Source organism: Mesorhizobium sp. M0140 (assembly GCF_040322475.1).
GTDB lineage: Bacteria > Pseudomonadota > Alphaproteobacteria > Rhizobiales > Rhizobiaceae > Mesorhizobium.
This window is the reverse complement of sequence record NZ_JAMYTM010000026.1, coordinates 1-55,997: the sequence shown is the minus strand read 5'-3', so window position 1 is coordinate 55,997 and position 55,997 is coordinate 1. Positions and strand designations below refer to the sequence as shown.

Here is a 55,997-nt window from a genome sequence, read left to right as displayed (position 1 = left end):
CCGGTCGTTGAAAGGCTGCGCCGCGTTGCTGGCGATCGAGCCGGTCAGGCAGGGATGGCCGGAAAACATTTTTTCGCTGTCCTTGGGCAGCAGGCATTGCGCCAGTTTCGTGTGCACGCCCGAAGCGGTGGCCAGCGGCGTGCAGATGGTACCACTGCTGCACTGCCAGGTCGCGCCGAAGCGGGCCGCATCTTCCTGCATCAGGCACGGCATGGCCATCTCCGCCGGCGCGTAATCGACCGCGCCGGCGTTCGTCCAGACCGCCGGCGGCGCAAAGGAGAGCGGACGGAAGCGGTTCGGCTGCTTGCCTTCGGCCGTGGCGGCGAGCCACGCCTGGCGCCGCGGGATCTCGGCATGAAGATGCGGCGAAACCCCGACCTCGATGCGGTTCAACGGCGATGTCGTCTTGTCGTCTAGCCCGATGAAATGGAAACCGGCGGTCGAACCGGCCTGATGGCAACCCTGGCAGGCGCCATTGTCCAGCCGCTCGACCAGCGCTTCCGGCGTGCGCACCAGTTTCAGCGCGGAATAATCGAGCGGTGCGAATTCCTTGGGCTGGAATAATTGCGTAAACGGGTGATTGGCCTGCCGCGCACTGCCGAAGGTCGACCATGAAATGATCTTTCTGGCCAGGAACTCGTCGGGAATTTCATAAACGCCTTCATCGACCGCCGGCAGATTGGCGCCGACATAGGCGGCAAGCCGTGCTTTCAGCGCCGCGTCCTGCAAGAGCCGTGCGGTGTCGGGCGTGTTCTCCAGCGGCTTCTCGCTGATAGCAGCGCCATCGATGCCGAATACCCGCATGAGATAGGCCGCCTGCCCGCCGAACTCGGTTTCCTGTCCGGAGGGAAAGCGCACCACCTGCGCGTTGAGCTCCAGCTGCTTGAAGGTCAGCCCGGCCTTCTCCAGCGGCCCGCCGGTCAGCCAACCGGCATCGACGCTCTCGTCAAGCTGTGGCGTCCAGCGTCCGGCAGTGCCGACGCAGCCGCCGTCGGCATCGGGCACCGCGCTGTAGACGGCATTGAAATTGAACGGCAGGCGCGATGCCAGCAGCTTGCCGTTCTTGCGAAAACTGTAGGCCAGGCGGTAGATGAAGCGCACCTCGCCGCAGTTCCTGTCGCCTTGCAGCAGCGTGAAATCGCGACGGTCGAGCCGGTTGACGACGCCGACCAGCCGGAAGCGCGCGGCATCGGTCTTCAGCCAGCGCATGTCCATGATGCGGCCGACATTGCCGTCTGTCACCTCGTAGAGCGGCCGCCCGCCGGCCTTTATCTCGGCCCGCAGCGCCGCAACATCGGAGGCAACGATGTCGACGATGGCGTGATAGGCGGGTGCCTCGTCGTAAAGCGTCTTTAGACCGTCCTCGCCGTCGACCCCCAAAACATCGGCGAAACCGAAACCCTTGGCATCGAGTGCGGCGAGCACCGCCGGATCGTCGACGATGATCACAGGGCCCTCGGCGCGCGCCGTCGACGCCACGAAGACGGCAAAGACTGTGGCAAGCAGCAGAGCCAGGGCGCGGTTCATGGAACGGCCATGCGCGCGTCGAAGAGTTCACGCAACACCGGCAGCAGCGCCAGCGGCAGATCCTCGGCGATCAAGCCGGGTCCGAACCGGCTGCCGGCTTCGGCATGCAGCCACACCGCCGCGCAGGTGCCCTCGAAGGGCGGCATGCCTTGTGCGAGCAAACCGGCAATGATGCCCGACAGCACGTCGCCTGACCCGGCTGTGGCCAGCCACGGTGCACCGTTGGAGTTGATCGCCGCTTTGCCATCGGGCGCTGCTATGACCGTGTCGGCGCCCTTGTAGACGATGACGGCATTGGCCCGCGCTGCGGCCGCCCGCGCCTTGTCCAATTTCGACATGGTTTTGTCCCCGGCGATATCTGGGAACAAGCGGCCGAATTCACCCTCATGCGGCGTGATCACCAACGCTGGCGCGTTCAGGTGACGGGCGGCTTCGAACAGCGACTGCGGCTGATGGGCCATAGATGTAATGGCGTCAGCATCAAGCACGATCGCTCCTCCGTGGTTTGCGGTTTGCGATGCGCGTGCACCCTCCGCCAAGGTCTTGATCAGTTGCAGGGCGAAATCGCCGACCTTGGGCTTTGGCCCGAGCCCCGGTCCAAACACCAGCGCCTCGGGATGGCGCGCCGTCAGAAATTCCTGCACCTCCTCAAGTGACCCCGCCTCTCGCAGCATGATCGAGGTCAGGTGTGTCGCGTTCACCTGCATGGCATTGCCAGGCGACAGCACGGTGACCGCCCCTGCCCCGCATCTAGCGGCGGCCATCGCCGACAGCCGCGCCGCGCCGGTAGCACTGGGACCGCCGGAAAAGACGCCGACATGGCCGCGCTTGTATTTGTGCGCATCGACCGCCGGCAGGGGAAATTCCCGCAACCACAGGTCCGGCACATTCTCGAAGGTCGAGACAGCGAGCTGGGCGATGATGCCGTCATCGATGCCGATATCGGCGAGCACGATTTCACCGCATTGCCCGCGCCCCGGCAGCAGCAAGTGGCCGGGCTTTTTCCGCGCGAAGGTGACGGTGACCTCGGCACGAAACGCCCTGCCCAATATTTCGCCGCTGGCACCTGAGACGCCCGACGGCAGGTCGATCGCGACCACAGGCAGGCGCAGGGCTGTCACGGTATCGACGGCCTTCGCGGCATCGCCGGAAAGCGGCTTGGACAGCCCTGCCCCATAGAGCGCGTCGATCACGATCGAGCCGAACTCGGCGTCGAAATCAGACAGCGGCCGGGACTTGATCAGTGATTCCGCGGCGGCGAGCGCCGCATCGCTTTCCGGCCTCGGCGCTCCGGATGACCAGATCGTTGTGCCGACGCCGCTGCCGGCCAGGAGGCGTGCGACGACATAGCCATCGCCGCCATTGTTGCCGGGCCCGCACAGCACATGGATGTGCTTTGCCGAGGGATAGCGCTTGAGAACCTCGGCCGCGACCGCTGCGCCCGCGCGCCGCATCAGGCTGATTCCATCGGCCGGACCGGCCGCGATCGTCAGCCGATCGGCCGCGGTCATTTCGGCGGGGACAAGAAGTTCGTTGCTCATGGATTGCCGATCCGCATGCTATCAAGCATTGTCCAATTTCGATCCTAAGCAAACAAGGGGGAGTTGCCGAGATCTGCGGCCATAACGTCGGCACGAAGGCATCGCGGGCAGAAAATTGCCTGCGGGATAGGCGATGTGCCTGATTTTTGTGCGGACGCGGGTGTTGGCGCTGTGTAGGCTCTGGCAGCCCATGCCGCTTCCGGTGCAGTGAATGACGCGAATTTGCATCCCGGTGCGGCGCGGCTTTGAAATCTTATGAGACCGCTTAGAATCCGCTGAATTGGCACAGTTCGTGCTTGATGGAGGCGCAAGCGGGGGGTCACAACCCGTTTTTTTGGCAGTGGAGGCCACTTTTTACATGAAAAAGATCGAAGCGATCATCAAGCCATTCAAGCTGGACGAAGTGAAGGAAGCGCTTCAGGAAGCCGGACTGCAAGGCATCACTGTCACCGAGGCAAAAGGCTTCGGTCGTCAGAAGGGCCACACCGAACTCTATCGCGGCGCCGAATATGTCGTCGATTTCCTGCCCAAGGTGAAGATCGAGGTCGTGCTTGGCGACGACGCGGTCGAAGGCGCCATTGAGGCCATCCGCAAGGCGGCCCAGACGGGCCGCATCGGTGACGGCAAGATCTTCGTTTCCAATATCGAGGAAGTTGTGCGAATCCGCACCGGCGAAACGGGCATGGACGCGGTCTGACCTGACCCGGCCATCCTCCTGAAAACGTCATCAACAAAAAACGTCATCAAACAGGGATACATGACATGACGACAGCCAAAGACATCATGAAGCAGATCAAGGACAACGACGTGAAATTCGTCGACCTGCGCTTCACAGACCCGAAGGGCAAGCTGCAACACGTGACGATGGATGTCATCGAGGTCGAGGAAGACATGTTCGCCGATGGCGTGATGTTCGACGGCTCGTCGATTGCCGGCTGGAAGGCCATCAACGAGTCCGACATGGTGCTGATGCCCGATCCGGACACTGTCCACATGGACCCGTTCTTCGCGCAGTCGACCATGGTCATCCTGTGCGACATCCTCGATCCGGTTTCGGGTGAATCCTACAACCGCGATCCGCGCGGTACGGCCAAGAAGGCCGAGGCCTACATGAAGGCCGAAGGCATCGGCGACACCATCTATGTCGGCCCGGAAGCCGAGTTCTTCGTGTTCGACGACGTGAAGTACAAGGCCGATCCCTACAACACCGGATTCAAGCTCGACTCCACGGAACTGCCGTCGAACGACGACACCGACTACGAGACCGGCAATCTCGGCCACCGTCCGCGCGTCAAGGGCGGCTACTTCCCGGTGCCGCCGATCGACAGCGCGCAGGACATGCGCTCGGAAATGCTGACCGTGCTCGCCGAGATGGGCGTGCGCGTCGAAAAGCATCACCATGAGGTGGCGGCGGCCCAGCACGAACTCGGCATCAAGTTCGACGCACTGGTGCGCAACGCCGACAAGATGCTGATCTACAAATATGTCGTCCACCAGGTCGCCAACGCCTATGGCAAGACGGCCACCTTCATGCCGAAGCCGATCTTCGGCGACAACGGCTCGGGCATGCACGTCCACATGTCGATCTGGAAGAACGGCAAGCCGACCTTCGCCGGCAATGAATATGCAGGTCTGTCGGAAAACTGCCTCTTCTTCATTGGCGGCGTCATCAAGCATGCCAAGGCGATCAACGCCTTTACCAACCCGCTGACCAATTCCTACAAGCGCCTGGTGCCGGGTTACGAAGCGCCGGTTCTGCTCGCCTATTCGGCGCGCAACCGCTCGGCGTCCTGCCGCATCCCGTTCGGCTCGTCGCCGAAGGCCAAGCGCGTCGAGGTCCGCTTTCCCGATCCGGGCGCGAATCCCTACCTCGCCTTCTCCGCCCTGCTGATGGCCGGCCTCGACGGCATCAAGAACAAGATCCATCCCGGCCAGCCGATGGACAAGGATCTCTACGACCTGCCGCCGAAGGAGTTGAAAAAGATCCCGACCGTCTGCGGTTCGCTGCGAGAAGCCCTGCAGAGCCTCGACAAGGACCGTGGCTTCCTGAAGGCTGGCGGCGTCTTCGACGACGACCAGATCGACAGCTACATCGAGCTGAAGATGGCCGAAGTGATGCGCTTCGAAATGACCCCGCATCCGGTCGAATACGACATGTACTACTCCGTCTGAGGCTTCAATCTCAGCCTAAGATTCGCCATAACCAAGCCCTTGAAAGACTTCCCTCTTTCAAGGGCTTTTTGCTGCGCTCCAATAGGAATTGCCAGCCGACCGGCATGTCTCGCCTGCGCGGCAGCCGCATGCGCGCCCGTATCCGCCTTTCGTCTTCGGCGATCGCACGATGCCCGGATTCTTGGACCTACGGTCCATCGGAGCGGCCGGCTTGAGCGTCGGTCCGGTGACTTCAATCACTACTCGGCGATGTCCAGTGAAGATCAAGGCGGCCGCTCGGTCGCCAACGTTGGAGCCAGGAGCGAGCGGAGCACTGTCTCAGGCTACAGTGACCGCTCGTCCGGCGCCCACGCCAATGCCGCCGTTCAGAAAACCCCGCCCGTCCGAACAGCATTGCGTGACGTAACCCCAAGGCCTGCGAATACGCATGCCGTAGCGTGATCTGTCAACGTCGCAAGCCGGGCCGCGAATGGCCGATTCTGCTGTATGAACAGATGCTTATGGAAGGCCCTTTGCCCCGGATAAGGGCTGGAAAAGGCGCTTTTCCGGGCTTTATAGCGAGTGATCGCCGGAGGCTCACATGGCTGCGGCAAGAACTCCCGGGCGATTTGCGGCCGCGTGAATTTCCTGACTTTTTCTGGGTATGTTTTCCCAGGAATGCCGTCAGCCGGGTAACGGCCAAAAAAGAACCCCGGCGCGAAACGCCGGGGGTCTTCTTGTCATGCAGTCCGAAACGCTTACGCGGCGGCCGAAACCTGGGCGCTTGCCGGAACCGAGGCGATCGTCTTCAGGATCTGCGAGGCGATCTGGTAGGGGTCGCCCTGCGAGTTCGGACGGCGGTCTTCCAGATAACCCTTGTAGTCGCTTTTGATGAAGGAATGCGGCACGCGGATCGAGGCGCCACGGTCGGCAATGCCATAGCTGAACCGGTTCCACGGCGCGGTCTCGTGCTTGCCGGTCAAACGCTTGTCGTTGTCCGGGCCGTAGACGGCGATGTGATCCATCAGGTTCTTGTCGAAGGCCGCCATCAGCGCTTCGAAATAGGCCTTGCCGCCGACTTCGCGCATATAGGCGGTCGAGAAGTTGGCGTGCATGCCAGAGCCGTTCCAGTCGGTGTCGCCAAGCGGCTTGCAGTGGTATTCGATGTCGATGCCGTACTTCTCGGTCAGGCGCTGCATGAGGTAGCGGGCCATCCACATCTGGTCGGCGGCTTTCTTGGAGCCCTTGCCGAAAATCTGGAATTCCCACTGGCCCTTGGCAACTTCGGCGTTGATGCCTTCGTGGTTGATGCCGGCGGCGAGGCAGAGGTCGAGATGCTCCTCGACGATCTGGCGCGCAATGGAGCCGACATTGGAATAGCCGACGCCGGTGTAGTACGGGCCCTGGGGTGCGGGATAGCCGCTCTCGGGGAAGCCGAGCGGCCGGCCGTCCTTGTAGAAGAAATATTCCTGCTCGAAGCCGAACCAGGCGCCCTCGTCATCGAGGATGGTGGCGCGCTTGTTGGATGCGTGCGGCGTCACGCCATCGGGCATCATGACTTCGCACATGACCAGCACGCCGTTGGTGCGGGCGGGATCCGGATAGACCGCAACCGGCTTCAGCACGCAATCGGAGCTGTGCCCTTCGGCCTGCTGGGTCGAGGAACCATCGAAGCCCCATAGCGGCAGCTGCTCGAGATCAGGGAATTCGGCGAATTCCTTGATCTGCGTCTTGCCGCGAAGGTTGGGGACCGGGGTATATCCATCGAGCCAGATATACTCGAGCTTGTATTTCGTCATTCTAGCCTCTCGTTGCTTGATCACCGAACACTGAACGGCGTCGACATGCGTCTGCCGTCAGCAGCCGGCCTGCCGCACACCTAAAATGCAATTCGTGTGCCATTCTTGGTCCGGAGGGTGCGGCAAAATTGACCCGGTATCACTCGAAGTCGGTGAGCCGCCTAAGCGATGCGCTCGGATCCATCACAATCGTTCTTTGCACAAATAGTGTGCAAATACTGATCTTTTCATAGGCATATTGCCTAACTTGATTGCAGACCTTATCTTCGGACCAAGTTGAATCGAAAAGGTTCGGCGGAAGAAAGGAACCCGGCAATGGAAATCATTTCCACACGACCGTCGGCCAAAATTCTGATGTTCCCGGCGGCAGCGCGTCTCTCTGCCTCAAATTTGAGCGGAAGGGCTAAGTTTGCGGCAGAGCTTGCCTCGCTGCGTGGTGCCCGCGCAGACTTCGGCGACGGCTGGTACCATGAGGCAGCCATCGAGGATGAGGCCCGGGGCCGCAAGATCTGACACAGAGGGGCAGCAGCCCTCGTCAACGGATAGCATGAAAGCAAAAGCCCGGCGCGATCGCTCGCGCCGGGCTTTATCTTTGTATGCTGGAGCTGTCAGCTACTGCTTGTCGTGCAGGTTGGTTCCCAGCGTATCCCTGACGAAGATCATGCCGATGATCAGCGACATCGCCGCGATCACCACCGGATACCAGAGGCCGTAGTAGATATCGCCCTTGGAGGCGCTGAGCGCGAACACGATCGCCGGCAGCAGGCCGCCGAACCAGCCATTGCCGATGTGATAGGGCAGCGACATGCCGGTATAGCGGATGCGGGTCGGGAACATCTCGACCAGGATCGCCGCGATCGGCCCGTAGACCATGGTCACGTAGAGGACCAGGATGAACAGGATGCCGATGACCTTTGCCCAGTTGACCGCCGCCGGGTCGGCAAACATCGCGAACGCACCGGCCGCCGGAACACTGTAGACGGTCACGTCCGTGGCGCCGGCAGCCTCATCGGCCGTCAGCAGCTTGTCCTTGACCGCCTGGGCGAGCGGGACAGTGGCCTTTTCACCGGCGCGAATGGCTGCCGCGTCGAGCTTCAGTTCGGGATTGGCCGCGACAAAGGCGTCGAGCTTTTGGTCAGCAACCTTGGCGGCAGCACGCTTCAGTGGGTAACCGCCGTCCTGAAGCGCCAGGTTGATCGCCTTCTTGAAAGCCGCATCGCTTGGAGCAGCCTTATCAGCGGCCGCCACGGCGTCGTAAGACGTCACGGTCTCGGCGCCGATCTTGACGCTGGCCGCTGTTCCCGCTGCCGCTGTCGTGACGATATCATAGGGCACCGAGCTTTTGGCCAGGAAGTCCGTCGCAATATCGCACGAGGTGAGAGGCTTGCGTGTTCCGGTTGGATTGAACTGGAACTTGCAGTCCCCCGGAGCAGCGGTCACCGTCGCACGCGTGTTCTGCTGGGCGGTGGCGAGCGCCGGGTTGGCGGCCCATGTCAGCGCCTTGAACAGCGGGAAAGTGGTGACGATCGCCAGCGCGAGACCGGCCATGATGATCGGCTTGCGGCCGATCTTGTCGGATAGCCAGCCGAACACGACGAAGAAGACCGCGCCGAGCGCCAGCGCAATCGCGATCATGATGTTGACCGACTGTGGGTCGACCTTGAGCACATTCGCCAGGAAGAACAGCGCGTAGAACTGGCCGTTGTACCAGACCACAGCCTGGCCGGCGGTGAGGCCGAACAACGCGAGCAACGCGATCTTGGCATTCTTCCACTGGCCGAAGGCTTCCGTCAGCGGCGCCTTGGAGCCCTTGCCCTCGTCCTTCATGCGCTGGAAAGTCGGCGATTCGGCAAGCGACAGGCGGATCCAGACCGATATGCCGAGCAGTATGGCCGAGAGCAGGAACGGAATACGCCAGCCCCAAGCCGCGAAATCCTCCTTGCTCAGCGAATTCTGCACGACCAGGATGACGATCAGCGACAGGAACAGGCCGAGCGTCGCCGTCGTCTGAATCCACGACGTATAGAAGCCGCGGCGATCGTCGGGAGCATGCTCGGCGACATAGGTCGCCGCACCACCATACTCACCGCCGAGCGCCAGGCCCTGCAGCATGCGCAGCCCGACCAGGATGATGGGCGCCGCAATGCCCCAGTTCGCCGAGCCGGGAAGCAGGCCGACCAGGAAGGTCGACAGGCCCATGATCAGGATGGTGACAAGAAATGTGTATTTGCGGCCGACGAGATCGCCAATGCGACCGAACACCAGCGCGCCGAACGGGCGCACCAGGAAGCCGGCGGCGAAAACCAGCAGCGTGAAGATGTTGCGAGTCGCCTCTGGATAGGAGGCGAAGAATGCCGCGCCGATCGCTCCGGCCAATGCGCCGTAGAGATAGAAATCATACCATTCGAAAACGGTGCCGAGCGAGGAAGCGAAGATGACTTTCTTCTCCTCCCGCGTCATGCCGCGGCTTGCTCCGCCGGCGGTCGATGCGATTGCCATTGCGTTATCCTCCCGTGAGACCCGTTCTCGATGCTGCGCGACACCGTCCGCGTTCTCCTCCGAGCACGGACTCAACGACAGCCATTCGGAAAAATGACAGAAAGCGCCTGCCAAAGGCAGCGCGTCTTTGGGATTATGACTTTGGTATTAGGTGCACTGCGGGATGAATCCGGGCGAGCTGGGAAAACTCCTTAGCGCTTGAGCGCTTCCAGCAGGCCGACAGCAGCCATCATGTCGCGCTTGCGAGCCGCGCGGCGGGCAACGGCCTCCGCGTCCTGCCCCCAATGCTCGATCTGCCAGTCCTCGTCGACATGGGCAGCGGCCCAGGCAGAATCGGCATCGAGTTCGCCGAAATCGACAGCCAGCGCCAGCAGAGCCGAACCGGTCAGCGAGGTCATCACATGGATGGCGGCGAGCCGCAGCGGCTCTGTTCGCTGAGCAAGATGGCTGCCCAGCACGGCGATGGTCTCGCGCGGCTGCTCGACATGAATGATGCCCTCGGCGAGATTGAAGCGGACCCCGAGTGTTCCCCTCGCCCAGTCGATCACCGGATCCCAATGCTGGTTCTGCCGCTCCACCAGCCCCTGCGGTACGTCGGCGCGGTAGCAGAGCAGATCGGATGAGGCGAAGCGCAGGATATCCTCCAGCACCGCCTGCGGGTCGCTGGCAACACCGTCGATGGCGGTGTTGACGAGACGCATCACCGGCATGGTCACCGGATTGATGGTCTCGCTTTGGGCGGCGAATTCGTCGGCGGCAAGCACTGCTGCTGCCTCGGTAGGCAGCGCCAGCAGCGCCTTGCCCGGGGTGCGCACCGGCTTGCCGTCGAGATGCACGGCAAAGCCATTGTCGACAGGTGCGACAGAGGCGGCCTTGTAGAAGCGCTTCGGCAGATGCGTCTTCATCTGGATCTGGGCGCGACGCACCGGATCGGGATGGGAAAGATATTTGCCCGCTTCGAGGTCGTTGAGGATATCACGCATGAAGGTCTCTCTTACACCGGCGTCAGCTTGCGCGCCGGCCGGTTGACAATGATCAGGCCGGCGGCAATCAGGCCAAGTGCCAGAAAAATGCGCATGGTCAGGGGCTCATTCAAGAACATGGCGCCGCACAGCACGCCGAAAACCGGCGACAGGAAGGTGAAACTGGACAGGCCTGATGCCGGATAGCGCCGCAGCAGCCAGAACCACAGCACATAGGTGAAGGCGACGATGTAGACAGCCTGGAAAAGCAGCGACAAAGTCGGCAGCACGGTCGGATCGCGAACGGGCGGGCCGGCGAGAGGCAGCACCAAGACGCCTACGATCGCTGCCCCGGCGAGCTGGTAAAGCAGAAGCTTTTCGGCGCTCGCCTCGACCAGCTTCGACCGCTTGATGAGGATGTTGGTCAAAGCCCAGAAGAATCCGGAGCCGAGGCTCAGGAGATCGCCGAACAGCATGTCTCCGCCGCCGCCGAGCTTGTCGGAAAACACCGCGGCAAGACCGGCAAAGGCCAGCAGCAGGCCAAGGAATTTTCTCAACGTGATCTGCTCGCCAAGCAGGAAATGGCCGCCGAGCAGCATCCAGAACGGCATCGTGTTGACCAGCAGCGTGTTGCGGGCAACGGTCGTATGCTCCAGGCCGACATAAAGGCAAAGGAACTCGATGCCGAAAAGCGCGCCAACCACGATGCCGGCGAGCAAGGTCCCGTCGCGCGTGAAAAGCGCGATGCCGCGCCACCGGCACCAGGCAAAGACACACAGGCCGCCGATGATCGAGCGCGCGATCGATAGGAAAACCGGATCATAGCCAGCGTAGGAGATCTTGGCGGCGACGTAATTCAGCCCCCAGGAAAAGGTCAGCCCGACCATGATGGCGGCGGCGGCCATGTCGACCGTGTCGCGACGATCAAGCGTATCGGTGGCGAGCCCGTCGGTGGCGCCGCTCACGATCAGTCCTCCGCGCTGGCGTCGTCGAAGCCGATCAGGTTCCAGCTCTGTCGCATGTGCGGCGGCATTGGCGCGGTGACATCGATGACGCCCTTGTCGGGATGCGGAATGATGATGCGGCGCGCATGCAGATGCAGGCGGTTTTGAATGCCGCCGGGAAAGTCCCAGTTGGTGTCGGCCTCGAAATATTTCGGATCGCCCAGGATCGGACAGCCGATGTGGGCGGCATGAACGCGAAGCTGGTGGGTGCGGCCGGTATAAGGCTCCATCTCCAGCCAGGTCATCGTCTGCGCCGCCTGCTCGATGATGCGGTAGTAGGACACAGCGTGGTCGGCGCCCTTTTCACCATGCGCGGCGACCCGCACGCGGTCACCGTCCGGCGTCGGCTCCTTGATCAGCCAGGTCGAGATCTTGTCCTCGCGCTTGGGCGGCACGCCCTTAACCAGCGCCCAATAGGTCTTCTTGGTCTCGCGGGCGCGAAACGCTTCCGAGAGCTTCATGGCGGCCAGCCGGCTACGGGCGACGACCAGAACACCCGAAGTGTCGCGGTCGAGCCTGTGAACCAATCTGGGCTTCTCGCCCTTCTGGTTGCGCCAGGCTTCCAGCATGTCGTCGACATTGCGGGTGACGCCCGAGCCGCCCTGCACCGCAAGGCCCGCCGGCTTGTTGAAGACGAAAACCTTAGGGTCCTCATGGATCAGCATCTTGGCGAGAACATCGGCATCGCCCTGGTTGCGGATCGAGTGGCCGGTCAGCGCACTCTCGCCCTTCTTGTCGACCTCGAGCGGTGGGACGCGAACCATCTGGCCGGGCTCGACACGGGTGTCGGCCTTGACCCGGCCGCCGTCGACACGGATCTGGCCGGAGCGCAGAAGCTTCTGCAAATGGCCGAAACCAAGGCCCGGGAAATGGGTCTTGAACCAGCGGTCGAGCCGCATGCCCGCCTCGCCGGCCTCCACCGTGATCTGTTCAACGCCTGCCATGTTTTTTGTCGCTTATCCGTTTCCCGAGCGAAGCTCGGCCTGTTCTTGGCGCGGCAATAGCACTAAGGCAGGCTTCTTGCGAGCCAAAGTCCCAGAAACAGGGCGATAATGGCGCCAACGACGCTGGCAAGGGCATAAGCCAGTGCAGGCAGCGTGGCTCCCCGCTCCCACAGCGTCGCGAAATCGAGCGAAAAGGCGGAGAAGGTGGTGAAGCCGCCAAGAATGCCGGTAGCAACGAACAGCCTGACCTCGTTCGATCCGCCACGGCGCATCATGGAGGCGATGAACAGCCCCATGGCGAAGGAGCCGATGACGTTGATGGCCATCGTGCCCCAGGGATAGTTTGGGCCGACAAGGCGCAATGCGCCGATGTTGGTGAGGTGACGAATTCCGGCACCGATGCCGCCACCGACGACGACGAGAAGCAGATTGAACATGACCGTTTACTGCCCCCGCACGGCTGCCCGGTCAATCCCTTGTTGCGCGCGCAACCGCACGGATCGGCCGAGTTCGTCACCACTCAGGCGTTGCCCATCTCGGATATTTTTTCCTGAACTCGTTATAGAGGTCATCGATCTCCGCTTTGCCGATTGGGCGCACCTGTTCGTAGAGGTAGCCCTTGACGTCGCCGGACAGCTGGTACGCCGCGATGCGCCTGTATGCTGCGGCGATGCCTTTGCCCTCGACAATGTATTGGTCCGGTATTGAGACACAGAGCTGCGCGCCCGGCTGCAGATGGATAACGGGCGGGTCGGTCACGACAACGTATTTGGACTTCAACGTCGCCGGTCTGAATCGATCGCGACTATCGACCTGACAAGCCCACTCGATGCGAGGGTAAAGGTCCTTGTCCATTTCATACAGCAATGAATCGCTCATCATCCCGCTGGATGCAAACACCGACAACCGGTCCCCGGGTCCCATCTTTCCAAGAAGGTCATCGATAAGGCGCCTGTATTCTGGACGATTGTCGAGGTGCAGCGGGAGCGTGGCTTCGCTGGCAAAGACGTAGCTGATCGGTGACAGCACCTGGCGGCCAGTCGGGAAAAAAGTACCGAAAAACGCCAGCCCGGCGGCAACGGCTATCGCGGCGTTCGACCATAGCGATCTCAGTGCCGGCATCGAAACGATCGCAACGATTGCCTGGGCGTAGGCAGGAAAGAGCCAAAGAAATACTGGCATCGAATGATGGCGATCCGGGTCCTGCATGCGGGTGAAGAGGACGAAGGTGAGTGCCGAAGCAACGGCACAGAACAGGGAAAATCTGTTTCGGCGTATGATGGAGATGTAAAGGCCAAATACGATCAACAGCCAGTTCACATAGCTGAGCCGCGATCCTACCTGGCCAAGCTGTGAACCGAAGTTTGTCTTGTATCCGCTGTAAAGGTCGCCATAGCTGGTTCCCAGTATCTTGAGGATCAGGGGTTGCTGGAAGGTCAGCGCGGCTCCGATACCACGAGGATCGCACACAGGCTCCCGACGGCGGCATTGCGGAGTGCCGGAAAGTCCCGGTCTTTCGCCCGCAGAAAACAGAAGAAGGCTGCGGAAATTCCGACCCCGATGACGGGATAGGCGTACCAGCGGCGCAGCACGAATGCCAACCACAGGCATACGCCGACACGTATTCCGCTGATCACCGGTTCATGGGTCAGGAACCTCGATTTCCAGAGAAAATAGATTGCCGCGCAAAGCGCGAAACAGCCGGCAATGTCAGGCAACCCACGGAGCGTCGCCGCCCAGAAGGGCGTGTAGAGAAAGGCCGCAATCCATACGGTGAGCCAGCTTCGGCATGAAGATGTTCCGGTCGCCGCCTCCAGATAGCTTATTCTGCCGATGAGAAGAGCGGTCGGGACCAGATAAACAGCGACTGTTCCGGCGATGTAGGAAAACCTCGAATCGCCAAAAATGATGTGAAACGGCATCAGCGGCACCAGGATCGCCGCACTGTAGTCATCCGTGGCTATCGAGGTTCTCAGGTGGCTGAGCCATTCGAGAGGGCTCTGAACCAAGAGCGTGCCTTGCTGGCTGAACGTGTCGAAATAGGCAGCGAAGTCCCAGTAATAGACAGGCTGTTCAAGCCCTACATAGGTGAGAGCAAGAGCAACTCCCAGCAGAGCGGTGCACACATAGGTCGTTGCCCAAAATCCGAGAGATCTGTTCTTCGTCACTTGAAGCCGCCAGGAGGGGAGAGGCAGAACTGTCAAAGTCAGCCCGGGGCCGCCGTTCATGCAGCCAGGAGCCGTTCCGGCGCATGAGCGGCCACAAGGATGGGCCAAATCTCACATGCGGAGCACCCAAATGCCGCCGGCAGCGCCGGTTCTCTAAAGCTCAGGTCGTCCCGGCATTTTTCGGCTTGGTCGAGCCGATCATCTTCCAGTTCTTGTAGAACATGGAATTGATGCGCTCGACGCTGACCGAGACGATGGCGAGCATGCCCGCGATGAGACGGGGAACCGGAGACGGCCTGATAATGTCCATGAACACGCAGTAGCGGCGGCCGTCATACTCGTTGACCGAGCGATGCAGCAGCGTGTCGTCGAAGATGAACAGCGGATTGTCGTACCAGTAATTCTTGACGTTGCCGCACTCGACGAAAATCTCCGACTTCACCGGGATCAGATTGTAGAGGATGCGCAGGCTGAGCCGCAGCGGGCCGAAATGCCAGGACGTCGATTCGCGCTTGCTGAAGACGGAAACGGCTATGGTCTTGATATATTTGAAATCCTTGTTGAACTCGGCGACATTATCGATCCTGTGCTTGCCGTACCACTGGTAGACATACATGCCGCGCCGGCCGGCGCCGAAATTGGCGTCGATGTCGGCAATGATCTCATCCTTGCGCGCTTTGAAGATGTCCAGGACCTCGTTGACCTCGCGCTGATAGTCGGCGGGAAACTGCTCCAGCTTCCAGACGCCCGGATTTCTGTAGCACATGAGGTCGACCAGCAGATTGAACGGCGAAAGCAGCCAGGTGAACAGGCCGTTGCCGAGAAAATAGCCTGAGAACAGCGACAGATCCTTGCGGTCGTTGCGCAGCACGTCGATCAGGCCGCAGATGATGAAGATCGTCGTCAGGATGGGAATGAAATAGAAGCCAAGGGCGAGAAGCGGGATGGCAATGGCGAACTTGCGAAGGGATTTGCGAAGGGTTTTTGTCATTTTTCCACGCGCGAAGCGCGATCCTGTTGCGAATGAGGTGCCCAAATCAAGGCAACGGCCACCGCCCGGCCGTGCGCCTTGATAAGGTTTTTTGGGTTACCACACAACGGCCCTGCTATCGTGGCCGGCTGGCTGCCTGGCGGATCTGGTCAACGGCCTCACGCAAACCCGCTATTCCCGCTCCTTGCGCAGCTTCGCCCAATAGTCGAGCCGCTTCCTGATATCGCGCTCGAAGCCGCGCTCGGGCGGATCATAGAAGGTCTGGCGGCCCATCTTCTCCGGAAAATAATCCTGCCCCGAAAAGGCGTCCGGCTCGTCATGGTCGTAACGATAGCCGGCGCCGTAATCCTCCGCTTTCATCAGCTTTGTCGGCGCGTTGAGGATGTGCTTGGGCGGCAGCAGCGAGCCGTGTTCCTTGGCGGCCCGCGTGGCGGCCTTGAAAGCATTGTAGACGGCGTTGGATTTGGGCGCGGTGGCGAGATAGACGGTGGCCTCGGCAAAAGCCAGCTCGCCCTCGGGCGAGCCGAGATAGTCGTAGGCATCCTTGGCGGCATTGGCGACGACAAGCGCCTGCGGGTCGGCAAGGCCGATGTCTTCCATGGCCATGCGCACCAGCCGGCGGCCTAGATAGAGTGGATCCTCGCCCGCATCGAACATGCGTGCGAGATAGTAGAGAGCCGCGTCAGGGTCTGAACCGCGTACCGATTTGTGCAGCGCCGAGATCAGATTGTAATGGCCGTCCTGGCCCTTGTCGTAGATCGGAGCGCGGCGCTGGACGATGCGCTGCAGACCCTCGGGATCGAAGACCTCGCCGGGTTTGGCTGCCCGCCAGACTTCTTCCGCGAGCGTCAGCGACGCCCGGCCGTCGCCATCGCTCATGCGGATGAGCATGGCCCGCGCCTCGTCGTCGAGCGGCAGCGCCCTGCCCTCGGTCTCCTCCGCCCGCACCATCAGCTTGGAGATGCTCTCCTCGCCAAGCGAATGGAAGACCAGAACGCGCGCGCGTGACAACAAAGCGGCATTCAGTTCGAAGGACGGGTTTTCGGTCGTGGCGCCAACCAGCACGACTGTCCCGTCCTCCATGACCGGGAGAAAGCTGTCTTGCTGGGCACGGTTGAAGCGATGGATCTCGTCGACGAACAGCAAGGTCTGGCGGCCATTGGTGCGGCGCAATTTGGCCGCTTCGAACACCTTTTTCAGGTCGGCGACGCCGGAAAAGACAGCCGATATCTGCTCGAAGGCCAGGCTGGTTTCGCCGGCAAGCAGGCGCGCTACGGTGGTCTTGCCGGTGCCGGGCGGCCCCCAGAAGATCATCGAGCCGAGCGAGCCGGAACCGATCAATCGGGTCAGCGCGCCGTCAGGGCCGGTCAGATGCTCCTGGCCGACGACCTCGCCAAGGTTTCTCGGCCGCAGCCTGTCGGCCAGCGGCCGCCCGGGCGGGGTCTTTTCCGGTTCATCGACGCTGAACAGATCGGCCATGCACTTCTTTTTCGTTGGAGCATGAGCCCGAATGCACGGAGCCCAGCCCTAATAACGCAACACCTGACGCATTATCTGCCCGCCGCGCTCGACGGTAAAGCGCCACCAGCGCGTATCCGTCTTGGCCGCCAGCTCCAGGGTCGCCGCGGTATCGATGGTGGTGCCGTTCACCTCACGCACGATGTCGCCCGGCTGGAAGCCGAAATCGGCGGCCGGAGAATCGCGGTTGATGTCGACCACGGTGACGCCCTTGATGTCCGTGCGCAGGCCAAGCCGCTGCGCGAGCCGGGGCGACAGCTCCGCGACCTTGGCGCCCGAAAACGGGCTGCGGCCATGCAGCGTCACCTCGGCAGCCTTCATGCCTTCCGGAGCACGCTCCAGCGCTATATCCATCGCCGCTTGCTGGCCCTTGGTCAAAACCGCGAAATTGGCGGTGGTACCGATCGACAGCGTCGCCATCCGGTAGTCCAGCGCTTCGATGCTCTCGACCGGCTTGCCGTTGAGCTGCAGCACCACGTCGCCGGGCTTGAGCCCTGCCTTGGCGGCCGGACCGGTCGCTTCGACCGACGAGACCAGCGCACCGGTCGGCTTCTCCATGCCGAGCGATTCGGCGATCTGCGGCGTCACCGCTTCGAACTCGGCGCCGACATAGGGCCGCTCGAAGAAGTCGAGCCCGGCCTTGGCCGCGTCGGCAAAAGCGCGAACCATATTCGAGGGAATGGCAAAGCCAATGCCGATCGAACCACCGCTGCGGCTGTAGATGGCGGTGTTGATGCCCACCAGCTGGCCGCCCATGTTGATCAGCGCACCGCCGGAATTGCCCGGATTGATGGCGGCGTCGGTCTGGATGAAGAAGCTGGAATCGGAGACGCCGATATGGCTGCGGGCCAATGCCGAGACGATGCCGCTGGTGGTGGTTTGGCCGACGCCGAAGGGGTTGCCGATGGCCAGCAGCAGGTCGCCGACCTCAAGCGCGTCGGAATCGCCGATGGCGATAACCGGAAACGGCTTGTCCGAGGTGATCTTGAGCACGGCGAGGTCGAGTGTCTCGTCCTTGAGCAGCACCTTGCTGTCGAACTCGCGTCCGTCCGCCGTCGCCACCTTGACCCGGTCGGCATCCTTGATGACGTGGTAATTGGTGACCACGACGCCGGTCGGATCGACCAGCACGCCGGAGCCGAGCGAAGACTGCGCACGCGGCTGCGAGCGGCCGAAGAATTCCTCGAAGAACGGATCGCCATCGAAAGGCGACGTCACCTTGGCGGTCTGCGAGGCATAGACGTTGACCACCGCCGGGGCTGTCTGCTTGACCAGCGGCGCAAAGGACAATTGCACCTCCTCGCGGCCGAAGGGTACGCGCTTGTCGGGCCCAGCCGTGGCGTTTTCGCCTTCCACGCCATGCAGCAGGTCGGTCAGCACATCGGACAGGCCGGGATCCGTCTTGGTATCCTCGGCCAATGCTTGCCTGACCACCGGTGCGGCCGCAAACGCCATGACGGCGAAAAGCAGAACAAAGGGCAGTCTTCTGGCGCGCATTCGCGAATCCTCCAAGGCAGGTTCGGGGGCATTGTCCCGACGATTGTGCAAAATGAAAGGCTAAGCCGCTGAAATCCGACTATTTTGGGCCAAAACCCCAGGGCCAAGCCAGGAAATCGGATTCCGCCGCGGTTTGCTGCTTTCAGAAAACAAGAAAGGGGCCCGCAGGCCCCTTTGAAGTCATTTGGGAAAACCGAGCCTTATGCGGCTGCGGCGTCCGCGTCAGCGCTTTCGGCTTCGATGCGAGCGCGGTCGCCTGCGCCCTTGGCCGAGACGTCGCGATCGACGAACTCGATGACAGCCATGGCGGCGTTGTCACCGTGACGGAAGCCCGCCTTCATGATGCGCAGATAGCCGCCATTGCGGTTGGCGTAGCGCGGCGCGATGGTATCGAACAGACGCTTGACGACGCCTTCATTGCCGATCTGCGCAATGACCTGGCGGCGGGCGTGCAGGTCGCCGCGCTTGCCGAGCGTCACCAGCTTCTCGACGATCGGACGCAGGTCCTTCGCCTTCGGCAAGGTCGTGACGATCTGCTCGTGCTCGAGCAGCGACACGGCGAGGTTGGCGAACATCGACTTGCGATGGCTAATGCTTCGGGCGAAGCGACGGCCTTTGAAACCGTGGCGCATGGCTCTTTTCCTTCTTCAGTTGTTCAAGAGGCCGTGGCCTCTGATGGTTTTCCGCATGACCGTCGGATCGAGCGGCCCACGCCGCCCATCCTTGGAATTCATGCTCAATATTGGTCTTCGTAACGCTTGGCGAGGTCTTCGATATTTTCCGGCGGCCAGTCCGGCACTTCCATGCCGAGGTGCAGGCCCATCGCCGCCAGGACTTCCTTGATCTCGTTCAGCGACTTGCGGCCGAAGTTCGGGGTGCGGAGCATCTCGGCTTCGGTCTTCTGGATCAGGTCGCCGATATAGACGATGTTGTCGTTCTTCAGGCAGTTGGCCGAACGCACCGAAAGCTCGAGCTCGTCGACCTTCTTGAGCAGCGCCGGGTTGAAGGCGAGCTCGGTGACGGCCTCGGCGGCGACTTCCTTCTGCGGCTCGTCGAAGTTGACGAACAAGCCGAGCTGGTCCTGCAGGATGCGGGCGGCGAAAGCCACCGCGTCCTCGCCGGTGATCGAACCGTCGGTGTCGATCGTCATGGTCAGCTTGTCATAGTCGAGAACCTGACCCTCGCGGGTGTTCTCGACCTTGTAGGAGACCTTCTTGACCGGCGAATAAAGGCTGTCGACCGGGATGAGACCGATCGGCGCGTCTTCGGCGCGGTTGCGGTCGGCCGGCACGTAACCCTTGCCGGTGTCGACGGTGAATTCCATGCGGATTTCAGCGCCTTCGTCCAGCGTGCAGATGACGTGGTCGGGGTTGAGGATCTCGACGTCGCCAACCGTCTGGATGTCGCCGGCGAGAACCGCACCCGGTCCCTGCTTGCGAACGACCATGCGCTTGGGACCATCGCCTTCCATGCGGATGGCGATTTCCTTGATGTTGAGGACGATGTCGGTCACGTCCTCGCGCACACCGGCGATGGACGAGAATTCATGCAGAACGCCGTCGATCTGCACGGCGGTAACAGCCGCACCGCGCAGCGAAGACAGAAGCACGCGGCGCAGCGCGTTGCCCAGCGTCAGGCCAAAGCCACGCTCGAGAGGCTCGGCGACCAGCGTGGTCAGCGTCTTCTTCTTCGACGAGAACTCGATCTTGTTCGGCTTGATCAGTTCCTGCCAATTTTTCTGGATCATGATGCTTTCCTTCCGTTGACCCGCCACCATCCAATCGTGGCGGGCGACCTGGAATGCCGCGGAGGAGCGCCCAAGGGCGCTCGCGCGGCGTTCGGTAAATGCTTAGACGCGACGCTTCTTGCGCGGGCGGCAGCCATTGTGCGGGATCGGCGTCACATCACGGATCGACGTGATGGTGAAGCCGGCGGCCTGCAGGGCGCGCAGTGCCGATTCACGACCGGAGCCGGGCCCGCAGACCTCGACTTCGAGCATGCGCATGCCGTGTTCCTGGGCCTTCTTGGCAACATCCTCGGCAGCCATCTGGGCAGCGAACGGGGTCGACTTGCGCGAACCCTTGAAGCCCTGGGCACCGGCCGACGACCAGGCAATCGAATTGCCCTGCGCGTCGGTGATGGTGATCATCGTGTTGTTGAAGGTCGAATTGACGTGGGCAACGCCCGACGAGATGTTCTTGCGTTCGCGACGGCGAACACGAGCGGCTTCCTTGGCCATGATAGTCCTTTCAGTTGATCTCTACACCGCCGTAATGCCAGCGGCTCCACCTTCGTAAGGGAGTAGGGGAATAGGGCAGTAAGGGAGTAGGGAAAAGTGCGGCCCGATTGATGGGCATTCCCTACTGCCTTACTCCCCTACTCCCTTATTCCCCTAACAAATTACTTCTTCTTGCCGGCGATCGACTTGGCCGGGCCCTTGCGGGTGCGCGCATTGGTATGCGTGCGCTGGCCGCGGACCGGCAGCGAGCGGCGGTGACGCAGGCCGCGGTAGCAGCCGAGGTCCATGAGCCGCTTGATGTTCATAGAGACTTCGCGGCGCAGGTCGCCCTCGACCTGGTAATCGCGGTCGATGGTTTCGCGGATCTGCAGCACTTCCGCGTCGGTCAGCTGGTTGACGCGACGCTCGGCCGGAATGCCGACCTTGTCGACGATCTCCTGGGCGAACCGCTTGCCAATGCCGTGAATGTACTGAAGCGCAATGACAACGCGCTTGTTGGTCGGAATGTTGACGCCGGCTATACGAGCCATGTTCTTTCCTTCTCCATGTGGGCCAGCCAATCCTCAAAAACAAGGCAGGCTCGGCGCTGTCTTAAGTTGCCCCGCGTCCGGTGGAGGCCGGCCCATGCGGGAGTTTCCAGTTCAATACGGCTGCCTTGCCCTTGCGGACAAGCAAAGCTCATGCCTGATAGGAAGACGGGCCGCCATACCGCAGCGAACCGCCTCCGTCAAGTGCAATCGTTAATTTCCCCGCACTGCGTCCTTGAGCACCGCTTCGATCTGTTCCGTCACGGCGTCGATATCGGCCATGCCGTCGACACTGCGGAGCTTGCCCTTGGCATAATAGTACCCAATCAGCGGCGACGTCTTCTTGTAATATTCCCTCAGGCGCTCTTCGAACACGGTCGGATTGTCGTCCTTGCGAACGGGAAGGCCGGCCGCCTGCGCCTCGTCGGCGCGCTTGACGATCCGGCCAACCAGGGCCTTGTCGTCGACCACGAGCTCAATGACGGCGTCGAGGGCCTGGGAGCGATCCAACAGCATCTGCTCGACCGCATCCGCCTGCACCAGGGTCCGCGGATAGCCGTCGAGGATGAATCCCTTGGCGCAGTCGGGCTGATCGATACGCTCGGCGACGATCGCGTTGACGATCGCGTCGGACACCAGTTCACCGGCATCCATCACCGCCTTGGCGCGCTTGCCGACTTCGGTGCCTGCCTGGACGGCAGCACGCAGCATGTCGCCCGTCGAGAGCTGGGGTATGCCGTGTTTTTCTACCAGTCTTTGTGCTTGCGTCCCCTTGCCCGCTCCTGGCGGCCCAAGCAATATCAACCTCATCTGGCTTTCTTCCCCCCGCGCAGCTTCGACTTCTTGATCAGGCCTTCATACTGGTGCGCGATCAGGTGGCCCTGAATCTGCGCAACCGTATCGAGCGTGACACTGACCACGATCAGAAGCGATGTGCCACCAAGGTAGAATGGTACGCCAGTCGCCGAGATCAGGAACTCCGGCAGCAGGCACACCAGCACCAGATAGATGGCGCCAACGACGGTGATGCGGGTGAGAACGTAATCGATGTAATCGGCGGTGCGCTCGCCCGGACGATAACCCGGGATGAAGCCTGAATGCTTCTTGAGCTGGTCGGCGGTGTCCTTCGGGTTGAAGACAATCGCAGTGTAGAAGAAAGCGAAGAACGCGATCATCGCCGCATAGAATGCCATGTAGAGCGGCTGGCCATGTCCGAGTGCGGCCAGAATGGTGCTTGCCCAGGCCGGCATGTTGGTCGTCTGCGAGAAGCCCGCGACGGTGGCCGGCAGCAACAGCAGCGACGAGGCGAAGATCGGCGGAATGACACCCGACGTGTTGAGCTTCAGAGGCAGATGCGAGGTATCGCCCTGGAACATGCGGTTGCCGACCTGGCGCTTCGGATACTGGATCAGCAAGCGGCGCTGGGCGCGCTCAAAGAACACGATGAGCGCGATGACGACGACGGCCAGCACGATGATCGCCAGGATCAGGCCGGTCGACAGCGCGCCGGTGCGGCCAAGCTCCAGCGTGCCGGAGATGGCGTGCGGCAGGCCGGCGACGATACCGGAGAAGATGATCAGCGAAATGCCGTTGCCGATGCCGCGCGCGGTTATCTGCTCGCCCAGCCACATCAGGAACATGGTGCCGCCGACCAGCGTGACGACGGTCGAGATGCGGAAGAACATGCCGGGATCGCTGACGATGCCGTTGCCGCCTTCCAGACCGACAGAAATGCCATAGGCCTGAACCAGCGCAAGCAGCACGGTGCCGTAGCGCGTGTATTGGTTGATGACCTTGCGGCCCTGTTCGCCTTCCTTCTTCAGCGCTTCCAGTGACGGGATGACCGAGGTCATCAGCTGCATGATGATGGACGCGGAGATGTAAGGCATGATGCCGAGCGCAAAGATCGCCATGCGCTGCACGGCGCCGCCGGCGAACATGTTGAACATGCCGAGCACGCCCTTGCTCTGCGAAGAGAAGGCCTGGGCGAAGGCGTCGGGATTGATACCGGGAAGCGGGATGTAGGTGCCGAGGCGATAGACAAGCAGCGCGCCGATCGTGAACCAGATGCGCTTCTTCAAATCCTCCGCCTTGGCGAAGGCCGAGAAATTCAGATTCGAGGCTAATTGTTCAGCAGCCGAAGCCATGCCTGATTCTCCGCTTGGTAACGCTTGATGGCCCTGAGGTCAGGCGGCGCGTTTCACCGAAGCTCACGAGATAAGCTCCGGGCTCTAAACATGCAAGCGGCCGCGTTGACGCGGCCGCCTCGCTGAGCAGATCAAAGCGCAATCGTGAGCAAAAACGGATCCCACTCCTGCCGACCGCGCTTCAAATTGCCGTTACTCGGCAGCTGCCTTTTCCTGCGGCAGCTTGACCGAACCGCCGGCCTTTTCGATCTTTTCGATCGCGGCCTTGGAGGCGCCGGCGACGTCAAAGGCGAGCTTCGCCTTGATCTCGCCGTCCGAGAGGATGCGCACGCCGTCCTTGACGCGGCGGATGACGCCGGCGGCAACCAGCGATTCAGCCGTCACGGTCGCCTTGGCGTCGAGCTTCTTGGCATCGATGGCCACCTGGATGCGGGCCAGCGACACGACGGTGAAGCTCTTGGCGAAGATGTTGTTGAAGCCACGCTTCGGCAGGCGCCGATAGAGCGGCATCTGGCCACCCTCGAAGCCGTTGATGGCGACGCCGGAGCGCGCCTTCTGGCCCTTGACGCCGCGACCGCCGGTCTTGCCCGAGCCGGAGCCGATACCACGGCCGAGACGCTTCTTGGAGTGCGTCGCGCCGTCCTTGTCACGCAGATCGTTGAGTTTCATCTGAGTTCTCCTGCGCTCTGGCTCAGCCCTCGTCCACGACGCGGACGAGATGCTGGACGGCAGCGATCATGCCGCGCACGGAGGGCGTATCTTCCAGCGTGCGCTGCTTGTGCATCTTGTTGAGGCCGAGGCCGACCAGCGTTGCGCGCTGTTCCTTCGGGCGGCGGATCGGCGAACCGATCTGCTCAACGGTGATGGTCTTGGTTGCTTTCTTGGCCATGGTCAAAATCCCTGGTCAGATCGACTATTCTTCAGCCGCAACGGCGGTGCCGCGGCGGGCCTGAAGGGTCGAATACTTGATGCCGCGAGCAGCAGCCACATCCTTGGGATGCATCTGGCTCTTCAGCGCGTCGAATGTGGCGCGAACCATGTTGTAGGGGTTCGACGAACCCATCGACTTGGCGACCACGTCATGCATGCCGAGCGTCTCGAAGACAGCGCGCATCGGGCCACCGGCGATGATGCCGGTACCTTGCTTGGCAGCGCGCAGCAGCACGCGTCCGGCGCCCCAGCGTCCTTCGACGTCATGGTGCAGCGTACGGCCCGAGCGCAGCGGCACGAAGATCATGTCGCGCTTGGCCGATTCAGTTGCCTTGCGGATAGCTTCCGGCACTTCGCGCGCCTTGCCGTGACCAAAGCCGACGCGGCCCTTCTGGTCGCCGACGACGACGAGTGCTGCAAAACCGAAGCGACGGCCGCCCTTGACGACCTTGGCGACGCGGTTGATGTGGACGAGCTTGTCCACCATGCCGTCATCGCGTTCTTCACGATCGCGGCCGCGGCCGCCATCCCTACGTTCCTGTGCCATATCCTGTTCCTTGTTTTTTTCCGGAAGCACGGTTGCTGATAAGATCCGGTGCCTCGCCCCGAATAAATCGGGAAACGGTCACCGGGGGCGAAATCAATTCCTTCGCATAATCCCTATCCGAAAAGTCTGCAACTTTTCGGGACTATGCTTAGAAGCTCAAGCCACCTTCGCGGGCAGCCTCGGCGAGCGCCTTGACGCGGCCGTGATAGATGTAGGCGCCGCGGTCGAAGACGACTTCCTTGACGCCGGCCTTGGTGGCGCGCTCGGCGATCAGCTTGCCGATCGCGGTCGCGGCGGCGGTGTCGGCGCCGGTCTTGAGCGAACCCTTGAGGTCCTTCTCGAGCGTCGAAGCGGCAGCGATGGTGTGGCCCTTGGCGTCGTCGATGACCTGCACGTAGATGTTCTTCGACGTGCGGTGGACCGACAGACGCGGGCGCTCGCCGGCGACCTTCTTGATCTGACGGCGGACGCGCTGCGCGCGGCGCTGCGTGGATTCCTTGGTACCCATGATGGTCTTCCTTGCCTTCAAAAAACGGGGGCCGCCATATGCGGTAGGCGAAAGCGCCTCCCGCGACCGCTCCCCGCGGCGTTACACTTCCTGGCTTGGCCTTTTCCGAAAAGTCTTCAACCTCTCGAGGCCAGGCCCACTACTTCTTCTTGCCTTCCTTGCGGACGATCTTCTCGCCAGCATAGCGGACGCCCTTGCCCTTGTAGGGCTCCGGACCACGATACTCGCGGATCTCGGCCGCAACCTGGCCGACCTGCTGCTTGTCGATGCCGGCCACGGTGATTTCAGTCGGCTTCGGCACCGTGATGGTGATGCCCTGCGGCGTCTCATAGACGACGTCATGGCTGAAGCCAAGCGCCAGCTGCAGGTTCTTGCCCTGAAGTGCCGCGCGATAGCCGACGCCGGTGATCTCGAGCTTCTTCTCGAAACCGTCCTTGACGCCCTGCAGGATGTTGACGATCTGCGTGCGCGACATGCCCCACTTGGAGCGGGCGGTCTTGGTCTGGTCGCGCGGCTGGACAGCGATCTCGCTGCCTTCCATCTTGACCAGCACTTCGTCGTTTACCACGAACTTCAGCTCACCCTTGGGGCCCTTCGCCGTCACGGTCTGGCCGTTGACGGTCGCGGTCACGCCCTGCGGCAGCGAAACGGGTTTCTTTCCAATACGAGACATTTTGTTGTCCTCGTCACTTCTCTTGTTTCAGGTCTCTGTCTTCGGGAACGATCCGAAGACCGGATTCCACTTTGCGGTCAACTGCCAGATCAGAAGATCTGGCAGAGGATCTCACCGCCGACGTTCTGTTCACGTGCTTCATGGTCGGCCATCACGCCCTTCGGTGTCGAAAGGATGGCGATGCCGAGGCCGTTGGCGACCTGCGGGATCGACTTGGCCGAAACATAGACGCGGCGGCCTGGCTTCGAGACGCGGGCGATTTCGCGCACGACCGGCGCGCCGTCGAAATACTTCAGCTCGATCTCGATTTCGGACTTGCCGTTGTCGAAGTCGGTCTGGCTGTAATCGCGGATATAGCCTTCAGCCTTCAGCACGTCGAGGACGCGGGTGCGCAGACGCGAAGCCGGCGTCGAAACGCTCGACTTCTTGCGGCCATACGCGTTGCGGATGCGGGTCAGCATATCGCCGAGAGGATCGCTCAATGACATGTTATGTCCTCCTTACCAGCTCGACTTGACCAGGCCCGGGATCTGGCCGTTATTGCCGAGATCACGAAGCGCGATGCGCGATACTTTGAGCTTGCGATAGTAGGCGCGCGGACGGCCGGTGACTTCGCAGCGGTTGCGGATGCGGATCTTGGCCGAGTTGCGCGGCATGGCGGCAAGCTTCAGCTGAGCGCGGAAGCGCTCTTCCATTGGCTTGGACTGATCCATGATGATCGCCTTGAGCGCAGCCCGCTTGGGACCGTACTGGTCGGCAAGCTTGCGGCGCCTGTTGTTCTTCTCGACTGAGCTGGTCTTTGCCATTTCAGATTTTTCCTTTTCTCGCTGCCGTTACTGGCGGAAGGGGAAGTTGAAGGCCTTGAGCAACGCCCTGGCTTCGTCGTCCGTCTTCGCAGTCGTACAAACGATGACGTCCATGCCCCAGATCTGATCAACCTTGTCGTAGTTGATCTCCGGGAACACGATGTGTTCCTTGATGCCCATGGCGTAGTTGCCACGGCCATCGAAGCTCTTCGGATTCAGTCCGCGAAAGTCGCGGACGCGCGGCAGTGCGATGTTCACGAGGCGGTCGAGGAACTCGTACATGCGTTCCTTGCGCAACGTGACCTTGGCACCGATCGGCATCTTCTCGCGGACCTTGAAGCCGGCGATCGAATTGCGGGCGCGGGTGACGACGGCCTTCTGGCCGGCGATCATCGCCAGGTCTTCGGCCGCGATCGAAGGCTTCTTCGAATCGGCGGTCGCTTCGCCAACGCCCATGTTCAGCACGATCTTGTCGATGCGCGGAACCTGCATCTCGTTGTCGTAGCCGAACTGTTCCCGCAGCGCCTTGCGGATGGTCTCGTTGTAGACCTGCTTGAGGCGCGGCGTGTTCTGAGCCTTGGACTGTTTGCTTTCAGCCTTGGGCTTCGTGGTTTGAGCCTTAGCCATTGATGACTTCTCCCGAGCGCTTGGCGACGCGCACCTTCTTGCCGTCCTTCTGGAAGATGAAGCCGACGCGGGTCGGCTTGCCATCCTTGGGGTCGGCCAGCGCGATGTTCGACAGCTGGATCGGCGCTTCCTTGGTGATGATCCCGCCCTCTTGGGACTGGGACTGCTTCTGGTGACGGCGGATCATGTTGACGCCCCGCACCAGCGCGGTGTCTTCCTTCGGCTGCACCGAGAGGACTTCGCCCGAACGGCCCTTGTCCTTGCCGGCCAGCACGACGACCTTGTCGCCTTTTCTAATCTTTTGCATTGGTCCGGCTCCTTACAGCACTTCAGGCGCGAGCGAGATGATCTTCATGTGGTTCTTGGCGCGGAGTTCGCGCGGAACCGGTCCGAAGATACGCGTGCCGATCGGCTCTTTCTTGTTGTCGACGAGAACGGCCGCGTTCTTGTCGAAACGGATCACGCTGCCGTCCGGGCGGCGGATGTCCTTGGCCGTGCGAACCACGACCGCCTTCATCACATCGCCCTTCTTTACGCGGCCGCGCGGAATGGCTTCCTTGATCGACACCACGATGATGTCGCCCACGGAAGCGTATTTCCGCTTCGAGCCGCCCAGCACCTTGATGCACATGACACGACGGGCGCCGGAATTATCCGCGACGTCGAGGTTTGTTTGCATCTGAATCATGACTGGCCGCCTTCTTCTCTTCTAACGGGATGGGCTCAAAGCCCCTCCCCGGTCTGTCCAAAATTCGTTGTTTACGCCCGAGGTCAGGCTTGGTCCGAAGACACGACGATCCAGCGCTTGTCCTTGGAAATCGGCTTCGATTCCTGGATGAACACCTGATCGCCTACCTTGTGGGCGTTGTTCTCGTCGTGCGCCTTGTACTTCTTGGTCATGCGCACGGTCTTCTTCATCACGGGATGCGTGAAGCGCCGTTCGACCTTGACGACAACCGTCTTCTCGTTCTTGTCGCTGACGACGGTGCCCTGCAGAATGCGCTTTGGCATGGTTTTCGTCCTTAAGCCTTCTTAGCCGCGGACTTTTCCGCAGCGATGGTCTTGATACGCGCAATATCCTTACGGACCTGTCTCACGCGCGCGGTCTTCTCGAGCTGGCCGGTGGCCTTCTGGAAGCGCAGGTTGAACTGCTCCTTCTTCAGGCTGGCCAGGTCGTCGGTCAGCTGGTCCTGGGTCTTGGTCCGGATGTCTTCGGCTTTCATGATCAGCCCGTCCTTATTCTGCGATGCGCTGCACGAAGCGCGTCTTGACCGAGAGCTTGGCCGCGCCGAGACGCAGTGCCTCACGGGCGGTTTCTTCATTGACGCCGTCGATCTCGAACATGATACGGCCCGGCTTGACGCGCGCCGCCCAGTAGTCGACCGCACCCTTGCCCTTACCCATGCGGACTTCGGTCGGCTTCGAAGTGACCGGCACGTCCGGGAAAATACGGATCCAGACGCGACCAGCGCGCTTCATTTCACGCGTGATCGCGCGGCGGGCCGCCTCGATCTCACGTGCGGTGACGCGGTTCGGCTCAAGCGCCTTCAGCCCGAAACCACCGAAATCCAGGTTGGTGCCGCCCTTTGCGGTACCATGGATACGGCCCTTGAACTGCTTGCGGAACTTTGTGCGCTTTGGCTGCAGCATCGTTCTAACTCCAAATTCCTAAATGTCTCAGGCGTTTTCGCGACGACGACCGCGTTCGCGATCACCACCACCGCCATGCGCTGCATCGCTTTCGCTGGCCCGACGCTCAGAAGCCATCGGGTCATGCTCAAGGATTTCGCCCTTGAACACCCAGACCTTGACGCCGCAGATGCCATAAGCCGTGTGCGCTTCGGCCGTACCGTAGTCGACGTCCGCACGCAGCGTATGCAGCGGCACGCGGCCTTCGCGATACCATTCCATGCGCGCGATCTCGGCGCCGCCGAGGCGGCCGGCGCAGTTGATGCGGATGCCTTCGGCACCGAGGCGCATCGCCGACTGAACGGCGCGCTTCATGGCGCGGCGGAACGCGATACGACGCTCGAGCTGCTGGGCGATCGACTGGGCGACCAGGGTCGCGTCGATTTCCGGCTTGCGCACTTCAACGATGTTGAGGTGCGTCTCGGACTTCGTCATCTCCATCAGCTTCTTGCGAAGCTTCTCGATGTCGGCGCCCTTCTTGCCGATGATCAGACCCGGGCGCGCGGCGTGGATGGTGACGCGGCACTTCTTGTGCGGACGCTCGATCACGACCTTCGAGATGGCAGCCTGCTTGAGCTCCTTCTCGAGATACTTGCGGATCTTGATGTCCTCATGCAGCAGCTTGCCGTACTCGCCGGTGTTCGCGAACCAGCGCGAATCCCAGGTGCGGTTGATGCCGAGGCGAAGACCGATCGGATTGACTTTCTGGCCCATTATGCGGCCTCCCCTTTTTCTTCGACTTCACGAACGACGATCGTGAGGTGCGAGAACGGCTTCTCGATACGGCTGGCGCGACCGCGACCACGGGCATGGAACCGCTTCATGACGATCGACTTGCCGACATAGGCTTCCGCCACGATCAGTGCATCGACATCCAGGTCGTGGTTGTTTTCCGCGTTGGCGATTGCCGATTCCAGCGTCTTCTTGACCGTGCCGGAAATCCGCTTGGCCGAGAATTCGAGATCGGAAAGCGCTGTCGCGACCTTCTTGCCGCGGATCAGCGCGGCAACGAGGTTGAGCTTCTGCGGGCTGATACGGATCGTGCGCAATACGGCGCGCGCTTCGTTATCAGCAAGCCTGCGCGGAGCTTTGGCCTTGCCCATGATTATTTCCTCTTCGCCTTCTTATCCGCGCCGTGACCGTAATAGGTCCGGGTCGGAGCGAATTCACCGAACTTGTGACCGACCATGTCCTCGTTCACCGAGACGGGAACATGCTTCTGGCCGTTGTAGACACCGAAGGTGAAGCCGACGAACTGCGGCAGGATGGTGGAGCGACGGCTCCACATCTTGATCACCTCATTGCGACCACCTTCACGAACCTTGTCCACCTTCTTGAGAAGGTAGCCGTCAATGAAGGGGCCTTTCCAAATCGAACGAGTCACTTGGCGTTACCTCTTCTTAGCTCTTGCGCTGATGGCGCGAGCGCAGGATGAACTTGTCGGTCGCCTTGTTGGACCGCGTCTTCTTGCCCTTGGTCGGCTTGCCCCAGGGCGAAACCGGATGGCGGCCACCCGAGGTGCGGCCTTCGCCGCCGCCGTGCGGATGGTCGACCGGGTTCATGGTCACGCCGCGATTGTGCGGGCGCTTGCCACGCCAAACCGTGCGACCGGCCTTGCCGTCATTGATATTGCCGTGGTCCGGATTGGACACGGCGCCGACAGTGGCCATGCAGGAGCCGTGAACGACACGCTGCTCGCCCGAGTTGAGGCGCAGGATCGCCATGCCCTGGTCACGACCGACCAGCTGGCCATAACCACCTGCCGAACGGGCGACCTGAGCGCCCTTACCCGGCTTCAGCTCGATGTTGTGGACGATGGTGCCGACCGGCATCGAAGCCAGCGGCATCGCATTGCCCGGCTTCACGTCGACCGATTCACCGGACACGATCTTGTCGCCGGGAGCCAGACGCTGCGGAGCGATGATGTAGGACAGCTCGCCATCGTCATACTTGATCAGCGCGATGAAGGCGGTGCGGTTCGGATCGTACTCAATGCGCTCGACCGTGCCGACGACGTCGAACTTGCGGCGCTTGAAGTCGATGATGCGGTACGAACGCTTGTGACCACCGCCGATGAAGCGGGCGGTGATGCGACCATGATTGTTGCGGCCGCCCGACTTGGTCAGGCCTTCGGTCAGACCCTTGACGGGCTTGCCCTTGTAGAGGCCCGAGCGGTCGACGATGACCAGCTGACGTGTGCTGGGCGTTACCGGGTTGAATTTTTTCAGTGCCATTGTTCTGTCCTCGCGGCCTTGCTCAGAGACCCGTCGCGACGTCGATCGACTGACCATCGGCCAGCGTCACAACCGCCTTCTTGACGTCGCTCTGGCGGCCAACCGTGCCACGGAAGCGCTTGATCTTGCCCTTGCGGACAAGCGTGTTCACGGCCATCACCTTGACGCCGAACAGCGCTTCGACGGCGGCCTTGATTTCCGGCTTCGACGCCTTCTTGGCGACGTTGAAGACGACCTTGTTCTGCTCGGAGGCCATGGTCGACTTTTCGGTGATCGCCGGCGAGACGATCACGTCGTAATGACGAAGGTCGGTCATTTAAAACGCTCCTCGAGAGCCTCGACGGCGGCCTTCGAAAGGACCAGCGTGCCGCGGCGCAGAATGTCGTAGACGTTGATGCCCTGGATGGGCAGCACGTCGATGTTGGGGATGTTCGTCGCCGCCAGCTTGAAGTTCTTGTCAAGCTCGGCGCCGCCGATCAGCAAAGCGTTGGTCAGGCCCAGCGTCGCGAAATTCGCGATCAGCGCCTTCGTCTTGGCCTCGGTCAGCTTCAGCTCGTCGATGATGATGATCGACGCGCTCTTGGCCTTGGCCGAGAGAGCATGCTTGAGGCCGAGAGCACGAACCTTCTTCGGCAGTTCGTGCTCGTGGCTGCGAACGACCGGGCCGTGGGCCTTGCCGCCGCCGCGGAACTGCGGAGCGCGTGCCGAATGGTGACGGGCGCGGCCCGTACCCTTCTGCTTGTACATCTTGGCGCCGGTGCGCGCGATCTCGGCGCGACCCTTGGTCTTGTGCGTGCCCTGCTGCTTCTTGGCAAGCTGCCAGCGCACGACGCGCTGCAGGATGTCTTCGCGCGGATCAAGGCCGAAAATCTCGTCGGAGAGTTCCACCTTGCCGGCGTCCTTGCCGCCCAGCGTTGTGATCTTGAGATCCATTATTCCGCTCCCTCTGTGGCCGGAGCCTCGTTCTTGGCGCCACTTTCGGCAGCAACGGCGCGGATCGCGGCAGGCTTCGGCGCATTGGCCGGCAGTGCCACCTTGGCCGCATCGCGGACCAGGATCCAGGCGCCCTTCGATCCGGGAACCGCACCGCGGATCAGGATCAGGCCGCGGTCGGCGTCGGTCGATACGATCTCGACATTCTGCGTGGTGACGCGGGTGTCGCCCATGTGGCCAGCCATATGCTTGCCCTTGAACACCTTGCCCGGGTCCTGGCGCTGGCCGGTCGAACCGTGCGTACGGTGCGAAACCGAGTTACCGTGCGTCGCACGGCCACCGCCCATGTGGTGGCGCTTGATGACGCCCTGAAAACCCTTGCCGATCGTCGTGCCCGTCACATCGACCTTCTGGCCGGCGACGAAGTGCTCGACGGTGATCTCCGCGCCGACATCGATCATGTTGTCGGCGGAGACGCGGAACTCGGCGACCTTCGCCTTCGGCTCGACGGAAGCGGTCGCGAAATGGCCGCGCATCGCCTTCGACGTGTTCTTCACCTTGGCAAGGCCAACGCCGAGCTGAACGGCGGTGTAGCCATTCTTCTCTTGCGTGCGCTGGGCCACGACCTGGCAGTTCTCCATCAGGAGAACGGTGACGGGAACATGTTCCCCGGCATCGTTATAGATGCGGGTCATTCCCACCTTTTTTGCAATCACACCTGAACGCATCGGTTCAATTCCTTTAGAGTTCCGGGCCAGGGGCACCGCCCCTTACCGCGCTCTCATTCCCTTAGAGCTTGATCTCGACGTCGACGCCGGCGGCCAGATCGAGCTTCATCAAAGCATCGACCGTCTGCGGGGTCGGATCGACGATGTCGAGCAGACGCTTGTGCGTGCGCATCTCGAACTGCTCGCGGCTCTTCTTGTCGACGTGAGGCGACCGGTTGACCGTGAACTTTTCGATCCGCGTCGGCAGCGGAATGGGGCCGCGGACGTTTGCACCGGTACGCTTGGCCGTCGACACGATTTCTTTCGTCGAGGCGTCGAGCACGCGGTGGTCAAACGCCTTAAGGCGGATGCGGATATTCTGTCCGTTCATGCGTCACTTCCTTGTTCTGGCGCGGCGCGGGCAACTCCCGCGCCCGCGACAGATCGGTTTAAGTCCAAATTACTCTTTGATGGTGACGACGATGCCGGCACCGACGGTGCGGCCGCCTTCACGGATGGCGAAGCGCAGCTTCTCTTCCATGGCGATCGGCACGATCAGCTCGACATCGACCGTGATGTTGTCGCCCGGCATCACCATCTCGGTGCCTTCCGGCAGCGACACGATGCCGGTCACGTCGGTCGTGCGGAAGTAGAACTGCGGACGGTAGTTGGTGAAGAACGGCGTGTGACGGCCACCTTCGTCCTTGGTCAGGATGTAGGCTTCGGCCACGAACTTCTTGTGCGGCTTCACCGTACCGGGCTTGGCCAGAACCTGGCCGCGCTCGACACCTTCACGATCAACGCCGCGCAGCAGCGCGCCGATGTTGTCGCCGGCCTGGCCCTGATCGAGCAGCTTGCGGAACATCTCGACGCCCGTGCAGGTCGTCTTGGTCGTCGGACGGATGCCGATGATCTCCAGCTCCTCGCCGACCTTGACCACGCCGCGCTCGACGCGGCCGGTCACGACCGTGCCGCGGCCCGAGATCGAGAACACGTCTTCGATCGGCATCAGGAACGGCTTGTCGAGCGGACGAACCGGCGTCGGGATGTAGGCATCGACCGCAGCCATCAGCTCGCGGATCGCGTCCTCACCGATCTTCTTGTCGGAATCTTCCAGGGCAGCCAGAGCCGAACCCTTGACGATCGGAATGTCGTCGCCGGGGAACTCGTTCTTGGTCAAAAGCTCGCGAACCTCGAGCTCGACCAGTTCGAGCAGCTCGGCGTCGTCGACCTGGTCGACCTTGTTCAGGAACACCACGATCGACGGCACGCCGACCTGACGGGCCAGCAGGATGTGCTCGCGGGTCTGCGGCATCGGGCCGTCGGCGGCCGACACGACCAGGATCGCGCCGTCCATCTGCGCGGCACCGGTGATCATGTTCTTCACATAGTCGGCGTGGCCGGGGCAGTCGACGTGAGCGTAGTGGCGGGCAGCCGTCTCGTATTCGACGTGTGCCGTCGAGATCGTGATGCCGCGCGCCTTTTCTTCAGGGGCAGCGTCGATCTGGTCGTAGCGCTTGTATTCGCCAAAATACTTGGTGATCGCCGCCGTCAGCGACGTCTTGCCATGGTCGACGTGGCCAATCGTGCCGATGTTCACGTGAGGCTTGTTACGCTCGAATTTACCTTTGGCCATAATCGTTCTCCGTCTATTCTACCCGCTAAGGGGATATTGTTATTCGCTCTTCAGATCCGGCACCGCGCAAGGAGCGCGACCCGGTGGCTAAGAAACCCTTAGGCGTATTTCTTCTGGACTTCCTGAGCCACTGCGGTCGGAACCGGCTCATAGTGATCGAACTGCATGGTGTAGGCCGCACGGCCCTGGCTCATCGAGCGCAGGTTGTCGACATACTTGAACATGTTGGCGAGCGGCACCATCGCGTTGATGACGACGGCCACGCCGCGCGCTTCCTGGCCCTGGATCTGGCCACGACGACCGTTCAGATCGCCGATGACGCTGCCGACGTAATCTTCCGGCGTCACCACTTCGACCTTCATGATCGGCTCCAACAGCTGCACGCCAAGCTTGGGTGCGGCTTCACGGAAGCAGGCGCGGCCGGCGATTTCGAAGGCCAGAACGCTGGAGTCGACATCGTGGTAAGCGCCGTCGATCAGGGTCGCCTTGACGCCGATCATCGGGAAGCCCGCGAACGGACCCGAGGTCATGACGCTGTTGATGCCCTTTTCGACACCCGGGATGTATTCCTTCGGCACGGCGCCGCCGACGATCTTGGTCTCGAACTCGAACTCGCTGCTGTCCGGGTTCGGCTCGAAGACGATCTTGACGCGAGCGAACTGACCGGTACCGCCGGTCTGCTTCTTGTGCGTGTAATCCTGCTCGTGCCTGCGGGTGATGGTCTCGCGATAAGCCACCTGCGGTGCGCCGACATTGGCCTCGACCTTGAACTCGCGACGCATGCGGTCGACGATGATGTCCAGGTGAAGTTCGCCCATGCCGGAAATGATGGTCTGGCCGCTTTCCTCGTCGGTCTTGACGCGGAAGGACGGATCCTCGGCGGCCAGGCGGTGAAGGGCGAGGCCCATCTTTTCCTGGTCGTTCTTGGTCTTCGGCTCGATGGCGATCTGGATGACCGGATCGGGGAATTCCATGCGCTCGAGAATGACCGGATGCAGCGGATCGCTCAGCGTGTCACCGGTGGTCGTGTCCTTGAGACCGGCAAGAGCAACGATGTCGCCTGCAAAAGCCTCTTCGACGTCGGCGCGCGAATTCGCATGCATCTGCAGCATGCGGCCGATGCGCTCTTTCTTGCCCTTCACGGTGTTGTCGACCGAGATGCCCTTGGTGAGCTTGCCCGAATAGATGCGGGCAAAGGTCAACGAACCGACGAACGGGTCGTTCATGATCTTGAAGGCGAGCATCGACAGCGGCTCGTTGTCGTCGGCATGACGCTCGATCTCGGCGTCGGTCTTGGCATCGACGCCCTTGATGGCGGGAACATCGGCGGGCGACGGCAGATATTCGACGACGGCGTCGAGCAGCGGCTGCACGCCCTTGTTCTTGAAGGCCGAGCCACAGAACATCGGGTAGAACTTCACCGCGATGGTGCCCTTGCGGATCAGCGCACGGATCTCGTCATTCGACGGCATCTTGCCTTCGAGGTAATTCTCAAGCGCCGTCTCGTCCATTTCGACGGCGGCCTCGATCATCTTCTCGCGGTATTCTTCGGCACGAGCCTTGAGGTCGTCCGGGATCTCGACGACATCCCAGGCAGCGCCCAGCGTCTCGTCGCGCCAGACCAGCGCGTTCATCTCGACGAGGTCGACGACACCCTTGAACTCGGTCTCGGCGCCGATCGGCAGCTGCATGACAACGGCATGCGCACCGAGGCGCGAGCCGATCATCTCGACCGAGCGATAGAAGTCGGCGCCGATCTTGTCCATCTTGTTGCAGAAGATCATGCGCGGAACGCGGTACTTGTCGGCCTGGCGCCAGACGGTCTCGGTCTGCGGCTCAACGCCGGCATTGGCATCGAGCAGCGCGATGGCGCCGTCGAGAACGCGCAGCGAACGCTCGACTTCGATGGTGAAGTCGACGTGGCCGGGGGTGTCGATGATGTTGAAGCGGTGCATCTTGCCGTCACGAGCCTTCCAGAAGGTCGTGGTCGCGGCGGACGTGATGGTGATGCCGCGCTCCTGCTCCTGCTCCATCCAATCCATGGTGGCAGCGCCGTCGTGGACTTCGCCGATCTTGTGCGACTTGCCCGTGTAGTAGAGGACGCGCTCGGTGGTCGTCGTCTTGCCGGCGTCAATATGCGCCATGATACCGAAATTGCGGTAGTCTTCGATCTTGTATTCGCGGGCCATCGTAGCTGCCTCTCAGTCTCGTTCGCGCTTTACCAGCGGTAGTGCGCGAAAGCGCGGTTGGCTTCAGCCATCTTGTGGGTGTCTTCACGCTTCTTGACTGCCGTGCCGCGGTTGTTGGCCGCATCCATCAGCTCGCCGGAGAGGCGGTCGACCATCGTGGTCTCGTTGCGGTTGCGGGCCGCTGCGATCAGCCAGCGAATGGCCAATGCCTGGCGGCGCTCGGGGCGCACGTCGACCGGAACCTGGTAGGTGGCGCCGCCGACACGACGCGAACGCACTTCAACATGCGGCGCGACATTGTCGAGCGCCTGATGGAAGACGGTGACCGGCTCCTGCTTGGTCTTCGACTGAACCTGGTCGAGCGCGCCGTAGACGATGGTCTCGGCGACCGACTTCTTGCCGTCATACATAACGGCGTTCATGAACTTGGTGACGATCAGATCGCCGAACTTCGGGTCCGGATTGATCTCACGCTTTTCTGCACTGTGACGACGCGACATGGCTTTTGTCTCTCAATCTCATAGCCCGACGCACTCAAGCAGCGCCAAGGCCGGAAAATCTTACTTCGGACGCCCCTTACTTCGGACGCTTGGCGCCGTACTTCGAACGGCGCTGCTTGCGGTTCTTCACACCCTGCGTGTCGAGCACGCCGCGGATGATGTGGTAGCGAACGCCCGGAAGATCCTTGACGCGGCCGCCGCGGATCATGACCACGGAGTGCTCCTGAAGGTTGTGGCCTTCGCCGGGGATGTACCCGATCACTTCAAAACCATTGGTCAGGCGGATCTTGGCCACCTTGCGCAGCGCCGAGTTCGGCTTCTTCGGCGTCGTTGTATAGACGCGCGTGCAAACGCCCCGCTTCTGCGGGTTCTGCTGCATGGCCGGGACCTTGTTGCGCTTCACCGGCGCAATGCGCGGCTTGCGGATCAGCTGGTTGACGGTAGGCATTAAACCCTCTTGTCTCTCAATTCCGTGTCTCGCCCGGTCAGGGCCGCTCAAAGCGTCATTTCCATACGCAAATTCGGGCCATAAACCGCGCCTCGCGGTCTTGCCCGAACAAAAGGCAGAGGAAGCGGAAGCCGCTTCGTGCACGCCGGAAATGTCTTTTCGCTCGTAAAACGAACCCTGTTTGAGGCAAACTCCAAAGCGTGTCGCTTCGGAAGGGAGAGCCTCACATCGGTTCTGACTGGGCGGCTTCTACTCGTAAGACCGCGGACCGTCAAGCCCGGAGCACCAAATATTGCACGCCGACCAAGGCTTGGCAGCCATGCGAAAACCGCATGTAATTTTCTTTCGCATTTTTGCAAGAGCGAGGAAGAAAGTGACAAACCTTCAGGCAAAGTGAATGGGTTTGCGCTGTTGCGCGGCCTTGCTTCATGCGAAAAGGCCGCATGAGCAGTCAAAACCCCCTCGCCCGCCCACCCGCTGCCAAGAGGAATCGGCCCGTGAACGACAACGAAGAACGCCCGGTCACCATCATCACCGGCCGGGTGTGGAAGAAAAAAGGCGGCAAACCGGAAGGCGTCCACGTCATGCTGGTTGCGCCCGACGACGATTCGGCGGTGCGCCGGGCACTCGAATCGCTTGCCGCCGAAGGGTACGCCGAGGCCGAGCTCGACCAGATCGGCGACATGGACGGCATCCCCGACGAAGAGCCGCATATCTCCGCCTTCCAGGGCGCGCTCGAAGGCGAAGTGTCGATCGTCACCTTCGACGTGCCGATCTGACCCCGACCTCCCGGTCCAGCTTTCGAATCGGCTACCGAGACGAATCGGCGACCGAGGCCTTCCCAGCCAAAAATGTGCACTGCCGCTCGAGGAAGGCTGAGCTTGCCTGCTCGGCTTCGGCTTGCCCGGGGCAAGTGTTCTGATAAGAAACCATCACCATCATCAAACAGACGGAGCGGCCGTGTCCCAGCCCATCAAGATAGGCATCGTCGGCGTCGGCAAGATCGTCCACGACCAGCATCTGCCGGCTCTGGCGAAAGACCAGGACTATCGCCTCATCGCGGCCGCAAGCCGGCATGGCAAGGTAGAAGACATCCCCAATTTCACTGATATCGAAGCCATGCTCGATGCCGTTCCCGAACTCGAGGCCGTGTCGCTCTGCATGCCGCCGCAGTTCCGCTACGACGCGGCGCGCACCGCGCTGATGGCGAAGAAGCATGTCTTCCTGGAGAAGCCGCCTGGCGCCACTGTCAGCGAGGTCGAGGACCTCAAGACATTGGCCGCGCAGAACGGCGTCTCGCTGTTCGCCAGCTGGCACTCGCGCTATGCGCCGGCGGTCGAGGCCGCGCGCGCATTTCTCGACACGACCAAGATCAAGTCGGCCGCCATCAACTGGAAGGAAGATGTGCGCCGCTGGCACCCGAACCAGGAATGGATCTGGGCTCCCGGCGGTTTTGGCGTCTTCGATCCCGGCATCAACGCGCTCTCGATTGCCACCCATATCCTGCCGGCGATGTTCATCACCTCGGCGGTGTTGGATTTTCCCGAAAACCGCGCCTCCCCGGTTGCCGCGCGCGTCGCCTTCCGCACCTCGAATGGATTGCCGGTGACGATGGATCTCGACTGGCTGCAGACCGGCCCGCAAAGCTGGGACATCCTGGCCGAGACCGACAAGGGCGCCATGGTGCTGTCGGGCGGCGGCTCGAAGCTCGCCATCGACGGCAAGGTGGTTCATGACGAGCCGGAGGCCGAGTACCCGATGCTCTACAAGCGCTTTGCCGAAATCGTGCGCGCCGGCACCTCCGATGTCGACCTCGCGCCCCTCCAGCATGTGGCCGACGCCTTCATGCTCGGCAAGCGCAACGTGGTCGAGGCTTTTTTCGATTGAACAGGGGCGGCTTGGCTGTTCGCCGATCGGCCGTCACTCCACAATCGCAATGGCAAAGCCATCATAGCCTTTGGCGCCGACGGTCTGGATGGCGGTGCCGTCCAGACGCTTCTCGCTGCCGATGAACGAGAATGCGGCGCGTGCCCCTTCTACATTGGGATCACGGCCACCCTGATCGAGCACTGCGCCGTCGCGGATGACGTTGTCGCAGACGATGACGGTTCCGGGCCGCGACAACCGCATGGCCCAGGATAGGTAGTGCGGATTGTTCGGCTTGTCGGCATCGATGAAGATGAAGTCGAATGGACCGGCATGCTCGGCGCCAAGTGCTGCAAGCGACTGAAGCGCCGGACCGACCCGCAGTTCCACCCGCTCCAAGACGCCTGCCCGCTCGAAATTCGATCGCGCGACGCTGGCGTGATGCGGGTCGAGTCCAAGTGTCACGATCTTGCCGTCGGCAGGCAGTGCGCGCGCCATCCAGATGGTCGAATAGCCGCCCAGCGTGCCGATTTCGAGAACCTTTTTGGCTCCCCGCATCCGCGCAAGAAGGGAAAGCAGCTTGCCCTGCGCCGGCGACACGTCGATCGCCGGCAGGCCCTGATCGTGGTTGGCCGCCAGAACGGCATCAAGCACGGGGTCCGCCTCAAACAGGGAACCGACGATGTAGTCGTCGACTGCCGCCCAGCTTCTTTTGCTCATCGTTTTCTTCTCCGATCCAATTGGAGACCTAAACGCGAAAAGGGGCCATTCGGCCCCTTTTCCTCTTCCCTTTCCGTCCGCTTACTGCGCGGCGGTTGTCATGTCGGCCAGCATCGGCTCGGCGACTTCCACACCCGAGGCCTTGCGGCGCTCGTCGATGATCAGTTCGTCGCGCGAGGTGGCGATGCGCCGAATCTGGCTCATCGTGCCGCCGGTGCCGGCCGGGATAAGCCGGCCGACGATGACGTTTTCCTTCAGTCCCTGCAGCATGTCGGTCTTGCCGGCAACCGCGGCTTCCGTCAGCACTCGGGTCGTCTCCTGGAAGGAGGCGGCCGAGATGAAGGATGGCGTCTGCAGCGATGCCTTGGTGATGCCGAGCAGCACCGGCAGGCCTTCGGCCGGCTTCTTGCCGTCCTCGACCAGACGCTCGTTGACCTCTTCCAGTTCGATCACGTCGACATGATCGCCCGGAATGTAGGTCGAGTCGCCCTGCACCGTGATCTCGACCTTCTGCAGCATCTGGCGAACGATCACCTCGATGTGCTTGTCGTTGATCTGCACGCCCTGCAGACGATAGACTTCCTGGATCTCGTTGACGAGGTAGGAAGCAAGTGCCTCCACGCCCTTGATCGCCAGGATGTCGTGCGGCGCCGGATTGCCGTCGAGGATGTAGTCGCCCTTCTCGATGACGTCGCCGTCCTGGAGATGGAACGGCTTGCCCTTCGGGATCAGGTATTCGACCGGCTCAAGCGTCGAGTCATGCGGCTCGATGATGATGCGACGCTTGTTCTTGTAGTCGCGGCCGAAGCGGATCGTGCCGTCGATCTCGGCGATGATGGCGTGATCCTTCGGACGACGTGCCTCGAACAGTTCGGCAACACGCGGCAGACCGCCGGTGATGTCCTTGGTCTTGGCGCTTTCCATCGGAATACGCGCCAGCACGTCGCCGGGACGAACCTGCGAGCCCGGCTCGACCGAAAGAATGGCCTCGACCGAGAGCAGGAAGCGCGCGTCGCCGCCCTTCGACAGCTTGCCGACCTTGCCCTTGGCGTCCTGGATCGCGATCGCCGGCTTCAGGTCGTTACCGCGTGGCGTCGAGCGCCAGTCGATGACCTCACGCTTGGTGATGCCGGTCGACTCGTCGGCCGTTTCCTGAACGGAAATGCCGTCGACCAGATCCTCGTACGACACCCTGCCCTCGATTTCGGTGAGGACTGGACGGGTATAGGGATCCCACTCGGCGATACGCTGGCCGCGCTTCACCTTGTCACCATCGTCCACGAAGATGCGCGAACCATAGGTGAGACGGTGCGAGGCGCGCTCCTTGCCGGCTTCGTCGAGGATCAGCACCGCCATGTTGCGGCCCATGACCATCTGCTGGCCGTCGGAGTTGCGCACCACGTTGCGGTTGCGGATCTCGACCTTGCCCTCATACGAGGCTTCAAGGAACGAGCTGTCCACCACCTGCGCGGTACCGCCCATGTGGAAGGTACGCATGGTGAGCTGCGTGCCCGGCTCGCCGATCGACTGCGCCGCGATGACGCCGACGGCTTCACCCTGGTTGACCGGGGTGCCGCGGGCCAGATCGCGACCGTAGCAGACCGCGCAGACGCCAACCCTGACTTCGCAAGTCAGTGCCGAGCGGATGCGGACCGACTGGACGCCGGCCTTTTCGATCTGTTCCACGTCACGCTCGTCCATCAGCGTTCCGGCCTTGACCAGGATCTCGCCCGACACCGGATGTGTGATGTCGTCGAGCGACGTACGGCCCAGCACGCGCTGGCCGACCGAAGCGACGACCTGACCGGCATCGACGATCGGCTGCATGGTGAGGCCCTTGTCGGTGCCGCAGTCGACGGAGTTGACGATGCAGTCCTGCGCCACGTCGACCAGACGACGGGTGAGGTAACCCGAGTTCGCCGTCTTCAAGGCGGTGTCGGCCAGACCCTTGCGGGCGCCGTGGGTCGAGTTGAAGTACTCGAGCACGGTCAGGCCTTCCTTGAAGTTCGAGATGATCGGCGTCTCGATGATTTCACCCGACGGCTTGGCCATAAGGCCGCGCATGCCGGCGAGCTGACGCATCTGGGTGGGCGAGCCACGCGCACCGGAGTGCGACATCATGTAGATCGAGTTCATCGGCTTCTGACGGCCATTGTCCTCGAACTCGACCGCCTTGATGCGGGCCATCATTTCGTCGGCGACCTTTTCCGAGCACTTGGCCCAGGCGTCGACGACCTTGTTGTACTTCTCGCCCTGCGTGATCAGACCGTCATTGTACTGCTGCTCGTATTCCTTGGCCAAAGCCTCGGTGTCGGAGACCAGCTTGATCTTGGCATCCGGGATCAGCATGTCGTCCTTGCCGAACGAAATGCCGGCACGGCAGGCATGGCTGAAGCCGAGCGCCATGATGCGGTCGCAGAAAATGACCGTCTCCTTCTGACCGCAGTGGCGGTAGACGGTGTCGATCATCTTGGAGATGTTCTTCTTGGTCATCTCCTGGTTGGCGGTCTCGTAAGGCACGTTGACGTTCTTCGGCAGAAGCTCGCCGATGATCATGCGGCCAGGCGTGGTGTCATGGATCTTCGACACGACCTTGCCTTCGGCGTCGACCGTACGGAAACGACCCTTGATCTTGGAGTGCAGCGTCACCGCCTTGGTCTCGAGCGCGTGCTGGAGTTCGCCCATGTCGGCAAACACCATGCCCTCGCCCGGCTCGTTCTGGTTGACGATCGAGAGATAGTAGAGACCCAGAACCATGTCCTGCGACGGCACGATGATCGGCGCGCCGGAAGCCGGGTGCAGGATGTTGTTGGTCGACATCATCAGCACGCGGGCTTCAAGCTGCGCTTCCAGCGACAGCGGCACGTGAACGGCCATCTGGTCGCCGTCGAAGTCGGCGTTGAAGGCCGTGCAGACCAGCGGGTGCAGCTGGATCGCCTTGCCTTCGATCAGGATCGGCTCGAACGCCTGGATGCCGAGACGGTGCAGCGTCGGCGCACGGTTCAGCAGCACCGGATGCTCGCGGATGACCTCATCGAGGATATCCCAGACTTCCGGACGCTCCTTTTCGACCAGCTTCTTCGCCTGCTTGACGGTCGAGGAGTAACCCTTGGCGTCGAGACGGGCGTAGATGAAGGGTTTGAACAGTTCGAGCGCCATCTTCTTGGGCAGGCCGCACTGGTGCAGCTTGAGCTCCGGACCGGTCACGATGACCGAGCGGCCGGAATAGTCGACGCGCTTGCCGAGCAGGTTCTGACGGAACCGGCCCTGCTTGCCCTTGAGCATGTCGGACAGCGACTTCAGCGGGCGCTTGTTGGCGCCGGTGATGACGCGGCCGCGACGGCCGTTGTCGAACAGCGCATCGACGGCTTCCTGCAGCATGCGCTTTTCATTGCGCACGATGATGCCGGGAGCGCGCAGCTCGATCAGCCGCTTCAGACGATTGTTGCGGTTGATGACGCGGCGATAGAGGTCGTTCAGATCCGACGTGGCGAAGCGGCCGCCGTCCAGCGGGACGAGCGGACGCAGGTCCGGCGGGATCACCGGAACCACCTTCATGATCATCCATTCCGGACGGTTGCCGGATTCCATGAAGTTCTCGACGACCTTGAGCCGCTTCAGATACTTCTTCTGCTTCAGCTCGGAGGTGGTCGAAGCCAGTTCCGAACGCAGGTCGCCGGCGATCTTCTCCAGGTCCATGCCGGCCAGGAGGTCATGAATGGCCTCGGCGCCGATCATGGCGGTGAACGAATCCTCGCCATACTCGTCGACGGCGATCATGTACTCTTCCTCGCTGAGCAGCTGGTGCTCCTTCAGCGCGGTGAGGCCGGGTTCGGTGACGATGTAGTTCTCGAAGTAGAGGACGCGCTCGATGTCCTTCAGGGTCATGTCGAGCAGCGTGCCGATGCGCGACGGAAGCGACTTCAGGAACCAGATATGGGCGACCGGTGCCGCCAGTTCGATATGGCCCATGCGCTCGCGGCGAACGCGCGACAGCGTGACTTCAACGCCGCACTTCTCGCAGATAACGCCCTTGTACTTCATGCGCTTGTACTTGCCGCACAGGCACTCATAGTCCTTGATCGGGCCAAAAATGCGCGCGCAGAACAGACCGTCACGCTCCGGCTTGAAGGTGCGGTAGTTGATGGTCTCCGGCTTCTTGATCTCGCCGAAAGACCAGGACAGAATCTTCTCAGGGCTGGCAAGCGATATCCGGATGGAATCGAACACCTGCGCAGGCGCCTGCGGATTGAAGAGATTCATGACCTCTTGGTTCATGCCGTTCTCCTTTTCGGGGTCCTCGAAGACCCCTTGCATCTAGTCGCGAGCCAAACGCCCGCCGTCGTGTGTCGGCCACCGGCCGAAGAATTTGGTGCGCTCGGTCGCGATTTCCGCGACCGAGCGTCTTGTTTACTCGGCCGCGTCGGGCAGCCGGACAGGGTTGTCGTCGAGCTTGGTGTTCTCCAGCTCGACATTGAGGCCGAGAGACCGCATTTCCTTGACGAGAACGTTGAAGCTCTCGGGGATGCCGGCCTCGAAGGTGTCGTCGCCACGGACGATCGCCTCGTAGACCTTGGTACGGCCGGCGACGTCGTCGGACTTCACCGTCAGCATTTCCTGCAGCGTGTAGGCGGCGCCGTATGCTTCGAGCGCCCAGACTTCCATCTCGCCGAAGCGCTGGCCACCGAACTGCGCCTTGCCGCCCAGCGGCTGCTGCGTGACGAGCGAGTACGGACCGATCGAACGCGCGTGGATCTTGTCGTCCACGAGATGGTGAAGCTTGAGCATATATATGTAGCCCATCGTCACCTTGCGATCGAACGGCTCGCCCGTGCGTCCGTCATAGAGCTGCGACTGACCGCTGGTGTGCAGGCCCGCCTGCTCCAGCATGATGTTGATGTCAGCCTCATGCGCGCCGTCGAACACCGGGGTCGCGATCGAGACGCCGCGGCGCATCTGCTCGCTGAGGCGAACGATGCTCTCGTCGTCATAGTCACGAACCGGCTCGTTGCGGTCGTTGGCCGGGATGAAGCTCTCGAGCGTCTTGCGCAGCGGCTTGATGTCGCCGGCTGCCTTGTACGTGTCGATCAGCTCGCCGATCTTCCTGCCCATGCCCGCGCATGCCCAGCCCAGATGCGTTTCCAGGATCTGGCCGACATTCATGCGGCTCGGCACACCCAGCGGGTTGAGCACGATATCGGCATGCGTGCCGTCCTCGAGGAAAGGCATGTCCTCGACCGGAACGATCCGCGACACGACACCCTTGTTGCCGTGACGGCCGGCCATCTTGTCGCCGGGCTGCATCTTGCGCTTCACGGCCACGAAGACCTTGACCATCTTCATGACGCCCGGAGGCATTTCGTCGCCGCGCTGGACCTTCTCGACCTTGTCCATGAAACGCTGTTCGAGCGCCTTCTTGGAATCGTCGTACTGGCCACGCAAGGCTTCCAGTTCGCTCTGGAGCTTTTCGTTCTCCACGGCAAACTGCCACCACTGCGAACGCGGATACTCGTCGAGCGTATCCTTGGACAGCGTCGAGCCCTTCTTGAAGCCCTTCGGTCCGGCGATCGCTTCCTTGCCGACGAGCACGTCGGAAAGACGCGCGTAGACGTTACGGTCCAGGATGGCCTGCTCGTCGTCGCGGTCCTTGGCGAGGCGTTCGATCTCCTCGCGCTCGATCGCCATGGCGCGCTCGTCCTTCTCCACACCGTGGCGATTGAAGACGCGCACCTCGACGACGGTGCCGAAAGTGCCAGGAGGCATGCGCATCGAGGTGTCGCGCACATCGGATGCCTTTTCGCCGAAGATGGCGCGCAGAAGCTTCTCTTCCGGCGTCATTGGGCTTTCGCCCTTCGGCGTGATCTTGCCGACCAGGATGTCGCCCGGCTGAACTTCCGCACCGATGTAGACGATGCCGGCTTCGTCGAGGTTCTTCAGCGCTTCTTCCGAGACGTTCGGAATGTCGCGCGTGATTTCCTCCGGCCCGAGCTTGGTATCGCGCGCCATGACCTCGAACTCCTCGATATGGATCGAGGTGAAGACGTCATCGGCCACGATGCGTTCGGACAGGAGGATCGAGTCCTCGTAGTTGTAGCCATTCCACGGCATGAACGCGACCAGCACGTTGCGGCCGAGCGCCAGATCACCGAGCTCGGTCGACGGACCGTCGGCGATGATGTCGCCCTTGTTGACGAGGTCACCCATGCGAACCAGCGGACGCTGGTTGATGCAGGTGTTCTGGTTCGAACGCTGGAACTTCATCAACCGGTAGATATCGACGCCGGACTTGCCCGGATCGAGATCTTCGGTGGCGCGGATAACGATACGCGTCGCGTCCACCTGGTCGACGATGCCGCCGCGGCGGGCGCCGATGGCGGCGCCCGAGTCACGGGCGACGATCGGCTCCATGCCGGTGCCGACGAACGGCGCCTCGGCGCGCACCAGCGGCACGGCCTGACGCTGCATGTTCGAGCCCATCAGAGCGCGGTTGGCGTCGTCGTTTTCCAGGAACGGGATCAGGGCCGCGGCCACCGACACCATCTGCTTGGGCGACACGTCCATCAGATCGACGTTTTCGCGCGGCGCCATCATCACTTCGCCGGCACTGCGGCAAATGACGAATTCGTCGACGAAACCACCGTTCTTGTCGAGCTCGGCGTTGGCCTGCGCGACGTGGTGCTTGGCCTCTTCCATCGCCGAGAGATAGACGACGTCATTGGTCAGCTTGCCGTCGACGATCTTGCGGTACGGGCTCTCGATGAAGCCGTACTTGTTGACGCGTGCGAAGGTGGCCAGCGAGTTGATCAGACCGATATTCGGGCCTTCCGGCGTCTCGATCGGGCAGATGCGGCCGTAATGCGTCGGGTGCACGTCGCGCACCTCGAAGCCGGCGCGCTCGCGGGTCAGACCGCCCGGTCCAAGCGCCGAAAGGCGGCGCTTGTGGGTGATCTCCGACAGCGGGTTGGTCTGGTCCATGAACTGCGACAGCTGCGAGGAACCGAAGAACTCGCGCACGGCGGCAGCCGCCGGCTTGGCGTTGATCAGGTCCTGCGGCATGACCGTGTCGATCTCGATCGAGGACATACGCTCCTTGATCGCGCGTTCCATGCGCAGCAGGCCGACGCGGTACTGGTTTTCCATCAGCTCGCCGACCGAACGCACGCGGCGGTTGCCGAGATTGTCGATGTCGTCGATCTCGCCCTTGCCGTCGCGCAGTTCAACCAGCGTCCTGACCACGGCCAGGATGTCGTCCTTGCGCAGCACGCGCACGGTGTCCTCGGCCTTGAGCTCGAGGCGCATGTTCATCTTGACGCGGCCAACGGCCGACAGATCGTAGCGCTCACTGTCGAAGAACAGCGAGTTGAACATGGCTTCGGCGGTTTCGAGCGTCGGCGGCTCGCCGGGGCGCATGACACGATAGATGTCGAACAGCGCGTCCTGGCGGCTCTCGTTCTTGTCGACGTTGAGCGTGTTGCGGATATAGGCGCCGACATTGACGTGGTCGATGTCGAGAACCTTGATCTCGTCTTCGCCGGTGCCGAGCAGAACCTTCAGCGTCTTCTCGTCGATCTCGTCCCCGGCTTCGAGGAATATCTCGCCGGTGGCGTAGTTGACGATGTCCTCGGCCAGGTAGTTGCCGAGCAGATCCTCGTCGGTCGCCTTGATCGCCTTCAGACCCTTTTCGCCAAGCGCCCGAGCCTGACGTGCCGTGATCTTCTTGCCGGCTTCGACGACGACTTCGCCGGTATCGGCATCGACCAGGTCGCCGACGGCCTTGAGGCCGCGGAAACGCTCGACGTTGAACGGAATGCGCCAATGGTCGCCGGCGCGCTTGTAGGTGATCTTGTTGTAGAAGGTCGACAGGATTTCTTCGCCGTCCATGCCGAGCGCCATCAGCAGCGACGTCACCGGAATCTTGCGGCGACGATCGATGCGGGCGTGCACGACGTCCTTGGAATCGAACTCGATGTCGAGCCACGAGCCGCGATAGGGGATGACGCGCGCGGCAAACAGAAGCTTGCCCGACGAGTGCGACTTGCCCTTGTCATGGTCGAAGAAGACGCCCGGCGAGCGGTGCATCTGCGAGACGATGACGCGCTCGGTGCCGTTGACGATGAAGGTGCCATTCAGCGTCATGAGCGGCATGTCGCCCATGTAGACGTCCTGCTCCTTGATGTCCTTGATGGACTTGGCGCCGGTATCCTCGTCGATATCGAACACGATGAGGCGCAGCGTCACCTTGAGCGGCGCGGCATAGGTCAGGTCGCGCTGACGGCATTCGTCAACGTCGAATTTCGGTCCTTCGAACTCATACTTCACGAACTCCAGCATCGAGGAGCCGGAAAAATCGGAGATCGGGAAGACCGACTTGAAAACAGCCTGCAGTCCCTCGTCCGGACGCCCACCCTTGGGCTCCGCCACCATCAGGAACTGGTCATAGGATGCCTTCTGAACCTCGATCAGGTTCGGCATCTCCGCAACTTCCGGAATCTTTCCGAAGAACTTGCGTACGCGTCTGCGGCCATTGAAAGTCTGGGTCTGGGCCATCGTCGCTCCTTAGCTCTAAACTCGGGACGAGCCTCGCCGCGGCTCGCCTTGCATGCTGGGCCACCTTGGCGGCAACCCTCTGTCTGTTTTCCCGGCGCCTGTCGGCGGCCGGCTAGAACGGGAGAAAACCCGTTTCCTGAAGGCCGGTTCTCGGCCCTCAGGAAAGAGGTTCTCGTAGATCTCGCGTTACGCGCACTCCCTTCGGGCGAAGGGAGTGGCGGACGGCGCGAGGCCGCCCGCCGCTTTTACGCTTACTTCAGTTCGACCTTGGCGCCGGCTGCTTCCAGCTGGGCCTTGAACTTGTCAGCGTCGGCCTTGGAAATGGCTTCCTTGACCGGCTTCGGAGCCGCTTCGACCAGGTCCTTGGCTTCCTTGAGGCCAAGACCGGTGATGGCGCGGACTTCCTTGATGACGTTGATCTTCTGAGCGCCTGCCTCGGTGAGGACGACGTCGAATTCCGTCTTTTCCTCGACCGGAGCAGCAGCGGCCGCACCACCGCCAGCGGCGGCAACAGCCACCGGAGCAGCGGCGGAAACGCCCCACTTTTCTTCCAGAAGCTTCGACAGCTCAGCCGCCTCGAGGACGGTCAGCTTCGAAAGGTCGTCTACGATCTTTGCGAGATCAGCCATTGTTGTATTCCTTCATAAGGTTCGAACGTGTGTTTGTGATAGCGAGGAACGGCCTCATGCCGCCTCGTCCTTCCGGGCGTAAGCGCCGATGACGCGCGCGACCGAAGCCGCTGGCGCATTGACGATCTGGGCGATCCGGGTTGCCGGCGTGGCGATCATGCCAACCAGCCTGGCGCGCAGCTCATCGAGCGACGGAAGTGTGGCGAGTGCCTTCACACCGTCGGCATTGAGCGAGGTGGTGCCCATTGCGCCGCCGAGAATGACGAGCTTGTCATTTCCCTTGGCGAAATCGGACGCGACCTTCGGCGCCGCAATCGGATCCTCCGAATAAGCAATCAGCGTCTGTCCCTTGAACAGCTCGATGATCGATGCGGAGTCCGTGCCCTGAAGAGCGATTTTGGCGAGACGGTTCTTCGCGACTTTGACGGTGCCACCGGCGGCGCGCATTTTCGACCGAAGGTCGTTCATTTGCGCGACGGTGATACCGGCGTAGTGGGCCACGACCACTGAACCTGCGTTCGAGAACGCACCGTTCAGGCCCGTGACGAGTTCGCGTTTTTCCGCTCTGTCCACTGCCTATCTCCAGTTGACCCCAATCCTGTTAACGGGAACATCCCATTGACGAGGACAGGCGTCGGGTTGCCTTTTGTCGGCCGGGCCATCCAGTAACGGATCTCCCGAACGACGCTCGAGGATCCTGCCCCCTTTCGCCACATCGACAGTCAAGCCGGCGATGCGCAGACAAAAGGCAAACACGGTTCGAACCTTTCATTGGAGCAATCGCTCCGTTGTCCGGTCTTCACCCGTCTCATGCAGGCCCAAATCGAATTAAGGCTTCTGGGCCGCCTGCAATCTCGGACAGGATGTCCGGAAGCCTTTCGACTTCCGGCACCGGGCCGCCAACTAGGTCGGAGGCCCGGAATTCACTTGCGGATCAGCCGCTTAGCGGCCGATCCAAATGTTCGTATCAGGACGCGTTGAGCGTCGCGACGTCGAGCTTGAGGCCCGGGCCCATCGTCGAGGTGACCGACACCTTCTTGACGTAGTTGCCCTTGGCGCCAGTCGGCTTTGCCTTGGTCACCGCATCGGCGAAGGCGCGGATGTTCTCTTCCAGCGCCTTGACGTCGAACGAGACCTTGCCGACGCCGGCATGGACGATGCCAGCCTTCTCGACACGGAACTCGACGGCGCCGCCCTTGGATGCCTTGACGGCGGCGGCAACGTCGGTGGTGACGGTGCCGACCTTCGGGTTCGGCATCATGCCGCGCGGGCCGAGCACTTTGCCCAGACGACCGACCAGCGGCATCATGTCCGGCGTGGCGATGCAGCGATCGAAATCGATCGTGCCCTTCTGGACGATGTCGACCAGATCCTCGGCACCAACGATGTCGGCGCCGGCGGCGCGGGCTTCGTCTGCCTTGTCGCCACGGGCGAACACGGCGACACGCACCGAGCGGCCGGTGCCGTTCGGCAGGTTGACCACGCCGCGGACCATCTGGTCGGCATGGCGCGGGTCGACGCCGAGGTTCATGGCGACTTCGATGGTCTCATCGAACTTCACCGAGGAACGGTCCTTGAGCAACTTCAGCGCATCGCCCAAGGCATAAGCCTTGTTGGGATCGATGCCTTCGCGGGTCTTCGATACGCGCTTTGCAATCTTTGCCATGATCTTAGCCCACCACTTCCAGACCCATCGAGCGGGCGGAGCCCTCGACCATGCGCATGGCCGCTTCGACGTCGTTTGCGTTCAGGTCTTTCATCTTCGCGGTGGCAATCTCGCGGACCTTGTCACGCGAAACCGTACCGGCCTTGACCTTGCCCGGCTCCTTGGAACCAGACGTCAGGTTCGCCGCCTTCTTCAGGAAGTAGCTCACCGGCGCCGTCTTCATGACGAAGGTGAAGGACTTGTCCTGATAGTAGGTGATGACGACCGGAACCGGCGATCCCTTTTCCATTTCCTGGGTCTGCGCGTTGAACGCCTTGCAGAATTCCATGATGTTGATGCCACGCTGACCAAGCGCCGGGCCGATCGGGGGAGACGGCGTAGCCGATCCCGCTTTCACCTGGAGCTTGAGCTGGCCTGCAATTTTCTTAGCCATCTCTTTTCCTGCCTTTGTCTATGCCGGTCACGCCGGCGGTTGCAGTCTGGTGGTGCGATCCATGCGGCCGGCTAAAGCCGCATTCGTCTCCCACCGTTCTCAGGCCGCGCTTCCGCGCCGCCTCCCCTGATCGCCAAACCGGCGTCAGGGATTTCGGATCAGCCCTTTTCGACCTGTCCGAATTCCAGATCGACCGGCACGGCGCGCCCGAAGATCGAAACTTCCACCTTGAGCCGCGCCCGCTCCTCGTCCACTTCCTGGACGAAACCGTTGAACGACGCGAAGGGACCGTCCGAAACGCGGATCGCTTCGCCGATCTCGAACGTGACCGAGGGCTTGGGCCGCTCGACGCCTTCCTGCACCTGGTTCAGGATGCGCTGCGCTTCCGCCTCGGTGATCGGCACCGGCTTGGAGTCGCCCAGAAAGCCGGTGACCTTCGGTGTGTTCTTGACCAGCGAGAACACCGCATCGGTCAGATTGGCCTTCAGGAGCACGTAGCCCGGGAAGAACTTGCGCTCGGCATCGACCTTGCGGCCGCGGCGAACTTCGACGACCTTCTCGGTCGGAACCACGATCTGGTGGATGTCGGCGGACAGGCCCTTCTGCTTGGCCTTGTTCTCGATATCCTCGGCGACCTTCTTTTCAAAGTTCGAATAGGCGTGGACGATGTACCAGCGCGCGGTCATTTCAAGACTTCTCCGTAATCGCCGGACTTAGCGTCCGATGCCCAGAATCTGTTCGACCGCGAGGCCCATGAGCTGATCGGCGGTGAAGAAAAAGATCATCGCGATCACTGCGAAGGCCAGAACCATCACCGTCGAGATCATCGTTTCGCGCCGCGACGGCCAAGTCACCTTGGCGGTCTCCGCGCGGACCTGCTGGAGAAAGACGAAAGGATTTGTGGTTTTCGAAGCCATATGCCGCTCTGTCTTCAAGACCCGTTGGCCGGGTCTCCTGGATGATCCCGCTGGCCGGGACGTGCCGCCTGAGCGAATTTCGCGCCGAATCAGCGCAATCATTTCGCCCATGCAAATCAGACGCGTAAAGCCGGTTTCCCAGCTCCACGCGTCGCGTGTCTGTTTCGTCTACATAAAACCGATTCTTGATCCACGCAAGTGGCAAGTCTCCGCTTTATGACCAAACACCGACTCGGAACCATCCAGTCGTTCCGTCCCGGCTATGGCGCTCTTATGCCCCAATCAGGCTAATATGGCAAGCGGGTCGCCGATTTTCAAAGGGCAGACCGCAGAAATGTCGCTGATGGCCACACGAAACAATTCCGAAAGCCTAAGCAAAGCGGCTTGGGCGGAACTTGGCAAGCAGCGGGTGCTCTCTTCCGGTGGCGATCTCGTCGGCAATGAGTTCACCGGCGATCAGGCCAAGCGTCGCGCCGCTGTGGCTGAAGGCGACGTAGTATCCCTGGATATCTTTCAACAAGCCGAAGACCGGCTCGCCGTCGCCCGGAATCGGCTTGGGGCCGACACCATAACTCTCCAATTCCAGCTTTGGATGTCCCTCGAGGACCTTCGCGGCTTGTTCAAGAAGTCCATCAATCGTCGAGCCCTTCACCCCATAGGTGCCGTCTGCATTGATGATTACCTCTTCTTCCGACCAGGCGGAATCGAGCGCGAGGGCTCCGTCCGGCGTCGGGCGGATGGCGACGCGCGGCGTGTTGAGCACGGCCCGAAGAGCCAAATCGACCGGCTTGGTCCTGACCAGCAGCGCGATCGGCGTCCCATCCTCGATATGGTGGCCTGTGGCCGCAACCATTCGCGGCACATCACTGCCGGTCGCCAGGAGGACTGCATCGGCAGGAAAGTCGATGCCGCTGGTCGTGGTGGCGCCAGTGGCACGACCATCGACAACCGTGACCGTGGCCCTGCCGGCATCGGTGACCAGTCGCCCGCCGCGCTCCACGAACTCCGCAATTAATGCATCGATCAGCGATGGCAGGTCGACCCAGCCTTCCCCTGGGTTGAAAATGGCTCCCTGCGGCGTGACGGCGCCTGCGGCAACGCCTGGTGTGACCGCCGCTATGGCGGCCGCGGTCAGGTGCTGTGCGTCATAGCCGAGATCCTTTTCATGGGCGAAGACATCAGCAATCTGGTTCGAGGCGTCGTCCGCATCCCATGTCAGGCCGCCATCGAAACGCAGCCACGCAGCATCCGGATATCTCGCCGACAACGTCCGGTAGCGGTCGATACCGATCATGCGCAAGCGATGATACTCAGCCGACCGCTTGCGCGCTGAATTGAGCCAGGAGAGCGAGCGGCCCGACGCCCCCTGGGCAAGCGGTCCATCGTTGACGAGGATCGTTTCGATGCCAAGCCGCGCGAGATGAACGGCTGTGGAGACACCGAAAATGCCGCCTCCGACAACGACGACCTTCGAGACCGGATGCGATGTAACCATGAGATGTTCTTTCACTGTGTAGAGAGTGGATTGAGCGACCGAAGGCGTTCCACGCATATCGGCCAGATGGCGATGCGGATCACAGCACTTCGGCGAGGAAGTGCTTCAAGCGCGCGCTTTTGGGAGTGTCGAAGATCGCAGCGGGCGTGCCGGCCTCGATGACACGGCCCTCATCCATGAAGATGACCTGATCGGCGACCTTGCGGGCAAAACCCATTTCATGGGTCACCACGACCATTGTCATGCCACGTCGGCCGAGGTCAGCCATCAGGTTGAGAACGCCCTTCACCAGTTCCGGATCGAGAGCGCTCGTCACCTCGTCGAACAGGATCACCTCAGGGTCCATTGCCAGTGCACGGGCGATTGCCACCCGCTGCTGCTGGCCACCGGAAAGACTGCCGGGACGATGGTGTTTGCGTGCGGCAAGGCCAACATCGGCGAGGCGCGCCTCGGCGATGCGCTCGGCTTCCCGCACCGGAAGGCCCTTGACCTTGGTCAGCGACAGCATGACGTTTTCCAGGGCTGTGTGGTCGGGAAACAGGTTGAACTGCTGGAACACCATGCCGACACGCCGGCGCAGCTTTTCGGGCTTCATCGCCAGGATGCTCGCGCCATCGAGCAGCACGTCACCGCCCTTGGGCTCGACCAAGCGGTTAAGGCAGCGCAGCAAGGTCGACTTGCCCGACCCTGACGGACCGATGACGCAGGTGACCGTGCCCGGCTTGACCGTCAGGCTGACGCCCTTCAGGACATCGAGATCGCCATAGGCCATGTCGAGATTGGTGACGGCGAGACTACCACCCTTGAAGCGTGAAAGCGCCGAGCTGTCTTCAGGGCTGGCCTCGGAGAGCGGGCTGCCGACGGCGCTCTCCAGTTCGCTCACCTCGGCAAGGCCGCTGGTGACGAGGCCTGCCTTTTGCTTTCCGACCCGCAGCGAGTTGTCGATGTAATTAACCACGTGGGTCAACGGCACGGTGATCACGAGATAGAACACGCCGGCCAGCAGCAATGGCGACAGGTTTCCGGTGACCACCGCCTGGTCCTGACCGACGCGGAAAATCTCGCGCTCCGATGCGAGCAGACCGAGGAAGTAGACGAGGCTCGAATCCTTGACGTTGCCGATGAACTGGTTGACCAGCGCCGGCAGGACGCGGCGGATGCCCTGCGGGATGACGATCAGGCGCATGCCCTGCCCGTAGCTCATGCTGAGCGCCCGGCAGGCTTCCATTTGCCCGCGCTCGACGCTCTGGATGCCCGAGCGGAAGATTTCGCCGATATAGGCGCCGGCGATCAGGCTGAGGGCCAGAATGCCGAGCGGAAAGGGCGAAGGCCCAAAGATTTCACGGCCGATGCGCGCAAAGCCCTGGCCGATCAGAAGGATCGTGACGATCGCCGGAAGGCCACGGAAAATGTCCGTGTAGACCCGGGCCGGAATGCGCAGCCAGCGCGATTGCGAGATGCCCATGACTGCCAGGATCATGCCGAGCACGACACCCAGCACCGTGGATGCGGCCGCGAGGATCAAGGTGTTCTTCAATCCGATGGTGATCATGCTTGGCAGCACGTCCGCCATGGCTTGCCAGTCAAGGAAACTGCGCCGCAAGTTTTCAAGCCAGTTCATTCGGCCCCCTTTCGGTTGCGCTGTCCGCATCGTCCGACATCAAACGCGGCAGCGCGTGGTCCGGGCCCCCGCGCCCCAAACCCCGGGGCGGGGGGGGTTTTTATTTTGGGGGGGTTTTTTTGGGGAAGGCGGGGCCGGGGCAGGAGCGTTTTAAAAAAAAAC

General features: G+C 61.9%; 60 protein-coding genes (1 of these 60 running past the window's edge). 5 read left to right on the top strand and 55 right to left on the bottom strand.

From position 1 onward, the window contains the following. Both NKJ37_RS23720 and NKJ37_RS23715 read right to left on the bottom strand, forming a co-directional pair. Positions 1-1,527: the 5' portion of a hypothetical protein gene (locus NKJ37_RS23720; RefSeq protein ID WP_352775219.1), read on the bottom strand. The gene continues 477 nt to the left of window position 1, outside the view; 1,527 of the gene's 2,004 nt are visible here — the first part of the coding sequence; the start codon lies at positions 1,525-1,527; the stop codon falls past the left edge of the window. Beyond that, positions 1,524-3,068, bottom strand: a complete 1,545-nt coding sequence (locus tag NKJ37_RS23715) for an NAD(P)H-hydrate dehydratase (protein ID WP_352761543.1) — start codon at positions 3,066-3,068, stop codon at positions 1,524-1,526. The genes NKJ37_RS23720 and NKJ37_RS23715 overlap by 4 nt, the downstream gene beginning before the upstream one ends. Before the next feature lie 358 nt (positions 3,069-3,426). On the opposite strand from NKJ37_RS23715, the gene NKJ37_RS23710 reads away from it, so the two are divergent. Next, positions 3,427-3,765, top strand: a complete 339-nt coding sequence (locus NKJ37_RS23710) for a P-II family nitrogen regulator (protein WP_006205430.1) — start codon at positions 3,427-3,429, stop codon at positions 3,763-3,765. Between the two features lie 65 nt (positions 3,766-3,830). Next, positions 3,831-5,240, top strand: coding sequence for a type I glutamate--ammonia ligase (glnA, locus tag NKJ37_RS23705; protein ID WP_128306005.1), 1,410 nt, complete (start codon positions 3,831-3,833; stop codon positions 5,238-5,240). A 737-nt stretch (positions 5,241-5,977) separates the two neighbouring features. Here glnA and NKJ37_RS23700 read toward each other — a convergent pair. Further along, the gene (locus tag NKJ37_RS23700) at positions 5,978-7,018 is read right to left on the bottom strand and encodes a glutamine synthetase beta-grasp domain-containing protein (RefSeq protein WP_023812071.1); all 1,041 of its coding nucleotides are present in this window, start codon (positions 7,016-7,018) and stop codon (positions 5,978-5,980) included. Between the two features lie 315 nt (positions 7,019-7,333). Between NKJ37_RS23700 and NKJ37_RS23695 the strand changes: the two genes are divergently transcribed. Continuing rightward, entirely contained in the window at positions 7,334-7,531 is a 198-nt protein-coding gene (locus NKJ37_RS23695; RefSeq protein ID WP_352611724.1) for a DUF2735 domain-containing protein, read from the top strand. A 99-nt stretch (positions 7,532-7,630) separates the two neighbouring features. Here the strand turns inward: NKJ37_RS23695 and NKJ37_RS23690 are convergent, their stop codons facing one another. From NKJ37_RS23690 to rpsL, 41 genes are all read right to left on the bottom strand, one after another. Beyond that, entirely contained in the window at positions 7,631-9,517 is a 1,887-nt protein-coding gene (locus NKJ37_RS23690; RefSeq protein ID WP_023812073.1) for an MFS transporter, read from the bottom strand. A gap of 191 nt (positions 9,518-9,708) precedes the next feature. Then, complete coding sequence (locus NKJ37_RS23685; protein WP_352551992.1) at positions 9,709-10,500, bottom strand: ATP12 family chaperone protein; 792 nt, start codon at positions 10,498-10,500, stop codon at positions 9,709-9,711. 11 nt (positions 10,501-10,511) lie between these two features. After that, entirely contained in the window at positions 10,512-11,384 is an 873-nt protein-coding gene (locus tag NKJ37_RS23680; RefSeq protein ID WP_352775243.1) for a DMT family transporter, read from the bottom strand. 62 nt (positions 11,385-11,446) lie between these two features. Then, on the bottom strand, positions 11,447-12,427 hold the full coding sequence (locus tag NKJ37_RS23675) for an RluA family pseudouridine synthase (RefSeq protein ID WP_023812076.1): 981 nt from the start codon (positions 12,425-12,427) through the stop codon (positions 11,447-11,449). 62 nt (positions 12,428-12,489) lie between these two features. Continuing rightward, positions 12,490-12,864 carry a fluoride efflux transporter CrcB gene (crcB, locus tag NKJ37_RS23670; RefSeq protein ID WP_023812077.1) on the bottom strand — a complete coding sequence of 125 codons (375 nt, stop codon included), beginning with the start codon at positions 12,862-12,864 and terminating at the stop codon, positions 12,490-12,492. A gap of 76 nt (positions 12,865-12,940) precedes the next feature. Then, positions 12,941-13,897 (bottom strand): hypothetical protein, encoded by a 957-nt coding sequence (locus tag NKJ37_RS23665; protein WP_352775215.1) that lies wholly within the window; start codon positions 13,895-13,897, stop codon positions 12,941-12,943. Beyond that, positions 13,864-14,595 (bottom strand): hypothetical protein, encoded by a 732-nt coding sequence (locus tag NKJ37_RS23660; RefSeq protein WP_352775212.1) that lies wholly within the window; start codon positions 14,593-14,595, stop codon positions 13,864-13,866. Before NKJ37_RS23660 ends, NKJ37_RS23665 begins: the two co-directional genes overlap by 34 nt. Positions 14,596-14,755: 160 nt before the next feature. After that, complete coding sequence (locus tag NKJ37_RS23655) at positions 14,756-15,586, bottom strand: aspartyl/asparaginyl beta-hydroxylase domain-containing protein (protein ID WP_023812078.1); 831 nt, start codon at positions 15,584-15,586, stop codon at positions 14,756-14,758. A gap of 171 nt (positions 15,587-15,757) precedes the next feature. Beyond that, on the bottom strand, positions 15,758-17,065 hold the full coding sequence (locus NKJ37_RS23650) for a replication-associated recombination protein A (protein ID WP_023812079.1): 1,308 nt from the start codon (positions 17,063-17,065) through the stop codon (positions 15,758-15,760). A 48-nt stretch (positions 17,066-17,113) separates the two neighbouring features. After that, positions 17,114-18,601, bottom strand: coding sequence for a DegQ family serine endoprotease (locus NKJ37_RS23645; RefSeq protein ID WP_023812080.1), 1,488 nt, complete (start codon positions 18,599-18,601; stop codon positions 17,114-17,116). Between the two features lie 200 nt (positions 18,602-18,801). Beyond that, positions 18,802-19,233 carry a 50S ribosomal protein L17 gene (rplQ, locus tag NKJ37_RS23640; protein ID WP_013531439.1) on the bottom strand — a complete coding sequence of 144 codons (432 nt, stop codon included), beginning with the start codon at positions 19,231-19,233 and terminating at the stop codon, positions 18,802-18,804. Between the two features lie 104 nt (positions 19,234-19,337). Beyond that, complete coding sequence (locus NKJ37_RS23635) at positions 19,338-20,348, bottom strand: DNA-directed RNA polymerase subunit alpha (RefSeq protein WP_023812081.1); 1,011 nt, start codon at positions 20,346-20,348, stop codon at positions 19,338-19,340. A gap of 102 nt (positions 20,349-20,450) precedes the next feature. Further along, positions 20,451-20,840, bottom strand: coding sequence for a 30S ribosomal protein S11 (gene rpsK, locus NKJ37_RS23630; protein ID WP_006205444.1), 390 nt, complete (start codon positions 20,838-20,840; stop codon positions 20,451-20,453). Between the two features lie 161 nt (positions 20,841-21,001). Continuing rightward, complete coding sequence (rpsM, locus tag NKJ37_RS23625) at positions 21,002-21,370, bottom strand: 30S ribosomal protein S13 (RefSeq protein WP_013531437.1); 369 nt, start codon at positions 21,368-21,370, stop codon at positions 21,002-21,004. 210 nt (positions 21,371-21,580) lie between these two features. Beyond that, on the bottom strand, positions 21,581-22,177 hold the full coding sequence (locus tag NKJ37_RS23620) for an adenylate kinase (protein WP_023812082.1): 597 nt from the start codon (positions 22,175-22,177) through the stop codon (positions 21,581-21,583). Continuing rightward, complete coding sequence (secY, locus tag NKJ37_RS23615) at positions 22,174-23,514, bottom strand: preprotein translocase subunit SecY (RefSeq protein ID WP_023812083.1); 1,341 nt, start codon at positions 23,512-23,514, stop codon at positions 22,174-22,176. Before secY ends, NKJ37_RS23620 begins: the two co-directional genes overlap by 4 nt. A 192-nt stretch (positions 23,515-23,706) precedes the next feature. After that, a complete protein-coding gene (gene rplO / locus NKJ37_RS23610; protein WP_013531434.1) occupies positions 23,707-24,183 on the bottom strand; it encodes a 50S ribosomal protein L15 in 477 nt (158 codons plus the stop codon). A gap of 22 nt (positions 24,184-24,205) precedes the next feature. Further along, positions 24,206-24,403, bottom strand: coding sequence for a 50S ribosomal protein L30 (gene rpmD / locus NKJ37_RS23605; RefSeq protein ID WP_006205449.1), 198 nt, complete (start codon positions 24,401-24,403; stop codon positions 24,206-24,208). 24 nt (positions 24,404-24,427) lie between these two features. Continuing rightward, on the bottom strand, positions 24,428-24,991 hold the full coding sequence (rpsE, locus tag NKJ37_RS23600; RefSeq protein ID WP_006333394.1) for a 30S ribosomal protein S5: 564 nt from the start codon (positions 24,989-24,991) through the stop codon (positions 24,428-24,430). Positions 24,992-25,139: 148 nt separating this feature from the next. Continuing rightward, positions 25,140-25,499 (bottom strand): 50S ribosomal protein L18, encoded by a 360-nt coding sequence (gene rplR / locus NKJ37_RS23595; protein WP_023812084.1) that lies wholly within the window; start codon positions 25,497-25,499, stop codon positions 25,140-25,142. A gap of 139 nt (positions 25,500-25,638) precedes the next feature. Further along, positions 25,639-26,172 (bottom strand): 50S ribosomal protein L6, encoded by a 534-nt coding sequence (gene rplF / locus NKJ37_RS23590; RefSeq protein WP_013531432.1) that lies wholly within the window; start codon positions 26,170-26,172, stop codon positions 25,639-25,641. An 89-nt stretch (positions 26,173-26,261) separates the two neighbouring features. Continuing rightward, positions 26,262-26,660 (bottom strand): 30S ribosomal protein S8, encoded by a 399-nt coding sequence (gene rpsH / locus NKJ37_RS23585; RefSeq protein WP_013531431.1) that lies wholly within the window; start codon positions 26,658-26,660, stop codon positions 26,262-26,264. Positions 26,661-26,672: 12 nt separating this feature from the next. After that, entirely contained in the window at positions 26,673-26,978 is a 306-nt protein-coding gene (rpsN, locus tag NKJ37_RS23580; protein ID WP_013895695.1) for a 30S ribosomal protein S14, read from the bottom strand. Between the two features lie 27 nt (positions 26,979-27,005). Further along, positions 27,006-27,605 (bottom strand): 50S ribosomal protein L5, encoded by a 600-nt coding sequence (rplE, locus tag NKJ37_RS23575; RefSeq protein WP_352775207.1) that lies wholly within the window; start codon positions 27,603-27,605, stop codon positions 27,006-27,008. Further along, a complete protein-coding gene (gene rplX / locus NKJ37_RS23570; RefSeq protein WP_013531428.1) occupies positions 27,598-27,912 on the bottom strand; it encodes a 50S ribosomal protein L24 in 315 nt (104 codons plus the stop codon). Before rplX ends, rplE begins: the two co-directional genes overlap by 8 nt. Positions 27,913-27,924: 12 nt before the next feature. Beyond that, complete coding sequence (rplN, locus tag NKJ37_RS23565) at positions 27,925-28,293, bottom strand: 50S ribosomal protein L14 (protein WP_006205457.1); 369 nt, start codon at positions 28,291-28,293, stop codon at positions 27,925-27,927. An 83-nt stretch (positions 28,294-28,376) separates the two neighbouring features. Next, positions 28,377-28,616 carry a 30S ribosomal protein S17 gene (gene rpsQ, locus NKJ37_RS23560; protein ID WP_010909280.1) on the bottom strand — a complete coding sequence of 80 codons (240 nt, stop codon included), beginning with the start codon at positions 28,614-28,616 and terminating at the stop codon, positions 28,377-28,379. An 11-nt stretch (positions 28,617-28,627) separates the two neighbouring features. Beyond that, on the bottom strand, positions 28,628-28,828 hold the full coding sequence (gene rpmC / locus NKJ37_RS23555; RefSeq protein WP_006205459.1) for a 50S ribosomal protein L29: 201 nt from the start codon (positions 28,826-28,828) through the stop codon (positions 28,628-28,630). A 13-nt stretch (positions 28,829-28,841) separates the two neighbouring features. Beyond that, the gene (gene rplP / locus NKJ37_RS23550; RefSeq protein WP_013531427.1) at positions 28,842-29,255 is read right to left on the bottom strand and encodes a 50S ribosomal protein L16; all 414 of its coding nucleotides are present in this window, start codon (positions 29,253-29,255) and stop codon (positions 28,842-28,844) included. A gap of 27 nt (positions 29,256-29,282) precedes the next feature. Beyond that, the gene (rpsC, locus tag NKJ37_RS23545; protein WP_013531426.1) at positions 29,283-30,008 is read right to left on the bottom strand and encodes a 30S ribosomal protein S3; all 726 of its coding nucleotides are present in this window, start codon (positions 30,006-30,008) and stop codon (positions 29,283-29,285) included. Beyond that, the gene (gene rplV, locus NKJ37_RS23540; RefSeq protein ID WP_006205462.1) at positions 30,008-30,397 is read right to left on the bottom strand and encodes a 50S ribosomal protein L22; all 390 of its coding nucleotides are present in this window, start codon (positions 30,395-30,397) and stop codon (positions 30,008-30,010) included. Before rplV ends, rpsC begins: the two co-directional genes overlap by 1 nt. A gap of 2 nt (positions 30,398-30,399) precedes the next feature. After that, entirely contained in the window at positions 30,400-30,678 is a 279-nt protein-coding gene (gene rpsS / locus NKJ37_RS23535) for a 30S ribosomal protein S19 (RefSeq protein WP_006205463.1), read from the bottom strand. A gap of 16 nt (positions 30,679-30,694) precedes the next feature. After that, positions 30,695-31,528: a 50S ribosomal protein L2 gene (rplB, locus tag NKJ37_RS23530; protein WP_024505067.1), complete on the bottom strand. Its 834-nt coding sequence runs from the start codon at positions 31,526-31,528 to the stop codon at positions 30,695-30,697. A gap of 22 nt (positions 31,529-31,550) precedes the next feature. Beyond that, the gene (locus tag NKJ37_RS23525; RefSeq protein ID WP_013531424.1) at positions 31,551-31,844 is read right to left on the bottom strand and encodes a 50S ribosomal protein L23; all 294 of its coding nucleotides are present in this window, start codon (positions 31,842-31,844) and stop codon (positions 31,551-31,553) included. After that, positions 31,841-32,461, bottom strand: a complete 621-nt coding sequence (gene rplD, locus NKJ37_RS23520; protein WP_013531423.1) for a 50S ribosomal protein L4 — start codon at positions 32,459-32,461, stop codon at positions 31,841-31,843. Before rplD ends, NKJ37_RS23525 begins: the two co-directional genes overlap by 4 nt. Next, positions 32,461-33,189 (bottom strand): 50S ribosomal protein L3, encoded by a 729-nt coding sequence (rplC, locus tag NKJ37_RS23515; RefSeq protein ID WP_013531422.1) that lies wholly within the window; start codon positions 33,187-33,189, stop codon positions 32,461-32,463. The genes rplD and rplC overlap by 1 nt, the downstream gene beginning before the upstream one ends. A gap of 61 nt (positions 33,190-33,250) precedes the next feature. Continuing rightward, positions 33,251-33,559, bottom strand: coding sequence for a 30S ribosomal protein S10 (rpsJ, locus tag NKJ37_RS23510; RefSeq protein ID WP_010909272.1), 309 nt, complete (start codon positions 33,557-33,559; stop codon positions 33,251-33,253). A gap of 69 nt (positions 33,560-33,628) precedes the next feature. Further along, on the bottom strand, positions 33,629-34,804 hold the full coding sequence (gene tuf, locus NKJ37_RS23505) for an elongation factor Tu (RefSeq protein ID WP_095090666.1): 1,176 nt from the start codon (positions 34,802-34,804) through the stop codon (positions 33,629-33,631). Positions 34,805-34,902: 98 nt separating this feature from the next. Beyond that, a complete protein-coding gene (gene fusA / locus NKJ37_RS23500; protein WP_023762913.1) occupies positions 34,903-36,993 on the bottom strand; it encodes an elongation factor G in 2,091 nt (696 codons plus the stop codon). Positions 36,994-37,022: 29 nt separating this feature from the next. After that, a complete protein-coding gene (rpsG, locus tag NKJ37_RS23495; protein WP_008875664.1) occupies positions 37,023-37,493 on the bottom strand; it encodes a 30S ribosomal protein S7 in 471 nt (156 codons plus the stop codon). A gap of 76 nt (positions 37,494-37,569) precedes the next feature. Further along, the gene (rpsL, locus tag NKJ37_RS23490; protein WP_006333356.1) at positions 37,570-37,941 is read right to left on the bottom strand and encodes a 30S ribosomal protein S12; all 372 of its coding nucleotides are present in this window, start codon (positions 37,939-37,941) and stop codon (positions 37,570-37,572) included. 497 nt (positions 37,942-38,438) lie between these two features. Here rpsL and NKJ37_RS23485 point away from each other — a divergent pair, with 497 nt between their 5' ends. Continuing rightward, positions 38,439-38,720: a transcriptional regulator gene (locus NKJ37_RS23485; RefSeq protein ID WP_013531420.1), complete on the top strand. Its 282-nt coding sequence runs from the start codon at positions 38,439-38,441 to the stop codon at positions 38,718-38,720. A gap of 181 nt (positions 38,721-38,901) precedes the next feature. Continuing rightward, positions 38,902-39,828: a Gfo/Idh/MocA family protein gene (locus NKJ37_RS23480; protein ID WP_023814291.1), complete on the top strand. Its 927-nt coding sequence runs from the start codon at positions 38,902-38,904 to the stop codon at positions 39,826-39,828. 33 nt (positions 39,829-39,861) lie between these two features. Here the strand turns inward: NKJ37_RS23480 and NKJ37_RS23475 are convergent, their stop codons facing one another. The 11 genes from NKJ37_RS23475 to NKJ37_RS23425 all read right to left on the bottom strand — a co-directional run bounded on the left by NKJ37_RS23475 (position 39,862) and on the right by NKJ37_RS23425 (position 55,835). Continuing rightward, the gene (locus tag NKJ37_RS23475) at positions 39,862-40,527 is read right to left on the bottom strand and encodes an O-methyltransferase (RefSeq protein ID WP_023814290.1); all 666 of its coding nucleotides are present in this window, start codon (positions 40,525-40,527) and stop codon (positions 39,862-39,864) included. Between the two features lie 81 nt (positions 40,528-40,608). Beyond that, on the bottom strand, positions 40,609-44,805 hold the full coding sequence (gene rpoC / locus NKJ37_RS23470; protein ID WP_023814289.1) for a DNA-directed RNA polymerase subunit beta': 4,197 nt from the start codon (positions 44,803-44,805) through the stop codon (positions 40,609-40,611). Positions 44,806-44,937: 132 nt separating this feature from the next. After that, positions 44,938-49,074 (bottom strand): DNA-directed RNA polymerase subunit beta, encoded by a 4,137-nt coding sequence (gene rpoB, locus NKJ37_RS23465; RefSeq protein WP_023814288.1) that lies wholly within the window; start codon positions 49,072-49,074, stop codon positions 44,938-44,940. 251 nt (positions 49,075-49,325) lie between these two features. Then, positions 49,326-49,703, bottom strand: coding sequence for a 50S ribosomal protein L7/L12 (gene rplL, locus NKJ37_RS23460; protein ID WP_352775202.1), 378 nt, complete (start codon positions 49,701-49,703; stop codon positions 49,326-49,328). A 54-nt stretch (positions 49,704-49,757) separates the two neighbouring features. Beyond that, positions 49,758-50,276, bottom strand: coding sequence for a 50S ribosomal protein L10 (gene rplJ, locus NKJ37_RS23455; protein WP_013531412.1), 519 nt, complete (start codon positions 50,274-50,276; stop codon positions 49,758-49,760). Positions 50,277-50,670: 394 nt separating this feature from the next. Continuing rightward, on the bottom strand, positions 50,671-51,369 hold the full coding sequence (rplA, locus tag NKJ37_RS23450) for a 50S ribosomal protein L1 (protein ID WP_013531411.1): 699 nt from the start codon (positions 51,367-51,369) through the stop codon (positions 50,671-50,673). A gap of 4 nt (positions 51,370-51,373) precedes the next feature. Further along, positions 51,374-51,802: a 50S ribosomal protein L11 gene (gene rplK, locus NKJ37_RS23445; protein WP_013531410.1), complete on the bottom strand. Its 429-nt coding sequence runs from the start codon at positions 51,800-51,802 to the stop codon at positions 51,374-51,376. A 158-nt stretch (positions 51,803-51,960) separates the two neighbouring features. After that, entirely contained in the window at positions 51,961-52,488 is a 528-nt protein-coding gene (gene nusG, locus NKJ37_RS23440; protein WP_013531409.1) for a transcription termination/antitermination protein NusG, read from the bottom strand. Positions 52,489-52,515: 27 nt separating this feature from the next. Continuing rightward, a complete protein-coding gene (gene secE / locus NKJ37_RS23435; protein WP_013531408.1) occupies positions 52,516-52,719 on the bottom strand; it encodes a preprotein translocase subunit SecE in 204 nt (67 codons plus the stop codon). A gap of 370 nt (positions 52,720-53,089) precedes the next feature. Continuing rightward, entirely contained in the window at positions 53,090-54,214 is a 1,125-nt protein-coding gene (locus tag NKJ37_RS23430) for an NAD(P)/FAD-dependent oxidoreductase (RefSeq protein ID WP_352775199.1), read from the bottom strand. A 79-nt stretch (positions 54,215-54,293) separates the two neighbouring features. Next, positions 54,294-55,835, bottom strand: a complete 1,542-nt coding sequence (locus NKJ37_RS23425; RefSeq protein ID WP_023814286.1) for an amino acid ABC transporter permease/ATP-binding protein — start codon at positions 55,833-55,835, stop codon at positions 54,294-54,296. Positions 55,836-55,997: the final 162 nt, after the last annotated feature.

Bases quoted from the DNA above. Each gene is read 5' to 3' on its own strand.
- NKJ37_RS23715 (WP_352761543.1), bottom strand. From the start codon at position 3,068: ATGAGCAACGAACTTCTTGTCCCCGCCGAAATGACCGCGGCCGATCGG.
- NKJ37_RS23710 (WP_006205430.1), top strand. From the start codon at position 3,427: ATGAAAAAGATCGAAGCGATCATCAAGCCATTCAAGCTGGACGAAGTG.
- glnA (WP_128306005.1), top strand. From the start codon at position 3,831: ATGACGACAGCCAAAGACATCATGAAGCAGATCAAGGACAACGACGTG.
- NKJ37_RS23700 (WP_023812071.1), bottom strand. From the start codon at position 7,018: ATGACGAAATACAAGCTCGAGTATATCTGGCTCGATGGATATACCCCG.
- NKJ37_RS23695 (WP_352611724.1), top strand. From the start codon at position 7,334: ATGGAAATCATTTCCACACGACCGTCGGCCAAAATTCTGATGTTCCCG.
- NKJ37_RS23690 (WP_023812073.1), bottom strand. From the start codon at position 9,517: ATGGCAATCGCATCGACCGCCGGCGGAGCAAGCCGCGGCATGACGCGG.
- NKJ37_RS23685 (WP_352551992.1), bottom strand. From the start codon at position 10,500: ATGCGTGATATCCTCAACGACCTCGAAGCGGGCAAATATCTTTCCCAT.
- NKJ37_RS23680 (WP_352775243.1), bottom strand. From the start codon at position 11,384: ATGGCCGCCGCCGCCATCATGGTCGGGCTGACCTTTTCCTGGGGGCTG.
- NKJ37_RS23675 (WP_023812076.1), bottom strand. From the start codon at position 12,427: ATGGCAGGCGTTGAACAGATCACGGTGGAGGCCGGCGAGGCGGGCATG.
- crcB (WP_023812077.1), bottom strand. From the start codon at position 12,864: ATGTTCAATCTGCTTCTCGTCGTCGTCGGTGGCGGCATCGGTGCCGGA.
- NKJ37_RS23655 (WP_023812078.1), bottom strand. From the start codon at position 15,586: ATGACAAAAACCCTTCGCAAATCCCTTCGCAAGTTCGCCATTGCCATC.
- NKJ37_RS23650 (WP_023812079.1), bottom strand. From the start codon at position 17,065: ATGGCCGATCTGTTCAGCGTCGATGAACCGGAAAAGACCCCGCCCGGG.
- NKJ37_RS23645 (WP_023812080.1), bottom strand. From the start codon at position 18,601: ATGCGCGCCAGAAGACTGCCCTTTGTTCTGCTTTTCGCCGTCATGGCG.
- rplQ (WP_013531439.1), bottom strand. From the start codon at position 19,233: ATGCGCCACGGTTTCAAAGGCCGTCGCTTCGCCCGAAGCATTAGCCAT.
- NKJ37_RS23635 (WP_023812081.1), bottom strand. From the start codon at position 20,348: ATGATCCAGAAAAATTGGCAGGAACTGATCAAGCCGAACAAGATCGAG.
- rpsK (WP_006205444.1), bottom strand. From the start codon at position 20,840: ATGGCCAAGGAAGCCGCTCGTGTTCGCCGTCGCGAACGCAAGAACATC.
- rpsM (WP_013531437.1), bottom strand. From the start codon at position 21,370: ATGGCTCGTATAGCCGGCGTCAACATTCCGACCAACAAGCGCGTTGTC.
- NKJ37_RS23620 (WP_023812082.1), bottom strand. From the start codon at position 22,177: ATGAGGTTGATATTGCTTGGGCCGCCAGGAGCGGGCAAGGGGACGCAA.
- secY (WP_023812083.1), bottom strand. From the start codon at position 23,514: ATGGCTTCGGCTGCTGAACAATTAGCCTCGAATCTGAATTTCTCGGCC.
- rplO (WP_013531434.1), bottom strand. From the start codon at position 24,183: ATGAAACTCAACGATCTGCGTGACAAGGACGGCGCGACGCACTCCAAG.
- rpmD (WP_006205449.1), bottom strand. From the start codon at position 24,403: ATGGCCAAGAAAGCAACCAAGACCATCACCGTTGAGCAGATCGGTTCG.
- rpsE (WP_006333394.1), bottom strand. From the start codon at position 24,991: ATGGCACAGGAACGTAGGGATGGCGGCCGCGGCCGCGATCGTGAAGAA.
- rplR (WP_023812084.1), bottom strand. From the start codon at position 25,499: ATGGGTACCAAGGAATCCACGCAGCGCCGCGCGCAGCGCGTCCGCCGT.
- rplF (WP_013531432.1), bottom strand. From the start codon at position 26,172: ATGTCTCGTATTGGAAAGAAACCCGTTTCGCTGCCGCAGGGCGTGACC.
- rpsH (WP_013531431.1), bottom strand. From the start codon at position 26,660: ATGTCATTGAGCGATCCTCTCGGCGATATGCTGACCCGCATCCGCAAC.
- rpsN (WP_013895695.1), bottom strand. From the start codon at position 26,978: ATGGCAAAGACCAGCTCAGTCGAGAAGAACAACAGGCGCCGCAAGCTT.
- rplE (WP_352775207.1), bottom strand. From the start codon at position 27,605: ATGGCTAAGGCTCAAACCACGAAGCCCAAGGCTGAAAGCAAACAGTCC.
- rplX (WP_013531428.1), bottom strand. From the start codon at position 27,912: ATGCAAAAGATTAGAAAAGGCGACAAGGTCGTCGTGCTGGCCGGCAAG.
- rplN (WP_006205457.1), bottom strand. From the start codon at position 28,293: ATGATTCAGATGCAAACAAACCTCGACGTCGCGGATAATTCCGGCGCC.
- rpsQ (WP_010909280.1), bottom strand. From the start codon at position 28,616: ATGCCAAAGCGCATTCTGCAGGGCACCGTCGTCAGCGACAAGAACGAG.
- rpmC (WP_006205459.1), bottom strand. From the start codon at position 28,828: ATGAAAGCCGAAGACATCCGGACCAAGACCCAGGACCAGCTGACCGAC.
- rplP (WP_013531427.1), bottom strand. From the start codon at position 29,255: ATGCTGCAGCCAAAGCGCACAAAGTTCCGCAAGCAGTTCAAGGGCCGT.
- rpsC (WP_013531426.1), bottom strand. From the start codon at position 30,008: ATGGGCCAGAAAGTCAATCCGATCGGTCTTCGCCTCGGCATCAACCGC.
- rplV (WP_006205462.1), bottom strand. From the start codon at position 30,397: ATGGGCAAGGCCAAAGCTCCGCGCAGGCTTGCTGATAACGAAGCGCGC.
- rplB (WP_024505067.1), bottom strand. From the start codon at position 31,528: ATGGCACTGAAAAAATTCAACCCGGTAACGCCCAGCACACGTCAGCTG.
- NKJ37_RS23525 (WP_013531424.1), bottom strand. From the start codon at position 31,844: ATGACCGACCTTCGTCATTACGACGTGATCGTCTCGCCGGCGATCACC.
- rplD (WP_013531423.1), bottom strand. From the start codon at position 32,461: ATGGATCTCAAGATCACAACGCTGGGCGGCAAGGACGCCGGCAAGGTG.
- rplC (WP_013531422.1), bottom strand. From the start codon at position 33,189: ATGCGTTCAGGTGTGATTGCAAAAAAGGTGGGAATGACCCGCATCTAT.
- rpsJ (WP_010909272.1), bottom strand. From the start codon at position 33,559: ATGAACGGACAGAATATCCGCATCCGCCTTAAGGCGTTTGACCACCGC.
- tuf (WP_095090666.1), bottom strand. From the start codon at position 34,804: ATGGCCAAAGGTAAATTCGAGCGTAACAAGCCTCACGTGAACATCGGC.
- fusA (WP_023762913.1), bottom strand. From the start codon at position 36,993: ATGGCCCGCGAATACAAGATCGAAGACTACCGCAATTTCGGTATCATG.
- rpsG (WP_008875664.1), bottom strand. From the start codon at position 37,493: ATGTCGCGTCGTCACAGTGCAGAAAAGCGTGAGATCAATCCGGACCCG.
- rpsL (WP_006333356.1), bottom strand. From the start codon at position 37,941: ATGCCTACCGTCAACCAGCTGATCCGCAAGCCGCGCATTGCGCCGGTG.
- NKJ37_RS23475 (WP_023814290.1), bottom strand. From the start codon at position 40,527: ATGAGCAAAAGAAGCTGGGCGGCAGTCGACGACTACATCGTCGGTTCC.
- rpoC (WP_023814289.1), bottom strand. From the start codon at position 44,805: ATGAACCAAGAGGTCATGAATCTCTTCAATCCGCAGGCGCCTGCGCAG.
- rpoB (WP_023814288.1), bottom strand. From the start codon at position 49,074: ATGGCCCAGACCCAGACTTTCAATGGCCGCAGACGCGTACGCAAGTTC.
- rplL (WP_352775202.1), bottom strand. From the start codon at position 49,703: ATGGCTGATCTCGCAAAGATCGTAGACGACCTTTCGAAGCTGACCGTC.
- rplA (WP_013531411.1), bottom strand. From the start codon at position 51,369: ATGGCAAAGATTGCAAAGCGCGTATCGAAGACCCGCGAAGGCATCGAT.
- rplK (WP_013531410.1), bottom strand. From the start codon at position 51,802: ATGGCTAAGAAAATTGCAGGCCAGCTCAAGCTCCAGGTGAAAGCGGGA.
- nusG (WP_013531409.1), bottom strand. From the start codon at position 52,488: ATGACCGCGCGCTGGTACATCGTCCACGCCTATTCGAACTTTGAAAAG.
- secE (WP_013531408.1), bottom strand. From the start codon at position 52,719: ATGGCTTCGAAAACCACAAATCCTTTCGTCTTTCTCCAGCAGGTCCGC.
- NKJ37_RS23430 (WP_352775199.1), bottom strand. From the start codon at position 54,214: ATGGTTACATCGCATCCGGTCTCGAAGGTCGTCGTTGTCGGAGGCGGC.
- NKJ37_RS23425 (WP_023814286.1), bottom strand. From the start codon at position 55,835: ATGAACTGGCTTGAAAACTTGCGGCGCAGTTTCCTTGACTGGCAAGCC.